General features: G+C 72.4%; 49 protein-coding genes and 1 pseudogene (1 of these 50 running past the window's edge). 14 read left to right on the top strand and 36 right to left on the bottom strand.

The genetic code is table 11. The features are described from left to right. From ABZ818_RS25065 to ABZ818_RS25035, 7 genes are all read right to left on the bottom strand, one after another. Positions 1–1,215: the 5' portion of a succinic semialdehyde dehydrogenase gene (locus tag ABZ818_RS25065; protein ID WP_361418707.1), read on the bottom strand. It extends 399 nt beyond the left edge of the window; only the first 1,215 of its 1,614 coding nucleotides appear in the window; the start codon lies at positions 1,213–1,215; its stop codon lies beyond the left edge, outside the window. Positions 1,216–1,339: 124 nt separating this feature from the next. Then, the gene (locus tag ABZ818_RS25060) at positions 1,340–3,052 is read right to left on the bottom strand and encodes a serine/threonine-protein kinase (protein WP_361418704.1); all 1,713 of its coding nucleotides are present in this window, start codon (positions 3,050–3,052) and stop codon (positions 1,340–1,342) included. 69 nt (positions 3,053–3,121) lie between these two features. Then, complete coding sequence (locus ABZ818_RS25055) at positions 3,122–4,780, bottom strand: protein kinase (protein WP_361418701.1); 1,659 nt, start codon at positions 4,778–4,780, stop codon at positions 3,122–3,124. Between the two features lie 74 nt (positions 4,781–4,854). Continuing rightward, positions 4,855–6,483: a protein kinase gene (locus ABZ818_RS25050; protein WP_361418792.1), complete on the bottom strand. Its 1,629-nt coding sequence runs from the start codon at positions 6,481–6,483 to the stop codon at positions 4,855–4,857. A gap of 160 nt (positions 6,484–6,643) precedes the next feature. Continuing rightward, positions 6,644–9,394 (bottom strand): protein kinase, encoded by a 2,751-nt coding sequence (locus ABZ818_RS25045; protein ID WP_361418698.1) that lies wholly within the window; start codon positions 9,392–9,394, stop codon positions 6,644–6,646. 177 nt (positions 9,395–9,571) lie between these two features. Further along, the gene (locus ABZ818_RS25040; protein WP_361418695.1) at positions 9,572–11,701 is read right to left on the bottom strand and encodes a serine/threonine-protein kinase; all 2,130 of its coding nucleotides are present in this window, start codon (positions 11,699–11,701) and stop codon (positions 9,572–9,574) included. Positions 11,702–12,058: 357 nt separating this feature from the next. Next, positions 12,059–13,765 (bottom strand): glycerol-3-phosphate dehydrogenase/oxidase, encoded by a 1,707-nt coding sequence (locus tag ABZ818_RS25035; protein ID WP_361418692.1) that lies wholly within the window; start codon positions 13,763–13,765, stop codon positions 12,059–12,061. 300 nt (positions 13,766–14,065) lie between these two features. Between ABZ818_RS25035 and ABZ818_RS25030 the strand changes: the two genes are divergently transcribed. After that, positions 14,066–15,274 carry a nucleotide sugar dehydrogenase gene (locus ABZ818_RS25030; RefSeq protein WP_361418689.1) on the top strand — a complete coding sequence of 403 codons (1,209 nt, stop codon included), beginning with the start codon at positions 14,066–14,068 and terminating at the stop codon, positions 15,272–15,274. 207 nt (positions 15,275–15,481) lie between these two features. On the opposite strand, the gene ABZ818_RS25025 is transcribed toward ABZ818_RS25030, so the two are convergent. From ABZ818_RS25025 to ABZ818_RS25010, 4 genes are all read right to left on the bottom strand, one after another. Continuing rightward, on the bottom strand, positions 15,482–16,606 hold the full coding sequence (locus ABZ818_RS25025; RefSeq protein WP_361418686.1) for a GuaB3 family IMP dehydrogenase-related protein: 1,125 nt from the start codon (positions 16,604–16,606) through the stop codon (positions 15,482–15,484). Positions 16,607–16,711: 105 nt separating this feature from the next. Continuing rightward, the gene (guaB, locus tag ABZ818_RS25020) at positions 16,712–18,214 is read right to left on the bottom strand and encodes an IMP dehydrogenase (protein WP_361418683.1); all 1,503 of its coding nucleotides are present in this window, start codon (positions 18,212–18,214) and stop codon (positions 16,712–16,714) included. Between the two features lie 155 nt (positions 18,215–18,369). Next, a complete protein-coding gene (locus ABZ818_RS25015; RefSeq protein ID WP_100569800.1) occupies positions 18,370–18,957 on the bottom strand; it encodes a sigma-70 family RNA polymerase sigma factor in 588 nt (195 codons plus the stop codon). 461 nt (positions 18,958–19,418) lie between these two features. Then, positions 19,419–20,030: a response regulator transcription factor gene (locus tag ABZ818_RS25010; protein ID WP_003948568.1), complete on the bottom strand. Its 612-nt coding sequence runs from the start codon at positions 20,028–20,030 to the stop codon at positions 19,419–19,421. A gap of 381 nt (positions 20,031–20,411) precedes the next feature. Between ABZ818_RS25010 and ABZ818_RS25005 the strand changes: the two genes are divergently transcribed. Beyond that, a complete protein-coding gene (locus tag ABZ818_RS25005; protein WP_358733963.1) occupies positions 20,412–20,741 on the top strand; it encodes a WhiB family transcriptional regulator in 330 nt (109 codons plus the stop codon). 95 nt (positions 20,742–20,836) lie between these two features. Here ABZ818_RS25005 and ABZ818_RS25000 read toward each other — a convergent pair whose 3' ends face one another. Further along, positions 20,837–21,745, bottom strand: a complete 909-nt coding sequence (locus ABZ818_RS25000; RefSeq protein WP_361418679.1) for a LysR family transcriptional regulator — start codon at positions 21,743–21,745, stop codon at positions 20,837–20,839. Between the two features lie 81 nt (positions 21,746–21,826). On the opposite strand from ABZ818_RS25000, the gene ABZ818_RS24995 reads away from it, so the two are divergent. The 3 genes from ABZ818_RS24995 to ABZ818_RS24985 all read left to right on the top strand — a co-directional run bounded on the left by ABZ818_RS24995 (position 21,827) and on the right by ABZ818_RS24985 (position 24,247). Next, positions 21,827–22,507, top strand: coding sequence for an MOSC domain-containing protein (locus tag ABZ818_RS24995; protein WP_361418675.1), 681 nt, complete (start codon positions 21,827–21,829; stop codon positions 22,505–22,507). A gap of 119 nt (positions 22,508–22,626) precedes the next feature. After that, positions 22,627–23,400: an SDR family oxidoreductase gene (locus tag ABZ818_RS24990; RefSeq protein ID WP_361418672.1), complete on the top strand. Its 774-nt coding sequence runs from the start codon at positions 22,627–22,629 to the stop codon at positions 23,398–23,400. Between the two features lie 139 nt (positions 23,401–23,539). After that, a complete protein-coding gene (locus tag ABZ818_RS24985) occupies positions 23,540–24,247 on the top strand; it encodes an ester cyclase (RefSeq protein WP_361418669.1) in 708 nt (235 codons plus the stop codon). A gap of 6 nt (positions 24,248–24,253) precedes the next feature. Here the strand turns inward: ABZ818_RS24985 and ABZ818_RS24980 are convergent, their stop codons facing one another. The 7 genes from ABZ818_RS24980 to ABZ818_RS24950 form a co-directional block, all read right to left on the bottom strand. Beyond that, positions 24,254–25,120, bottom strand: coding sequence for a biotin-dependent carboxyltransferase family protein (locus ABZ818_RS24980; protein WP_361418789.1), 867 nt, complete (start codon positions 25,118–25,120; stop codon positions 24,254–24,256). 416 nt (positions 25,121–25,536) lie between these two features. Continuing rightward, on the bottom strand, positions 25,537–26,211 hold the full coding sequence (locus tag ABZ818_RS24975; protein ID WP_361418666.1) for an allophanate hydrolase subunit 1: 675 nt from the start codon (positions 26,209–26,211) through the stop codon (positions 25,537–25,539). After that, the gene (locus ABZ818_RS24970; RefSeq protein WP_361418663.1) at positions 26,208–26,987 is read right to left on the bottom strand and encodes a 5-oxoprolinase subunit PxpA; all 780 of its coding nucleotides are present in this window, start codon (positions 26,985–26,987) and stop codon (positions 26,208–26,210) included. Before ABZ818_RS24970 ends, ABZ818_RS24975 begins: the two co-directional genes overlap by 4 nt. A 203-nt stretch (positions 26,988–27,190) precedes the next feature. Further along, positions 27,191–28,816 (bottom strand): chaperonin GroEL, encoded by a 1,626-nt coding sequence (gene groL / locus ABZ818_RS24965; RefSeq protein ID WP_361418660.1) that lies wholly within the window; start codon positions 28,814–28,816, stop codon positions 27,191–27,193. A gap of 130 nt (positions 28,817–28,946) precedes the next feature. Continuing rightward, the gene (groES, locus tag ABZ818_RS24960; RefSeq protein WP_100569792.1) at positions 28,947–29,255 is read right to left on the bottom strand and encodes a co-chaperone GroES; all 309 of its coding nucleotides are present in this window, start codon (positions 29,253–29,255) and stop codon (positions 28,947–28,949) included. A gap of 351 nt (positions 29,256–29,606) precedes the next feature. Further along, a complete protein-coding gene (locus ABZ818_RS24955) occupies positions 29,607–30,443 on the bottom strand; it encodes a polysaccharide deacetylase family protein (RefSeq protein ID WP_361418656.1) in 837 nt (278 codons plus the stop codon). Beyond that, on the bottom strand, positions 30,440–31,384 hold the full coding sequence (locus ABZ818_RS24950; RefSeq protein WP_361418653.1) for a polysaccharide deacetylase family protein: 945 nt from the start codon (positions 31,382–31,384) through the stop codon (positions 30,440–30,442). Before ABZ818_RS24950 ends, ABZ818_RS24955 begins: the two co-directional genes overlap by 4 nt. Between ABZ818_RS24950 and ABZ818_RS24945 the strand changes: the two genes are divergently transcribed. Further along, complete coding sequence (locus tag ABZ818_RS24945) at positions 31,367–32,683, top strand: class I SAM-dependent methyltransferase (RefSeq protein ID WP_361418650.1); 1,317 nt, start codon at positions 31,367–31,369, stop codon at positions 32,681–32,683. The two genes, ABZ818_RS24950 and ABZ818_RS24945, sit on opposite strands and share 18 nt — an antisense overlap. A gap of 23 nt (positions 32,684–32,706) precedes the next feature. On the opposite strand, the gene ABZ818_RS24940 is transcribed toward ABZ818_RS24945, so the two are convergent. The 4 genes from ABZ818_RS24940 to ABZ818_RS24925 all read right to left on the bottom strand — a co-directional run bounded on the left by ABZ818_RS24940 (position 32,707) and on the right by ABZ818_RS24925 (position 36,689). Further along, positions 32,707–33,963: a sigma-70 family RNA polymerase sigma factor gene (locus ABZ818_RS24940; RefSeq protein ID WP_361418648.1), complete on the bottom strand. Its 1,257-nt coding sequence runs from the start codon at positions 33,961–33,963 to the stop codon at positions 32,707–32,709. Between the two features lie 42 nt (positions 33,964–34,005). Then, entirely contained in the window at positions 34,006–34,362 is a 357-nt protein-coding gene (locus ABZ818_RS24935) for a YciI family protein (protein ID WP_361418645.1), read from the bottom strand. A gap of 118 nt (positions 34,363–34,480) precedes the next feature. Next, positions 34,481–35,566: an LCP family protein gene (locus ABZ818_RS24930; protein ID WP_361418642.1), complete on the bottom strand. Its 1,086-nt coding sequence runs from the start codon at positions 35,564–35,566 to the stop codon at positions 34,481–34,483. Positions 35,567–35,660: 94 nt separating this feature from the next. Next, positions 35,661–36,689 carry a LacI family DNA-binding transcriptional regulator gene (locus ABZ818_RS24925; protein WP_361418639.1) on the bottom strand — a complete coding sequence of 343 codons (1,029 nt, stop codon included), beginning with the start codon at positions 36,687–36,689 and terminating at the stop codon, positions 35,661–35,663. A 154-nt stretch (positions 36,690–36,843) separates the two neighbouring features. Here ABZ818_RS24925 and ABZ818_RS24920 point away from each other — a divergent pair, with 154 nt between their 5' ends. The 4 genes from ABZ818_RS24920 to ABZ818_RS24905 all read left to right on the top strand — a co-directional run bounded on the left by ABZ818_RS24920 (position 36,844) and on the right by ABZ818_RS24905 (position 42,372). After that, entirely contained in the window at positions 36,844–38,154 is a 1,311-nt protein-coding gene (locus tag ABZ818_RS24920; protein ID WP_361418636.1) for an extracellular solute-binding protein, read from the top strand. Beyond that, positions 38,151–39,047, top strand: a complete 897-nt coding sequence (locus ABZ818_RS24915) for a sugar ABC transporter permease (RefSeq protein WP_361418633.1) — start codon at positions 38,151–38,153, stop codon at positions 39,045–39,047. Before ABZ818_RS24920 ends, ABZ818_RS24915 begins: the two co-directional genes overlap by 4 nt. A gap of 55 nt (positions 39,048–39,102) precedes the next feature. After that, entirely contained in the window at positions 39,103–39,951 is an 849-nt protein-coding gene (locus tag ABZ818_RS24910; protein WP_361418786.1) for a carbohydrate ABC transporter permease, read from the top strand. 84 nt (positions 39,952–40,035) lie between these two features. Beyond that, positions 40,036–42,372, top strand: coding sequence for a glycoside hydrolase family 3 N-terminal domain-containing protein (locus tag ABZ818_RS24905; protein ID WP_361418630.1), 2,337 nt, complete (start codon positions 40,036–40,038; stop codon positions 42,370–42,372). A 447-nt stretch (positions 42,373–42,819) separates the two neighbouring features. Here ABZ818_RS24905 and ABZ818_RS24900 read toward each other — a convergent pair whose 3' ends face one another. The 4 genes from ABZ818_RS24900 to tsaB are packed head-to-tail and all read right to left on the bottom strand — an operon-like array spanning position 42,820 to position 45,362. Then, a complete protein-coding gene (locus ABZ818_RS24900) occupies positions 42,820–43,086 on the bottom strand; it encodes a hypothetical protein (protein WP_361418627.1) in 267 nt (88 codons plus the stop codon). Further along, complete coding sequence (gene tsaD / locus ABZ818_RS24895; protein ID WP_361418624.1) at positions 43,083–44,189, bottom strand: tRNA (adenosine(37)-N6)-threonylcarbamoyltransferase complex transferase subunit TsaD; 1,107 nt, start codon at positions 44,187–44,189, stop codon at positions 43,083–43,085. The genes ABZ818_RS24900 and tsaD overlap by 4 nt, the downstream gene beginning before the upstream one ends. After that, complete coding sequence (gene rimI, locus ABZ818_RS24890; RefSeq protein ID WP_361418621.1) at positions 44,182–44,712, bottom strand: ribosomal protein S18-alanine N-acetyltransferase; 531 nt, start codon at positions 44,710–44,712, stop codon at positions 44,182–44,184. Before rimI ends, tsaD begins: the two co-directional genes overlap by 8 nt. Further along, positions 44,709–45,362 (bottom strand): tRNA (adenosine(37)-N6)-threonylcarbamoyltransferase complex dimerization subunit type 1 TsaB, encoded by a 654-nt coding sequence (tsaB, locus tag ABZ818_RS24885; RefSeq protein ID WP_361418618.1) that lies wholly within the window; start codon positions 45,360–45,362, stop codon positions 44,709–44,711. The genes rimI and tsaB overlap by 4 nt, the downstream gene beginning before the upstream one ends. 113 nt (positions 45,363–45,475) lie before the next feature. Here tsaB and ABZ818_RS24880 point away from each other — a divergent pair, with 113 nt between their 5' ends. Beyond that, the gene (locus tag ABZ818_RS24880; protein WP_361418615.1) at positions 45,476–46,033 is read left to right on the top strand and encodes a hypothetical protein; all 558 of its coding nucleotides are present in this window, start codon (positions 45,476–45,478) and stop codon (positions 46,031–46,033) included. Positions 46,034–46,109: 76 nt separating this feature from the next. Here the strand turns inward: ABZ818_RS24880 and ABZ818_RS24875 are convergent, their stop codons facing one another. The 7 genes from ABZ818_RS24875 to ABZ818_RS24845 all read right to left on the bottom strand — a co-directional run bounded on the left by ABZ818_RS24875 (position 46,110) and on the right by ABZ818_RS24845 (position 51,871). After that, the gene (locus ABZ818_RS24875; protein ID WP_361418783.1) at positions 46,110–46,298 is read right to left on the bottom strand and encodes a hypothetical protein; all 189 of its coding nucleotides are present in this window, start codon (positions 46,296–46,298) and stop codon (positions 46,110–46,112) included. A gap of 140 nt (positions 46,299–46,438) precedes the next feature. Further along, the gene (gene tsaE, locus ABZ818_RS24870) at positions 46,439–46,957 is read right to left on the bottom strand and encodes a tRNA (adenosine(37)-N6)-threonylcarbamoyltransferase complex ATPase subunit type 1 TsaE (protein WP_361418612.1); all 519 of its coding nucleotides are present in this window, start codon (positions 46,955–46,957) and stop codon (positions 46,439–46,441) included. Beyond that, complete coding sequence (locus ABZ818_RS24865; RefSeq protein ID WP_361418609.1) at positions 46,926–48,179, bottom strand: alpha/beta hydrolase; 1,254 nt, start codon at positions 48,177–48,179, stop codon at positions 46,926–46,928. The genes tsaE and ABZ818_RS24865 overlap by 32 nt, the downstream gene beginning before the upstream one ends. A gap of 114 nt (positions 48,180–48,293) precedes the next feature. Then, the gene (gene alr / locus ABZ818_RS24860; protein WP_361418606.1) at positions 48,294–49,502 is read right to left on the bottom strand and encodes an alanine racemase; all 1,209 of its coding nucleotides are present in this window, start codon (positions 49,500–49,502) and stop codon (positions 48,294–48,296) included. Between the two features lie 125 nt (positions 49,503–49,627). Then, entirely contained in the window at positions 49,628–51,064 is a 1,437-nt protein-coding gene (locus tag ABZ818_RS24855) for an NAD(P)H-hydrate dehydratase (RefSeq protein WP_361418603.1), read from the bottom strand. 70 nt (positions 51,065–51,134) lie between these two features. Then, positions 51,135–51,506 (bottom strand): holo-ACP synthase, encoded by a 372-nt coding sequence (locus ABZ818_RS24850; RefSeq protein ID WP_361418600.1) that lies wholly within the window; start codon positions 51,504–51,506, stop codon positions 51,135–51,137. A gap of 125 nt (positions 51,507–51,631) precedes the next feature. After that, complete coding sequence (locus tag ABZ818_RS24845) at positions 51,632–51,871, bottom strand: hypothetical protein (protein WP_361418597.1); 240 nt, start codon at positions 51,869–51,871, stop codon at positions 51,632–51,634. On the opposite strand from ABZ818_RS24845, the pseudogene ABZ818_RS24840 reads away from it, so the two are divergent. After that, positions 51,843–51,991: pseudogene (locus ABZ818_RS24840) on the top strand (DUF397 domain-containing protein). The gene ABZ818_RS24845 and the pseudogene ABZ818_RS24840 overlap by 29 nt on opposite strands. Here ABZ818_RS24840 and glmS read toward each other — a convergent pair. Both glmS and ABZ818_RS24830 read right to left on the bottom strand, forming a co-directional pair. Beyond that, positions 51,952–53,799: a glutamine--fructose-6-phosphate transaminase (isomerizing) gene (gene glmS, locus ABZ818_RS24835; protein WP_361418594.1), complete on the bottom strand. Its 1,848-nt coding sequence runs from the start codon at positions 53,797–53,799 to the stop codon at positions 51,952–51,954. The pseudogene ABZ818_RS24840 and the gene glmS overlap by 40 nt on opposite strands. Positions 53,800–53,899: 100 nt before the next feature. Further along, on the bottom strand, positions 53,900–54,688 hold the full coding sequence (locus ABZ818_RS24830; protein WP_361418591.1) for a hypothetical protein: 789 nt from the start codon (positions 54,686–54,688) through the stop codon (positions 53,900–53,902). A gap of 215 nt (positions 54,689–54,903) precedes the next feature. On the opposite strand from ABZ818_RS24830, the gene coaA reads away from it, so the two are divergent. Together coaA and ABZ818_RS24820 are read left to right on the top strand one after the other, a co-directional pair. Further along, positions 54,904–55,872, top strand: a complete 969-nt coding sequence (coaA, locus tag ABZ818_RS24825; protein ID WP_361418588.1) for a type I pantothenate kinase — start codon at positions 54,904–54,906, stop codon at positions 55,870–55,872. A 16-nt stretch (positions 55,873–55,888) separates the two neighbouring features. Then, positions 55,889–56,842, top strand: coding sequence for a DUF389 domain-containing protein (locus tag ABZ818_RS24820; RefSeq protein WP_361418585.1), 954 nt, complete (start codon positions 55,889–55,891; stop codon positions 56,840–56,842). Positions 56,843–56,933: the final 91 nt, after the last annotated feature.

The raw sequence follows: 56,933 nt of genomic DNA, 5'->3' as shown, positions 1-56,933 counted from the left end.
CTCCGTGCACACGGCCATCGGGGCCTCGACGCCGTCGAGGATGGTGGGCTCGAAGAAGTACGGGCCGATGTCCGGGCGGGCGACGCCCCCGGCCACCACCTTGGCGCCCTTGGCGACGGCCTCCTCCACGTGGCGGGTGACGGTCGCCAGTTGCCGCTCACCGACCAGCGAGCCCATGTCGGCGCCGTACGCCAGGGACGTGCCGAGCCGCATCGCCCGAGTACGGGCGGCGAACCGCTCGACGAACGCGTCCGCGACCGCCTCGTGGACGTACAACCGCTCGATGGAGATGCACAGTTGGCCGGCGGAGGAGAAGCAGGCGCGGACCGCTCCGGCCGCCGCCTTCTCGATGTCGGCGTCCTGGAGCACCAGCATGGCGTTCTTGCCGCCGAGTTCGAGGGAGACGCCGACCAGGCGGGCGGCGGCGCTCTGGGCGACCTCGCGTCCGGTGCGGGTGGAGCCGGTGAAGGAGACGTAGTCGGCGTGCTTGACGACCTCGGGGCCGACGACCGGGCCCTCGCCGATGACGACCTGGAACACCTCGGCGGGCAGCCCGGCCTCGACGAGCAGGTCGCGGGCCCACAGCGCGGTCAGGCAGGTCTCGGTGTCGGGCTTCATCACCACCGCGTTGCCCGCGACGAAGGCGGGCAGCGCGTCGCCGACGGACAGCTCCAGGGGGTAGTTCCACGGGGCGATCTGGCCCACCACCCCGCGCGGGTGGCGCAGTTCGGTGACGCGCGTGAGGGTGGGGATGGCGCCCGTGTGCCGCTTGGGCTTGAGGTAGGCGACGGCGCGGCGGCCGTAGTGCCGGGCGGCGACGGTGACGGCCTGGACCTCCTCGTGCGCGTGCAGGCGGGCCTTGCCGGTCTCCAGCTGGATCAGGTCCAGGACCTCGGCCTGGCGGGCGAGCACCAGGTCGTGGAAGCGGAGCAGGACGGCCGCGCGCTGCCGTACCGGAACCCGCGCCCACACCGCCTGTGCGGCGCGGGCCCGTTCGTAGGCACCGGCCACGTCCTCGGGGGTGGACTCGGGCAGGTCGGCGAGCTTGTCGCCGGTGAACGGCGTGTGGTTGGCGGTCCGGCCGGATCCGGCGACGCCCTTGGTGAGCCGGGCGACCAGCTCGGGGGTCACCACGTCGGCGGCGGTACGGGCCCCCTCGGGGGCGGGGGCCTGGGGATTGGTGCCGGTCTTCGCCGGGGCCTGCGCGTCCGTCATGACGCGCAGGGTATGCCGGTCGGGCTGCTTTGTGTACCCGTCAGTAATAGGGATTCACGGGATTCACCGAGCGCTCACAGCGCGCCAGTGATCACTGGCATCGAATGCGCTGATCAGGACGTTGTCACAGGAGATCGAGGTCCAGGTTGGCGATCGCGGCGCGCGCCACCTCACGCCCGCGTTCGGTGAAGTCGCCCTTGCCCGGGTAGCCGATGGTGAGCTTGTACAGGTCGCCCTCGGCGGTCGTGTAGTAGAACATCCGCACCTCGCGCGGCATCGGGTGCGTGCTGTCGTTGGTGGTGTAGACGATCGTGTTCTCGGCGGCCTTCCTGTCCTGGTACGTCGAATCCTTCGGGTGGGTCGTCGGGTTCTCGGGCATGCCGAGTTCGTAGTTGCCGGACTGTTTGTAGGTGCCGTTGTCGTCGTACATCTGGGCGGCCGCGGAGTCCTTGATGGAGCGCTCCGGTTCCTCGGACTTCCTCAGCAGGCGCAACCCGACCGTGATGCTGCCGCTCCAGTCGCTGTAGGTCACCCAGTGCTTCTTGTCGTTCTTCCGGTCCGGTACCTGCCTCTGATAGTCCTTCGGCACGGCGATCGTCGCGGCGACGTCCTTCTCCTGATGGGTCGCCCAGCCCTCGGGCAGCGGGCCCGCGAACGGACGGGCGATCAGGATGTACGCCGTCACCGCGGCCGCGACGACCGCCGCGCCGAGCCCGAGCCACGCCCCGCGCCCGAGCCGGAGGCCGCGCGGCCCGCCGGGAGCGCCCCCGGCGTACCGCACCACCCGCGTGGCTGCCGGGGCGGGTGGCGCGGCGGCCGCCTCCAGCAGGGCACGGACCCGGAAGGCGGGCGGCCGGTGCGCCGGGTCCTTGTGCAGCAGACCGGTGACGGCCTCGGCGAGCGGGCCTCGCGCGGCGGCCGGCGGGGCGGGTGTGGCGTTGAGGACCGACTGGAGAGTGGCCGGGGTGTTGCTGCGGCGGAACGGGGAGACGCCCTCGGTGGCCGCGTACAGGACCACGCCGAGCGACCACAGGTCGGAGGCCGGGCCGGGGCGCTGCCCCAGCACCCGTTCCGGCGCGATGTACTCGGGTGAGCCGACGAAGCCGCCGGTGTCGGTCAGGCTGGTCTCGCCCTCGATCTGGGCGATGCCGAAGTCGGTGAGGACGATCCTCTCGTGCCGGCCGAGCAGGATGTTGTCCGGTTTGACGTCCCGGTGCAGGATGCCCGCGGCGTGCGCGGCCTCGAGCGCGCCGAGCACCTCCAGGCCCATCCGGGCCGCCTCGCGGGCGTCCAGGGTGCCTTCCTGGAGCGCGGCGCCGAGCGAGCGGCCCTGCACCAGCTCCATCACGATCCACGGCTGCTCGTCGACGACGGCCACGTCGTGGACGTTGACGACCGCGGGGTGGTCGAGCCGGGCGGCGGCGCGGGCCTCGCGGCGCATGCGCTCGAAGGTGTTGGCACGTTCCCGTTCGGGAAGGTGGTCGGGAACGCTGGGCTCCTTGACGGCGACCTCGCGGTCCATCGTCTCGTCCTTGGCCCGCCACACGGTCCCCATGCCGCCGTGCCCGAGCTTGGCGAGCAGCCGGTAGCGCCCGCCGATCAGCCGACCGGCGCCGGGATCCTGCGGCTGCTCGGGTGCGGTGCCGTGCGGCTGCCCGGGTGAGGTGCCGTGCGACTGTCCGGGTGAGGTGTCCTGCGGCTGCCCTTCCCCGCCGCCCGGTGCGGGCGCGGCGTACCCGTTGTGCGGATGGAGCACCCGTCCCTGTGTGTCCGGCGGTTGCAAGGCGAAAGTCGTCGGATCGTCGGCCCCGTGCTGGGCACCCCCGTGGTTGCTCATGGGTCCATCCATATCGCGACCGCCTCCGCCGACTCCAGCAGGCGGCGTATCCGGTCACCGACCCGTGACCTACCGTGCGTGGAAACTGCCGACCGCGACGTCGAACTGCTCCTTGGCCTCGCCCACCCTGCCGACCGGTGCCGACACCCATACGTCGTACATCCGCCCGTCCTGCTCCCAGCACAGGTCGTAGGTGTGCCGCGGGCCCTCCGCCGCGCTGAAGCCGTCCCAGGTGAACTCCCACAGGGCGGCCGGGTGTCCGCGGTGGGTGGTGGCGGTGACCCGGCCGTCGTGGTAGCCGGGGTTGGTGTCCGGTCCCGCGGCGTCCGCGCGGCGCATCACCGCGAGCGGGCCCCCGCTTCCCGGCTCGGTGACCTTGATGCCGAGGCGTAAGGCCTCCCCGGGCGACACGTAGAAGATCCGTTCGCCCTGCGGCTCGCGGGTGAAGCCGTCCGGTACGGCGACGGAGAAGCCGGCCGCGTCGTGGACCAGGTGGTAGCCCGAGGGCGCGGTGGTGCCGTCGACGGCGGGCGGGGCGGCACGGGTGACGGTGACCGTGGAGACCGGGACGGGGAGCGAACCGGGCGGCGAGCTGGGCGGTGCTGACGGCGTGGTCGACGGGGAGGGGGTGCCGGACGGGGTGCCCGCGGAGGTGTTCGGAGCCGAACTCGTCGGCGTACCACTGCCGTTGTCGCCGCCCTGCATCAGCAGCGCCACGGCGGACACGCCCGCCCCGGCCGTGGCGGCCACCAGCAGCGCGGCGATCAGCACGTTCCGGGTGGGGTACCGGGCGGAAGCCGGGGAGGTGGGGGCCGTCGGCGCCGGCCCGGGCGCGTGGGGCGCGACGGGCACGCCGCGCTGCGTCGGCGCGCAGGGGACCGGCGGCTCCGGTGTGCGGCCCGACTCCAGGAAGGCGCGTAGCATCCGCTCCGCCTCGGCCGCCGCCAGCCGCCGGTCCGGATCGCGCTCCAGCAGCCCGCGTACGACGGGCAGGATCGGCGCGGCCTGCTCAGGCGGCCGGATCTCGTCGAAGACGACCGCGTGCAGGATGCCGCCCAGCGAGTCGCGCCGGAACGGAGACTCGCCGCTCAGGGCGGTGCACAGCAGCGCGCCGAGCGACCACAGGTCGGACTCCGGCCCGGTCCTGGCCCCGGACATCCGCTCCGGCGCGGTGTACTCCGGCGAGCCGACGAAGGACCCGGTCTCGGTGAGCGTGGTCGCGCCGGCCATCCGCGCGATGCCGAAGTCGGTGAGCACGATCCGGTCGGTGCCCGGCTCCACCAGGACGTTGGCCGGCTTGATGTCCCGGTGCAGGACACCGGCGGCGTGCGCCGTGCGCAGCGCGCTCAGCAGGGCGACGCCGATGCGTGCGCCCTCGGCGGCGTCCACCGGGCCGCGCGCGGCGATCCGGTCGGCCAGCGAGCCGCCGTCGATCAACTCCATGACGATGTAAGGGCGTTCGCCCTCGACGACGACGTCGTGCACGACGACGATGTGCGGGTGCCGCAACTGGGCGACCGCGCGGGCCTCGCGCAGAGTGCGCTCCCGCTGGAGAGCGGCCTCCTCGGCGGACAGGGTCTCGTCGAACGCGAGTTCCTTGACCGCGACCCGCCGTTCGAGGAGTTGGTCGGTCGCCCGCCAGACGATGCCCATGCCCCCGCGTCCGAGCCTCGCCTCCAGGCGGTAACGGCCCGCGATGACACGGAAGTCGTCCCCCTCGATCCCCATACGCCCCATCATGCCGCATCGCCCGGCCGCCCTCCGGGACGTCGACCGGCCAACGACGCGGCCCCCGGCGGGGGTCAGCCGGCGGTCGGCTGCCAGCCCCGGAGCACGGCCTGGAACTGCTGCCGCGTCCGCGTCCAGTCCTCCTCCGGCGCGGACATGTAGATCGCGTACTCGACGCCGTCGCGGGAGAAGTACGTCTCCTCGATGGCGTGGCGCGGGCCGGGGAACGGCGTGTCCTTCGCCAGGGCCGTCCAGCTGTACTCCCACAGGGAGCCCGGGCAGTCGCGGTAGGTGTTCGGCTCCAGGCTCAGCCGCCGGTAGTCGACCAGCCTCTGGAGCCGCTGCTCCAGGTCGAGTTGGTGCTCGTGGCCGGTGGAGAAGTCCGGCGTGTCGTCCACGGCGACGCGGATGAAGTGCTTGCCGCCGTCGGGGGTGTAGTCGACCTGGTGGGTCGCCTCGTCGAACACCTGCCGCTGCCAGCTCCTGTCGGGCACGGCGATGCTGAAGCCGTAGGGGTCGCGGACGCGCACCCAGCCGTCCGGGAGACCGCCGGAACCGTCGGTGGTCGGGGAGGGCGTGGTGGTCTCCGGCGGCGGGGTCGACTGGGAGGTGCCGGAGTCCTGCCGCCGGTCCTGATCCCACTTCTGCAGCATCAGGGCGGTGCCGCCGCCGACGAGCGCGGCGAGCGCCACGACCAGGATCAGGGTGCGCAGGCGGCGCCTGGGTACCGGGGCCGGGTGGTGCTGCAGCGCGGGTCCGGCGGCCGTCGGCGGGGACACCGGGTACAGGGTGGTGGCCGGCGGCCACGACCCCTGGGCGGGGTGCGCGGCGGTCTCCGGGGGGAGGCCGGCCGCCTGCGTGGGCACGTACGCCTGCGCACTGCTCGGCCTGCGGCCCTCGGCCGCCTCGGCGAGCATCTGCTCGGCCTGCTCCGCCTGCGGCCGTTCGGCCGGGTCCTTGCGCAGCAGGGCGGTGATGACCGGGGCGAGCGGGCCGGCGTGCCGCGGCTCGCGCGGCTCCTCGTCGACGACCGCCTGCATGGTGCTCAGCGGCGAGGTGCGGCGGAACGGCGACAGGCCCTCCACCGCCGTGTAGAGCGTGGCACCCAGCGCCCACAGGTCGGAGGCCGGCCCCGGGTCGTGGCCGCGGATGCGCTCGGGGGCCAGGTAGTCGACCGAGCCGACGACCTCGCCGGTGCGGGTGATGGTGGTGTCGCCCTCTATCTGGGCTATGCCGAAGTCGGTGAGCAGGACGCGGCCGTCCTGGCCGAGGAGGACGTTGCCGGGCTTGACGTCGCGGTGCAGCACCCCGGCGGCGTGCGCGGCGCGCAGGGCGCGCAGCACCCATATGCCGATGCGAGCGGCCTCCGCCGGGTCCATGCGGTCCCGCTCCTTGAGCGCGTCCGCCAGCGAGCGGCCCTCGACCAGCTCCATCACGATCCACGGGCGGCCGTCGTGCTCCAGTACGTCGTGCACGGTCACGACGGCGGAGTGGTTGATCCGCGCCGCCGCGCGCGCCTCCGCCCGGGTGCGCGCCAGCAGGACCTCCCGGTCGCTCTCGGCGACGTAGAGCGCGGCGGTCAACTCCTTGATGGCGACGGCCCGGTGCAGCACCTCGTCGTGTGCGCGCCACACCCGGCCCATGCCGCCGCTGCCGATGGCGTCGGCGAGCCGGTAGCGGCCCGAGAGGAGCAGGCCCTGCATCTGATTCACGTTTCCCCGCAGTGGTCTTGACAGGCTCAGGGTATGGACCAGCACGCCTGCTGGGAACCGGCGGGGCCCCAGGAAGGCCTCACTGTGACGGTTGTCGCTCCCCGGAGTGTGCGGTTCGGGCGGTTCCGGCGGTTCGGACGGTTACGGCCGTTCAGCCGGTGTACCGGTACGTCGCCGAAGCCTGCTCGTACAGCGTGGTCACCCGGTCCCGCTGGGCCTCGGGCCCCCGTACCTGCACCACGTGGTACTTACCGTCGATCAGGGTGGCCAGGTTGCGCACGTACAGCTGCCGTCCGCTCGCGTCCGTCCAGGTGAACTGCCCCTCGGCCATGGTCCGTCCGCCGACCTGGGTGGTCCGCAGGCCCGAGGAGGTGGCCCAGCTGGAGTCCCGGTAGGCCTGCAACTCGCGCTCCTTCTCCCGCTGGTACGCCATCGGGTCGCTGCCGAACTCGGCCGCGGCGTCCCGTCCGGGCACCACGATCAGCTCGAACCCGCCCTGGGAGTAGATCACTTGGCCCATTCCATTGCCGGGGGTACGCGCCCAGTCCTTGGCTACGGCGACCTGGAAACCGGCCGGGTCCTTGCGCAGCGTGAAGCCGTCGGAGACGTCCGGCGCGGTCGTCTGCGCCTCGGCCGAACCGGCCGTCTTCGAAGGGCTGTCGTCCACCGCGGACGAGTTCTGGCCGGCTTGCGGGGCGCCGCTCCCGCCGTCGCCGCCCGAGTGCGTCGGGGCGGGGCTCGCCTCACCGGCCGTTCCGGTGCGGTCGCCGCCCGCCGCGCCGTCGCGGTCGGCCTTCGGCATGAACAGCATCGCGTAGGCGACGGCGGCCGCCATCAGAAGCAGGATGAGCAGGAGCAGCGTGCGGCCCAAGCGCCGCGGCGAACCGGTCTGCCGTTTGTGCCGTGCGTGTGTGGCGGGCAGCCCGGCGCGCCGCCTGCGCACCAGTTCGCCGCGGCGCCGTACGACGGGCAGCCTGCTGGGATCGGCGGGCGGGGCGGCGATGACGTGCGCGCCGGCCTCCGGCTCGGGCGCGGAGCGCACCAGCGAGCGCAGCCAGCCGCGCAGCTCCTCGAAGTCGAGGCGCTCGGTGGGGTCCTGACGCAGCAGCGACTCCACGACCGGACGCAGCGGCCCGCACTCCTCCGCGTACGCGGGCGGCTCGGCGCACACCATCTGCACCAGCTCGGCGGTCGACTCCTCCGGGTACGGCGCGTGGCCCTGCACGGCTCGGAAGAGCAGTGCCCCCAGCGCCCACAGGTCGGTCGCCGGGCCGATGGGCGCGGCCAGCTGCCAGTTCTCGTGCACGGGTCCGGCCTGCTCCGGTGCCCATCGCTCGGTCACCGGCCCCACCACGGCCATCCGCGCCTGCCGCGCCCGCTCGGCGGCCAGCGCGGTGGCGGACCCCCGCCGCACGGGACCGCCGACGGCGAGATCGCCCCAACGGACCGGTACGCGCCCGGCGTCATCCGCCGCGCCCGCACCAGGCTCGGCCCGGCCTTGTGCGGGCACCACGTACCCGGCGCCCGAAATGCCGTGACCGGCGGCCGGGCCGCCGTGGCCCGAGCCCGCGATGCCGTGGTCCGGTGCCGAGCCGGGGGTGGTTCCGGCGCCGAGGGCGGGCGGGGCTCCCAGTCCTGTGGTGCGGGCCGGATGCGGGCCGGGCTCGTCGTCGGTGGGGCGGTCGGGGGTCGCGGGTGGGAGCGCCGTGCTTGCTCCGGGGTATGGGGCGGTGCCGTTCCGGGTGGGGGCCTGGACGCCGTAGGGATCGGCGATCTGGCCCGGAGGGGTGGCGGTTCCGGCGGCCCGGGGCTCGCCCTCGACGGGTGTGCGGGCGCCGGGCAGTTCGGCGCGTGCGCTCTGCTGTGCCTCCTGCACCCGGGCGGCCGCCCGCGCGCCGGCGCGGTACGCGGCGATCGCCCCGGCCCGCGCCGCCCTGATGTCCCCGCCGGTCTGAGGCGTCCGCCGCGCGGGCGTGCCCGGCGCGCCGGGCCCGGCGTCGGGGCCCGGCAGCGGCCCGGCTGCCCTCGCCTCGATCGCGGCCCGCCGCGCGGCCTCGGGATCCGCCGGCGGAGTGCCGGCGGATCCCCCGAAACCACCCGAGCCGCCCCCGAAACCGCCGAAGCCGCCCGTGACCTCGGTGAATCCGCCGAAGCCCGCCCCGCCGGCCGCACCAGCCGAGGCACCGAGGGCCGTGGAACCGCCCGACGTGCCGGACACGCCGTCAGGATGGTCCTCGTCCCCGGTGTCCTGGACCGGGACCGGGTCGTACCCGCACAGGGCCTCCTCAGCCGCGCCGACCGCGAGGCCGGTCAGCATCACGCGGCCGTCGTCGCAGACGAGGACCGTGCGGGCGGTGATGTTGCGGTGCACCCAGCCATGGGCGTGCAGCACGCGCAGCGCCGTGAGGATGTCGGAGGCGACCTCGGCCGCCCGGTACGGCGTCAGCGGCTTCTCGGCGAGCAGTGCGGCCAGCGGCCGCGCGGCGACCAGTTCACTGACGACCCACAGCGAGCCGCCCTCCGCGAACACGTCGAAGACCTGGTCCAGCCGGGGATGGTCCGGGATCCGCGCCGCGGCCTGCGCGGCCTCGACCGCCCGCCGCACCGCCGGATCGGTGGGCCGCCGCGTCGCCTCACGCGCACCACGGGCATCGCCCGCCGTACGCCCGGTACAAGCCGGCTCCCGCCGGAAGGCTCCGTCGCGCGCGGTGAAACCGTCGGGCAGCCCGTCCGCGTCGAGCACCTCGGCCTCGACCACCTCCGGCAACGGCACCTGCCGGAGCAGGACTTCCTGCCCGCTGTAGGTGTCGAAGGCCCGGGTCTCGGTCAGTTCGTACTCGTCGGACGGAGGCAGCGGCAGGCGGTAGCGGTCGGCGAGAACCCGGCCCGCATAGTCGTCCACATTGCCTCCCCCGGCCGCACGGTCGGTCAATTTCGTTCGCCACGCGTCCCGTTCCCGATGCTTACGGTCCGCAACCACTCACGATACGTGCCGGAGGCAACCCGCAATGACGGGATGCGAGATCTCGCCGCGCCGAACCCGGAACCCCGGGGACGGACGGCGGGACCGATCCGCTCACTACTTCTTGGGCCGGAAGGTCCCCGTCAGCGTCTTCCAGGTGCTCTTGCGCAGGTCGCTGTCCCACGTCGCGGCCTTCGCGCTGTACATCAGCGCGTGCCCGAGGTGGTCGTTCACCACGAACCCGCGGTCTATGGTGCGGTACTTGGTCCCGCCGTCGACGTAGGTGAACTCCCAGTCGGCGGTGTTCCAGCCGCGGTACTCCACCGCCTCTATGCGCACCCTCTGGTACTGAGAGCGCACCATGCCCTTTTCCTGGTTGGTCCAGTCGGTCACCGGGTCGCCCTTGGGCGTGGTGGTCCAGGCGACGAGCAGCCGTTGCCCGTCGGGGCCGGTGAAGCGGACACCCGCGGAGTCGGTGCTCGCGTACTTCCAGCCCTCGGGCAGCCCGATGGAGAAGCCCTGAGCACCCTTGTACGTCGACGCCACAGCGGCGCCGTCGTCCCCGGACCCGTCCCCGCCGGAGCCGGAGCCTGAATCGGAACCAGAACCGGAATCGGAACCCGCACCGGAGCCCTTGCCCGACTTCCCGGTGTCGGTGTCCGTGGCCGGTGTGCCGCCGGAGCCGTCGGCCTCCGTCTCGGAGCCGGACCGGGCCCCGCCCGTGGCGGGCTCGCCGCTCGCGTCCTTCTTGGTGGAGGCACCCGCGGACGAGCCGGCGGTGGCTGCCGTGCGGCCGGCCGCGTTCTTGTCTTCGCCGCCCTTGTCGTCACCGCCGAGCGTGAAGGCGAGCACGGTGCCGATCACCGCGAGCACCACGACCACCGCGACGATCACCAGCGTCCGCCGCGGCACCACGTCGGTGAGCGACGCCCTGGGCGCCGGGCGCGACGGCAGGTCCAGGTCCGGCGGGGTCATCACGGGCCACCCCGAACCGGGCCTCCCCGCCTGCGCACCACCGGCACCACTGTCCGAAGCGGACGCGGCCTGTGTCCGGGCCTCCGCCGCCTTCGCGCCGGACCCGCCCGCGGAGCCGGAGCCCGCCGGACCCGTGCCGCCGGACGCCGAGTCGGCACCGGCCCCGGCTGCCGCCGAGGGGTCCGACCCCGCCGCCACAGCGGCCTTGCGCACCGAGCGCAGTGCCCCGCGCAGCCGCTCGCCCGCCTCCTCGCCCCGCCTGCTCCCGGAACCCGAACCGGAGCCGGAACCGGAACGTCCCGAACCGTCTTTGCGGGAACGCCCGTCCGGCTGCTCGGGCAGCGGGACGACCTTGGTCGCGTCCGCGGGCGGCTCCGGCTCGGTGTCCTTCGGCTCGGGCGCGTTGACGACGGCCTTGAGCATGGTCCGGGCGCCCGCGTCGTCGAGCCGCTCGACCGGGTCCTTGTTGAGCAGGCCGTGGATGACGTCCCTGAGCGGGCCGGCGTTCCTGGGCTCCTCCAGCGGTTCGGTCATCACCGCGGTCAGGGTGGCGATCGCCGAGCCCTTGTCGTACGGCGGTGTGCCCTCCACCGCCGCGTAGAGCAGGCCGCCGAGCGACCACAGGTCGGCCGCCGGTCCGGGCTTGTGCCCGCGGGCCCGCTCCGGGGAGATGTAGGAGGGGGCGCCGACGAGCATGCCGGTGGAGGTGATGGACGGGTCGCCCTCGACCTGCGCGATGCCGAAGTCGGTGAGGACGACCCGGCCGTCATCGGCGATGAGCACGTTGGACGGCTTCACGTCGCGGTGCAGGATGCCCTGGCCGTGCGCGGAGCGCAGCACGTCGAGGACCGCGAGCCCGACCTCGGCCGCCCGCCGCGGCTCCAGCAGCCCGTCCTCGCGGATGACTTCGGCGAGGGACTTGCCCTCGACGAGTTCCATGACGATCCACGGCCGGTCGTCCTCGTCGACCACGTCGAAGACGGTCACCGCGCTGGTGTCGCGGATGCGCGCGATCGCCTTGGCCTCGCGCAGCGTGCGCGTGATCAGCCGCCGCTTCTCGTCCTCGTCGATGTTCGACGGGAAGCGCAGCTCCTTGACGGCCACGGTCCGGCCCAGGGTCTCGTCCTCGGCCCGCCACACCGTGCCCATGCCGCCGCGGCCGAGCACCTTCCCCAGCCGGTAGCGCCCGGCGAGAAGACGCTCGCTCCTGTCCTGCAGAGAGTCCTGACGAGTGTCCTGACGGGGTGTGCCCGCCCGCTCCGCGTCCGACATGCGTCCCCTCATGCAACCCGCCCTGACAGAGCCTCCATTGTCTCTCACCCGACATGCACGCGATGCCCAGGGGCCCCCTGAAAGCACCTCCGGGGCGGAGCCGAACGGCCCGTGGTACGCGTGGGAATGACGGGCCGTGACAACAAGGAAGCCATGGGTGCCGACCCTTCGGACCATTCCGGCCATAATCTGCGCCGGACCCTCGCGGCACGTGTCGTGCGTCTCGCGCGGGGTCGTGCGTCTCGCGCGGGACGTCGTGCGTCTCGCGCGGGGTCGTGCGTCTCGCGCGGGACGTCGTGCGTCTCGCGCGGGACGTCGTGCGTCTCGCGCGGGACGGTGGGCCGGGCCCCGGCCGGTTCACAACGGCACGATGTCCGGTGCTCCCAGCCGGGCCGCGTCGGCAGTCAGGTCGTCGGGCTGGCGCTGCGACTCCCGCTCGGCCTCCACCCGCTTCTCGTAGTGCTCGACCTCGCGTTCGATCTGGTCCTTGTCCCAGCCCAGCACCGGCGCCATCAGCTCGGCGGCCTCCCGGGCGCTGCGCGTGCCCCGGTCGAAGGTCTCGATGGATATGCGCGTACGCCGGGTCAGCACGTCGTCCAGGTGCCGGGCGCCCTCGTGGGAGGCGGCGTAGACGATCTCGGCGCGCAGATAGTCGTCGGCGGCCTTGAGGGGAGCGCCCAGCGTCGGGTCCTCGGCGACGAGGGCGAGCACCTCCCGCGCCGCCGTCCCGAACCTCCTCAACAGGTGCTCCACGCGCACCACATGGAGGCCGGTCTCGGCGGCGATGCGCGCCCGCGCGTTCCACAGGGCCGGGTAGCCCTCGGCGCCGAGCAGCGGGATCTCCTCGGTGACGCAGTCGGCGACGCGCATGTCGAGGCCGCGCACCGCCTCGTCGACGGCGTCCTTGGCCATCACCCGGTAGGTCGTGTACTTGCCGCCCGCGACCACGACGAGGCCGGGCGCCGGATGGGCCACGGTGTGCTCGCGCGAGAGCTTGCTGGTGGCGTCGGACTCCCCGGCCAGCAGCGGCCGGAGACCGGCGTAGACGCCCTGCACGTCGTCGCGGCCGAGCGGCACCGCGAGCACCGAGTTGACGTGCTCCAGGAGGTAGTCGATGTCGGCGCTGGAGGCGGCCGGGTGCGCCTTGTCGAGGTCCCAGCCGGTGTCGGTGGTGCCGACGATCCAGTGCCGGCCCCAGGGGATCACGAAGAGCACGGACTTCTCGGTGCGCAGGATCAGCCCGGTGGAGGAGTTGATGCGGTCCTTGGGCACGACGAGGTGGATGCCCTTGGAGGCCCGGACGTGGAACTGACCGCGCTCCCCCACCATCGCCTGGGTGTCGTCGGTCCACACCCCGGTGGCGTTGACGATCTGCTTGGCGCGGATCTCGTACTCCCCGCCGCCCTCCACGTCCCGTACCCGCGCGCCGACGACCCGCTCGCCCTCGCGCAGGAATCCGGTGACCCGGGCGCGGTTGGCGGCCTTCGCGCCGTACGACACCGCCGTGCGCACCAGGGTGGCCACGAAGCGGGCGTCGTCCATCTGGGCGTCGTAGTACTGAAGGGCGCCGACCAGGGCGTCCTTCCGCAGGCAGGGAGCCACCCGCAGGGCGTGACGGCGGGTCAGGTGACGGTGCAGCGGCAGGCCCCGGCCATGGCCGCGGGCCATCGACATGGCGTCGTACAGGGCGACGCCGGACCCGGCGTACAGGCGCTCCCAGCCCTGGTGCTGGAGCGGGTAGAGGAACGGCACCGGGCGGACGAGGTGGGGGGCGAGGCGTTCGAGCAGCAGGCCGCGCTCCTTCAGCGCCTCCCGGACCAGCGCGAAGTCGAGCATCTCTAGATAGCGCAGTCCGCCGTGTATCAGCTTGCTGGACCGGCTCGACGTGCCCGACGCCCAGTCACGCGCCTCCACGATGCCGGTGGCCAAGCCGCGGGTGACGGCGTCCAGAGCGGTGCCGGCGCCGACCACGCCTCCGCCCACGACCAGGATGTCCAGCTCCCGCTCGGCCATTCCCGCCAGTGCCTCGGCGCGCTGCGCCGGCCCCAGTGTCGCTGTCCTCACCACTGCCTCCCGCTGTCGGTCGCGCCGGCCGCACCCGTCGGGCGAAGCCCGCATCCATCCCCCATGCCTCAAGCGTGTCCCCCCACCTCCTGCCCATGCCCAAATTCTGACCGGGTTGCCCGCGTTCAGCCACCAGTCGCCCTCAGCCTGTGGACAACTCCGCGGGCGTACCGCGAAACACGCTGGTCAATCCCACATAACGGTCATATTTACTCCTAGTCTGACATTGCACTCGCTCGTCCTGTCCACAGGACTTGCGTGCCTGCCACGCCTCGGTTATTGGGAAGGACCGCCCACGCCATGCCCGCAGATCTCGCCGTCATCGGACTCGGCCCGCTCGGCCTGCCCCTGGCCCAGGCCGCCGTCTCCGCCGGCATCCCCACCCTCGGGTACCGCACCGGGAACGAGTCCGGCTCCCTCAGCCCCGCCGAACTGCGCCGGATGCTCTCGGGGGGCTTCCGGCCGGCCACCAACCCGGCCGAACTGGGCCGGGTGCGCACCGCGGTGATCTGCGCACCGACCCCGCGGGGCGCGGACGGCGGGCTCGACCTGAGCCAGGTGGAGGCCGCCGCCCGCACGCTCGCCGGGCAGATGCGCCCGCACACCACCGTGATCCTGGAGTCGCCCGCGCACCCCGGGACGACGGAGGAGTTCCTCCTCCCGCTGCTGGAGAAGGGCTCGGGGCTGCTGGCGGGCCGCGACTTCCACCTCGCCTACTCGCCCAGCCGCGTCGACCCCGGCAACCGCGAGATCACCCCGGCCAACACGCCGAAGGTGATCGGCGGCCTCACCCCGGCCTGCACCGAGTCGGCCGCGGCCTTCTACGGGCGGCTGACCGACAAGGTGGTGCGCGCACGAGGGTTGAGGGAGGCGGAGACGGTCCAGCTCCTGGAGACCAACTACCGGCACGTCAACATCGCCCTGGTCAACGAGATGGCCGTGCTCTGCCACGACCTGGGTGTCGACCTGTGGGACGTCGTGCGCTGCGCGGAGACCAAGCCGTACGGCTTCCAGGCCTTCCGCCCCGGCCCCGGTATCGGCGGCCACGGATTCCCGCAGGACCTGGCCGGCCACGCGGGCTGCGGGCTGCGCATGGTGGAACTCGCCGAGCAGGTCAACGGCCGCATGCCGCGCTACGTCGTGCAGCGCGCCGCCGCCCTGCTGAACGAGCACGGCAAGTCGGCGCGGGGCGCCCGCGTCCTGCTGCTGGGCGTGACGTACAAGGCCGACCTCGCCGACCTCCAGGGCACGCCCGCCGAGGAGATCGCCGTCCGGCTGACGGGCCTCGGCGCCTCGGTCAGCTACCACGACCCGTACGTGCCCGCGTGGAGCGTCCGTGACCGGCCCGTGCCCCGCGCGGACTGCCTGTACGAGGCGGTGGCCGACGCCGACCTGACGATCCTGCTCCAGCAGCACCGCACGTACGACCTCCAGGGCCTGTCGGTGAAGGCCCAGCTGCTCCTGGACACACGGGGAGCCACGCCCACGGGGGCGGCGCACCGGTTGTGAAAGGGGCGCGCGCGAACGCAGGATCCACCTCCTCCGGAACTTCAACGGCCGAAGCCGGTCCTGTTCCAGCCGAAGCCGGATGCGGTCCCACAAAACAACCGTGCGCCCCGTCCCGCACTGCGCGGACGCCCGGCACGCGCGAAGGGGCCCGGGCGCCCGCGTGAGCGGGTGACCGGGCCCCTGGCGTGGGCAGTGGACGCGGTGGGGCTACCGCTTGTGCTGCGAGTCCCCCACCGTCACCTCGACCCGCTGGAACTCCTTCAGCTCGCTGTACCCGGTCGTGGCCATGGCCCGCCGCAGGGCGCCGAAGAAGTTCATGGAGCCGTCGGGGGTGTGCGAGGGACCCGTGAGGACCTCCTCGATCGTGCCCACCGTGCCCAGGTCGACCTTCTTGCCGCGCGGCAGCTCCTCGTTGACGGCCTCCATGCCCCAGTGGTGGCCCTTGCCGGGCGCGTCGGTGGCACGGGCCAGCGGGGAGCCCATCATCACGGAGTCGGCACCGCAGGCGATCGCCTTGGGCAGGTCGCCGGACCAGCCGACGCCGCCGTCCGCGATCACGTGCACGTACCGGCCGCCGGACTCGTCCATGTAGTCGCGGCGGGCGGCGGCCACGTCGGCGACCGCGGTGGCCATCGGAACCTGGATGCCGAGCACGTTGCGCGTGGTGTGCGCGGCGCCGCCGCCGAAGCCGACCAGGACGCCGGCCGCGCCGGTGCGCATCAGGTGCAGGGCCGCGGTGTAGGTGGCGCAGCCACCGACGATCACCGGGACGTCGAGCTCGTAGATGAACTGCTTGAGGTTCAGCGGCTCGTGCGAGGACGACACGTGCTCCGCCGAGACCGTCGTGCCGCGGATGACGAAGATGTCCACGCCCGCGTCGACGACGGCCTTGGAGAACTGGGCGGTGCGCTGCGGGGAGAGGGCGGCGGCGGTGACCACGCCCGAGTCGCGCACCTGCTTGATCCGCGCGCCGATCAGCTCCTCCTTGATCGGAGCGGCGTAGATCTCCTGGAGGCGGCGGGTCGCCGTCCCGGCGGGCAGCCCGGCGATCTCGTCGAGCAGCGGCTGCGGGTCCTCGTACCGCGTCCACAGGCCCTCGAGGTTGAGCACGCCCAGGCCGCCCAGCTCGCCGATGCGGATGGCCGTGGCCGGGGAGACGACCGAGTCCATGGGGGCGGCCAGGAAGGGCAGCTCGAAGCGGTAGGCGTCGATCTGCCAGGCGATCGAGACCTCCTTCGGGTCCCGCGTACGGCGGCTGGGGACGACGGCGATGTCGTCGAAGGCGTACGCCCGGCGGCCGCGCTTGCCGCGCCCGATCTCGATCTCAGTCACGTCTGTGGCCTTTCCCTGATGCGTTGCAGCGTCTTCCAGTATCGCCGACACCCATGGCAAGGGCGGCCCCGGAGGCTTCCGGGGCCGCCCTTCACGGCGTGCCGCCTATTTGCTGCTGTAGTTCGGCGCCTCGACCGTCATCTGGATGTCGTGCGGGTGGGACTCCTTCAGGCCGGCCGAGGTGATCCGGACGAAGCGGCCCTTGGACTCCATCTCCTCGATGGTGGCCGCGCCCACATAGCCCATGGTCTGCCGCAGACCGCCGACGAGCTGGTGCAGGACGTTGGCCAGCGGGCCGCGGTAGGGCACCTGGCCCTCGATGCCCTCGGGCACGAGCTTGTCGTCGGAGGCGACCTCGGCCTGGAAGTAGCGGTCCTTCGAGTAGGACTTTGCCTGACCGCGGGACTGCATGGCGCCGAGCGAGCCCATGCCCCGGTACGACTTGAACTGCTTGCCGTTGATGAAGAGCAGCTCGCCGGGCGACTCCTCGCAGCCCGCGAGCAGGCTGCCCAGCATGACCGTGTCGGCACCGGCGGCGAGCGCCTTGCCGATGTCGCCGGAGTACTGGAGGCCACCGTCGCCGATCAGCGGGATGCCCGCCGGGCGGGCGGCGAGGGACGCCTCGTAGATGGCGGTGACCTGCGGGACGCCGATGCCGGCGACCACGCGCGTGGTGCAGATCGAGCCGGGGCCCACACCCACCTTGATGCCGTCGACACCGGCGTCGATCAGGGCCTGCGCGCCGTCGCGCGTGGCGACGTTGCCGCCGATCACGTCGACGGACACGCTCGACTTGATCTTCGACATCCAGCTCAGCGCGTTGCTGTTGTGGCCGTGCGAGGTGTCGACGACCAGGAAGTCCACGCCCGCCGCGGCGAGCGCCTGGGCACGCTCCAGGGCCTCGGGGCTGGCGCCCACCGCGGCACCGACGAGCAGCCTGCCCTCGGAGTCCTTGGCCGCGTTCGGGTACTGCTCCGCCTTGACGAAGTCCTTGACGGTGATCAGGCCCTTGAGGATGCCCGAGTCGTCGACCAGCGGCAGCTTCTCGATCTTGTGCTTGCGCAGCAGCTGCATGGCGTCGACGCCGGAGATGCCGACCTTGCCGGTGACCAGCGGCATCGGCGTCATGACATCGCGCACCTGGCGGCTGCGGTCGGTCTCGAAGGCCATGTCACGGTTGGTGACGATGCCCAGCAGCTTGCCGGCCGGGTCGGTGACGGGCACGCCGCTGATGCGGAACTTCGCGCACAGCGCGTCCGCCTCGGCGAGCGTCGCCTCCGGGTGCACGGTGATGGGGTCGGTGACCATGCCGGACTCGGACCGCTTGACCAGGTCGACCTGGTTGACCTGGTCCTCGACCGAGAGGTTGCGGTGCAGCACGCCGACGCCGCCCAGCCGGGCCATCGAGATCGCCATGCGGGACTCGGTCACCTTGTCCATCGCCGCCGAGAGCAGTGGGATGTTGACCCGGACGTTGCGGGAGATACGGGACGATGTGTCGACCGCGTTGGGGAGCACCTCGGATGCGCCCGGCAGGAGGAGCACGTCGTCGTAGGTCAGCCCGAGTGTCGCGAATTTCTCGGGCACTCCGTCGACGTTGGCAGTCATGACACCTTCCCCAAATGACCTTGATCGGTGCGGATGTCCATGCTAACGGGAAGCGTGGCTCTCTCATTCCACGGTTCTGGGCGGCTCCGTTCTTCGTATGTTCATACGGAACCGCCTTGACGCGCGTTCATCCGGAGCCGGGGCGGGACCGCCGCCTACTGTTCGGCCAGGGCGCGCAGCCGACTGAGCGCCCGGTGCTGGGCCACCCGGACCGCGCCTGGTGACATTCCCAACATCTGTCCCGTTTCCTCCGCGGTCAACCCCACCGCGATGCGCAGCAGCAGCAGCTCGCGCTGGTTCTCCGGGAGGCTGGCCAGCAGCTTCTTGGCCCACTCGGCGTCGCTGCTGAGCAGGGCGCGCTCCTCGGGGCCGAGCGAGTCGTCCGGACGCTCGGGCATCTCGTCCGAGGGCACGGCCGTCGAGCCCGGGTGCCGCATCGCGGCGCGCTGGAGGTCGGCGACCTTGTGGGCGGCGATGGCGAAGACGAAGGCCTCGAAGGGGCGCCCGGTGTCCTTGTAGCGCGGCAGGGCCAGCAGGACCGCGACGCAGACCTCCTGGGCGAGGTCCTCGACGAAGTGCCGGGCATCGCCCGGGAGCCGGGACAGCCGGGTGCGGCAGTAGCGCAGCGCCAGCGGATGCACACGGGCGAGCAGATCGTGCGTGGCCTGCTCGTCGCCGTCGACGGCGCGGTGGACGAGCGCACCGATCGCCCCCTGGGCAAGTGCCGCCTGGTCGTCGCGCATCGGTCCATGGTGCCTTGACGTCGTCCGTTCCGTGGCACCGCCTTCGTGGTTGTGCACCGAAGCGTTATGAGCAGGTGCGCCGAAGCTCATCCCCTGCGCCCTCCCCTTCCGCTCGACCAACTCGTCCGCGAGGAACTCCACACCCTCAAGGATGCGTCATCCGCGGCGAAACGAGCAGCGGGCGCCCGGCGGGGCGCTTTGCCACCGGCGTCCGCGATGAGGTACGGCACGTCAACCGCGATCCGGGCCCACGCCCTCACCGGGCCGCGACGGCTGCCGGCCGCCTCCCGACCGCCCGGGACCGGGGAGCCCGGGGAGCGGAGCCCGTGCGGAGACGCACGAGCGGCACGGCCGCACGACCGGCAGACCGGACGCCCCCCCACGCTCGTTGCCGTGCGTGGGGATGGCGTCGCGTGCCGGTACGCCGAATCGGGGCGATCCGACCGGGATCCGCACGGGTCCTAGCGGACCAGGCCCCAGCGGAAACCGAGGGCCACCGCGTGCGCGCGGTCCGAGGCACCGAGCTTCTTGAACAGCCGACGGGCGTGGGTCTTGACCGTGTCCTCGGAGAGGAACAGCTCGCGGCCGATCTCCGCGTTGGAGCGGCCGTGGCTCATGCCCTCCAGGACCTGGATCTCCCGCGCCGTGAGCGTGGGCGCGGCGCCCATCTCGGCCGAGCGCAGCCGGCGCGGCGCGAGCCGCCAGGTGGGGTCGGCGAGGGCCTGCGTCACCGTGGCCCGCAGCTCCGCACGGGAGGCGTCCTTGTGCAGGTACCCGCGTGCCCCGGCGGCCACGGCGAGCGCCACGCCGTCGAGGTCCTCGGCGACGGTGAGCATGATGATGCGCGCGCCGGGATCCGCGGACAGCAGGCGCCGGACGGTCTCGACGCCGCCCAGTCCGGGCATGCGCACGTCCATGAGAATGAGGTCGGAGCGGTCGGCGCCCCAGCGGCGGAGGACTTCCTCGCCGTTGGCCGCCGTCGTCACGCGCTCGACGCCGGGCACGGTCGCGACCGCGCGGCGCAGCGCCTCTCGGGCAAGCGGGGAGTCGTCGCAGACGAGGACGGATGTCATGGCCGTCCTCCGCAGCTGATGCGCGTCACCTTGAGCCTCCAGGCTGGTACGGAATCGTCACCTGTGCGGTCGACCGTCTCGGACGCCCGCCCGAGCGCTTGTGTTCTCAACCGCCTCCGCACTCTCAACGACGGTCACTCGAAAGAGTTACGGGGCTGTACGCCGTCTTCGGCACTCTACGTGAGGGAACGGACACAGAGCAGACATGAACGTCAGACCCTCAACTTTTCATCACAAGCTATGCCCCATTTAGCTCCTTTTGTTCCCGTTTCTAGGTGTCTGGAGCTAGATTCGCAATGAGTCATATTTTCATCTCCTTAGATCGGAGATGTACGGTCGTTGGCACCGTATCCGCCACGAACGGCTACAAGGGGTCACGTAATGGCAGATTTCTCCCGCCTTCCCGGACCGAACGCGGACCTGTGGGACTGGCAGTTGCTGGCTGCCTGCCGCGGGGTCGACAGCTCGCTCTTCTTCCATCCCGAGGGCGAGCGCGGGGCGGCTCGGAGTGCTCGAGAGAACTCGGCCAAGGAGGTCTGCATGAGGTGCCCGGTCCGTGCGGAGTGCGCGGCACACGCCCTGGCGGTGCGCGAGCCGTACGGAGTGTGGGGAGGCCTGACCGAGGACGAGCGCGAAGAGCTCATGGGGCGGGCACGGAACCGGCTGGTGTCGGCGTCGTCGACCAGCGGGGACACCGCCTCGGACAACTGAAGGAACGTTTCTTCTTATCCGGTCGCATTGAGCCGCAGCAGGGCACGCGCCAACGCGTGCCCTCGCGATACCCGATCCCCTTGTGTCAGTTTGTGTCAGCGGGCCCCGGCCCGCACCAGCTCCTCCAGCGTCGCCGCCACCGCAGGTACCTGTGCCAGGTCGGGCAGGGTGAGGGCGACGATCTCCCGCCGCACCGCCGGTTCCAGCTCCACGGTGCGCGCGCCCCTGGGCCGTACCGACTCGACCGCGAGCTGGGGCAGGACCGCGACCCCCAGTCCTGCGCCCACCAGGCCGACCACCGCCGGGTAGTCGTCCGTCGCGAAGTCGATGCGAGGCGTGAAGCCGGCGCCCTCGCACACCTGGACCAGCTGGCCGCGGCAGCGCGGGCAGCCCGCGATCCACGGTTCGCCCGCGAGTTCGCCGATGGCGACGGATCCCGCGCGGGCCAGCCGGTGCCGCTCGGGCACCAGCCCCACGAGCCGGTCGGTCAGCAGCGGCCGTACGACCAGGTCCTCCCACTCCCCGGCGCCCTCCCCCGCGCCCGCGGCCCCCTCGTAGCGGAAGGCGAGCGCCACGTCGCAGTCGCCCTGGCGCAGCAGTTCGACGGACCTCGGCGGCTCGGCCTCCTCCAGGGACACGCGGGTGCCGGGGTGCGCGGCGCGCAGCGCGGCGAGCGCGGTGGGCACGAGCGTGGAACTCCCGCTGGGGAAGGAGACGAGCCGTACCCGCCCGGCCCGCAGACCGGCGATGGCGGCGATCTCCTCCTCGGCGGCGGTGAGCCCGGCGAGGATGCCGGTGGCGTGCCGGACAAGCGCCTCGCCGGCCTGGGTCAGGCGCATCTCGCGGCCGGCCCGGACCAGCAGCGGAGTGCCGACGGCTGCCTCGAGGGCCTTCATCTGCTGGCTGACGGCGGGCTGGGTGCAGCCCAGTTCACGCCCTGCCGCGGAGAAGGAGCCGGTGGTGGCCACGGCACGCAGCACACGGAGATGACGAGCCTCGATCACACCACCGAGCATAAGTGAAACTTGGGCGAGCGGCGGATTATCGCGTCGACACTTTGACCGCCGCTCGCCTACCGTGCCGACATGAAGCTTCTGTCAGTGAACCTGGGCCGCCCGGAGGCCGTGCCGTACACCGACCAGCCGGAGGGCGTGACCGGCATCGGCAAGCTGCCGGTGGACGGGCCGGTCGAGGTGGCGGCGCCCGGGCCCAAGGGGGTCGGTGCGAGCGGGCTGGCCGGGGACGCGGTGTGCGACACGCGGCACCACGGCGGCGACGACCAGGCGGTGTACGCGGTGGCGCGCGAGGACCTCGACGCATGGGAGCGCGAGCTGGGCCGGACGCTGGCCAACGGCGCCTTCGGCGAGAACCTCACCACGCTCGGCCTGGACATCACCGGCGCGCGGATCGGCGAGCGCTGGCGCATCGGCTCGCCGCTTGGTCCTTCGGTGCTCCTGGAGGTCACCAGCGGCCGGATTCCCTGCCGGACTTTCCAGGGCCATCTGGGTGAGAAGGGGTGGGTGAAGCGGTTCACGCGCGGGGCGGCGCCGGGCGCGTATCTGCGGGTGCTCGAAGCCGGTGAGATCCGGGCGGGCGACCCCGTCGAGATCGTGCACCGCCCGGACCACGACGTGACCGTGGGCCTGCAGTTCCGGGCCATGACGACCGAGCGCCCGCTGCTGCCCCGGTTGCTCGCGGCGGGTGCGGCGCTGCACCCGGAGACGCTGGCGGCGGCCCGGAAGTACGCGCGCGAATACGCGGGCTGACCCGCCGTCATCGCCCTGCCGGCACGTGGACGGACAGGGGGCGGACACGTGGACACCACCGATCGGGAGGGCCTGTGCAGAGATCGGGACAACGCGCCGGGGACCACTAACCTTTCGGCATGACAACGGCTCTGATTACGGGATCGACCGCGGGCATCGGCGCCGCCTTCGCGCGGCGGCTGGCGGCCGACGGGCACAACCTGGTGCTGGTGGCTCGCGACACCGCGCGCCTGACGGAGCAGGCCACCGAACTGCACGACCGGCACGGCATCGAGGCCGAGGTGCTGACGGCCGACCTGGCGACGGACGCGGGCATCGAGGCGGTCGCCGCCCGGCTGGGCGACCGCAAGGACCCCGTGGACCTGCTGGTCAACAACGCGGGCTTCGGCAACAAGGGCCGTTTCCTGGACGTGTCGATGCCCGACGAGCTCAGGATGATCAAGGTGCACGTCGAGGCGGTGCTGCGGCTGACGTCGGCGGCGACCGCGGCGATGCGCGAACGCGGCCGGGGCGGGGTCGTGAACGTGGCCTCGGTGGCCGCCTTCGTACCGCGCGGCACGTACGGCGCGTCGAAGGCGTGGGTCGTGCAGTTCACCCAGGGCGCGGCGCGCGACCTGGCCGGCAGCGGCGTACGGCTGATGGCGCTGTGCCCCGGCTTCGTGCGCACCGAGTTCCACCAGCGGGCCGGCATGGGCACGGACAACATCCCGAACTGGATGTGGCTGGACGCGGACAAGCTGGTCGCGGCGGCCCTGACGGATCTGGCCCACGGCAAGACCCTGTCCATCCCGGACCCTCGGTACAAGGCGCTGATGGGTCTGGTGAAGGTGACACCGCGTGGCCTGCTGGGTGGGATCACCTCGAAGACGGGCCGCAAGTACGGCCCGCAATGACGTCGCGGAGGTGACGTACCGAGGTGACGTACGGAGGTGACGACGGCGCTCCGGTGGGAAAATGGGCTGTTCGGACATATTTCCTTCCCGGACCTCCTTGACGGAGAGCCGGACCAGGCCGGGGGACCGGAGGCGCGTCATGACCTTCGTACAGCTCATCGACTGCAGGACGAGCCGGTTCGAGGAGATGAACCGGCTGCTGGACAGCTGGGTCGAGAAGACCGGGGGCAGGCGGACCGCGACGCACGCGGTCGTCGGCAAGGACCGGTCGGACGGAGCCCACGTCGTCGAGCTGGTGGAGTTCCCGTCGTACGAGGAGGCGATGCGGAGCTCGAACCTGCCGGAGACCGACGAGATCTTCCGGGGCCTGGTCGCCCTCTGCGACGAGACGCCCACCTTCACGGACCTGGACGTCGTCCGGGACGAGCAGCTCTGCGAGGTCGCCGTGCGCCGTTTCTACGGCACCCTCACGACCGCCGGTGAGCTGCCGCCGCTCAACGACCTGCTCGACGAGGACTGCCACAGCCACGATCCCGTCAATCCCCAGGTCACCATCGGTCTGGACGCCATCCGCCGCGACTTCCGCATGTGGCGCGACGCCTTCGACGCCTCCTTCACGGTCGAGGACCTGGTGGCGCAGGGCGACCGGGTCTGCGCCCGCTGGAGCTGGACCGCCACGCACCAGGGCGAGTTCCTCGGCATCGCGCCCACCGGCAGGCGGGTCACCATGACCGGCATGACCGTCTTCCGCTTCGGCGGCAACGGCAGGATCGCCGAGCTGTGGTGGCAGCACGACCAGTTGGGACTGCTGCAGCAGCTGGGGGCGCTGGACGAGTTGGAGCAGTAGCGATACTCACCTGGTGGCACGGAAGCGGACGGCGGCGCCCGGCGGGATCTGTCCGGCCAGGGGCAGGTCGGCGGCGTCGACGACCGCGATGACCGGGTAACCGCCGGTGACGGGGTGGTCGGTGAGGAACAGCACCGGCCTGCCGTTCGGCGGGACCTGGAGGGCGCCCGGCACCATGCCCTCGGCCGGTAGCTCCCCGTCACGGACATGCGTCAGGGCCGGGCCGTCGAGCCGGATGCCGATCCGGTTGCTGCGGCTGGTCGCCTCCCAGCGGGCGCCGAGCAGCGCCGCGTACGAGGCGTCGTCGAACCAGTCGTCGCGCGGCCCGCGCACCACGCGCAGCGTGAACTCGCGCGGCGGTGCCGTGCGCGGTGCCAGGTCCACGCCCGGGAAGGGAAGCACGGGGCGGCCGACCGGCAGCCGGTCGCCGGTGCGCAGGGGCCGGAGGCCGATGCCGGAGAGCAGGTCGGTGGAGCGGGAGCCGAGGAGCAGCGGCGTGTCGAGCCCGCCGCGCACGGCGAGGTACGTCCGCAGCCCCGTGCCGGGCACGCCCAGGTGCAGCGTCTGACCGTCGTGCAGCGGGAACGGCGCGTCGACCGGGACGGACCGGCCGTCCACGGTGGCCGGGCACGGCGCCCCCGTCAGGGCCGCGTACAGCACCGACGGCGCCCCGGACGGCGTACGGCAGTGCACGCGCACCCGCAGGCCGCCGAAGGTGGTCTCGATCCCGGCCACGTCCTGGGGATTTCCCACGAGCCGGTTGGCGAGGGCCAGCGAGTCCCGGTCGGCCGCACCGGAGCCCGGCACTCCGAGGTGGGCCCAGCCGGGCCGACCGAGGTCCTGGACCGTGGCGAGCGGACCGGGCGCCAGGATCTCGAGGCAGGAACCGGTCGCCGGGGCGGTTGTGGCCGGGTCGGGCGTGGCCGAAGCGCTCGCCGCCAGGGCGGTCGCGGCCGGGGCGCTCGCCGCCGGAACGGTCGGGGCCGCAGCGGTCGTGGCCGGAACACTCGCCGCCAGAGCGCTCACCATCGGGTCGGTCGCCGCTTGGTCGGTCGTGGTCGGGTCGGTCGTGGTCGGGTCGGTCGTGGTCGGGTCGGTCGTAGTCGGGTCGGTCGTAGTCGGACCACTCGCCGCCAGAGCGCTCGTGGCCGGGTCGGGCGTGGCCGGAACACTCACCATCGGGTCGGTCGTGGCCGGAGCGCTCGCCATCGGGTCGGTCGTGGTTGGAGCGCTCGCCGTCTGGGCGCTCGTGGCCAGGCCGTCGGCTGTCACCTTCGGTGCGGGCGTCGTCACCGTGGCTCCTCGGGGACGAAGCGGACGTGGCTGCCGGGGACCAGCAGTGCCGGTGGGTCGCGCCGCTCGTCCCACAGCATGGCGTCGGTGGTGCCGAGTAGTTGCCAGCCGCCGGGCGAGGAGCGCGGATAGACGCCCGTGAAACCGCCGGCGACGGCGACCGAGCCCGTCGGCACCGCGGTGCGCGGCTCGGACCGGCGCGGCAGGCGCAGCAGCGGATCGGTGCCCGTGAGGTAGCCGAAGCCCGGGGCGAAGCCCGTGAAAGCGACCGTGTAGAGGGGTGCGGTGTGCCGGGTGATCACCTCGCCGACACCCAGGCCCGTCGACTCGGCCACGTGGGACAGGTCCTCGCCGTCGTAGCGGACGGTGAGGGTGACGATCCGCTCACCGGCCGGCTCGGCGGACTCGGCCGGTGCCGAAGGGGTGCCGGGGGTGAACCGCCCGGCCGGGCCGAGAGCCGCCGCGTGCTCCGTCACGGCCGCAGCCACGGCAGGGTGGGCGGTGATCGCGGGGTCGTAGGTGACGAGCAGCGTGCGGGCGGCCGCGACCAGTTCCCGGACGCCGCGCGGGCGGTCCGCCTCCAGCGCGCCGCGCAGTGCCAGCACCTGCTCCAGGCCGTCGGCCTCGACCAGCAGGGCGTGGCTGCCGACCCGGCGGATCCCGACGCTCACGCCGGCACCGTCAGCGGCTTCGGCACGGCGAACGACGTCGGGGCGAGACCGGCCCGCTCCAGCTCCTCACGCAGCCGGCGCGCGATCGCGACCGCGTCGGCCGTGTCGCCGTGCACGCACAACGACCGTACGGACAGCGGAACGTCGCTGCCGTCCACGGCCTCCACCACGCCCTCGGTCACCATGCGCAGACAGCGCCGCACGATCACCTCCGGGTCGTGCAGCACCGCGCCGGGTTCGCGGCGCGGAACCAAGGTGCCCGCGGGGGTGTACGCCCGGTCGGCGAAGGCCTCGTGGACCGGGGTGAGCCCGGCCGCGCCGGCGGTGCGCAGCCAGACACTGCCCGGCAGGCCAAGCACCGGAAGCTCCGGGTCGTAGCGGCGCACGGCCTCCGCGACGGCGGCGGCCTGCGCCTCGTGGTGGACGATCGTGTTGTAGAGGGCGCCGTGCGGCTTCACGTACGCGACGCGGGTGCCGGCGAGCCGGGCGAAGCCGTCCAGCGCGGCGATCTGGTAGACGACGTCGTTGACCAGTTCGGCGGGGTCGACGTCAATGAAGCGGCGCCCGAAGCCCGCCAGGTCCCGGTAGCCCACCTGGGCGCCGATGGCGACGCCGCGCTCGGCGGCCCGCTCGCACGTCCGGCGCATCACGGTGGGGTCGCCGGCGTGGAAGCCGCAGGCCACGTTGGCGCTGGTGACGAGGGACAGCAGCGCGTCGTCGTCACCGAGCCGCCACTGCCCGAAGCCCTCGCCGAGGTCACTGTTGAGATCGATCATGAACGCTCCGCAGCTCGGTTCTGCCACTCGGGACGGATCATGCCGTGCGGGTCGCGGTACTCGGCGACGGCGTCCCTTCGCGCCGGGCCGTCGCACCCCCGCATCATGCCGCAGGCCACCGACAACGGGACCGACGACGACGGTGCCCGGCGCCCCCGTAGGGGTGCCGGGCACCGGTGGTTCGGTTCAGCTCAGCGGAGTGCTCAGTGGGCGTGGCCGTGGCCGTGGCCCGCGGCGGCCGGCTCTTCCTCTTCCTTCTTCTCGACGACCAGGGTCTCGGTCGTGAGCAGGAGGGAGGCGATGGAGGCGGCGTTCTCCAGGGCGGAGCGGGTGACCTTGACCGGGTCGATGACGCCGGCCTTGATCAGGTCGCCGTACTCGCCGGTGGCGGCGTTGTAGCCGCTGCCCTTCTCCAGCTCCGCCACCTTGGAGACGATGACGTAGCCCTCGAGACCGGCGTTCTCGGCGATCCAGCGCAGCGGCTCGACGGCGGCGCGGCGGACGACCGCGACACCCGTGGCCTCGTCGCCGGTCTTGTCGAGGTTGCCCTCCAGGACCTTCACGGCGTGGACGAGCGCGGAGCCACCACCGGAGACGATGCCCTCCTCGACCGCGGCGCGGGTCGCGGAGATGGCGTCCTCCAGACGGTGCTTCTTCTCCTTCAGCTCCACCTCGGTGGCGGCGCCGACCTTGATCACGCACACGCCGCCGGCCAGCTTCGCGAGGCGCTCCTGGAGCTTCTCGCGGTCCCAGTCGGAGTCGGTGTTCTCGATCTCGGCCTTGATCTGGGAGATGCGGCCCTCCACGTCCCCCTTCTTGCCGGCGCCGTCGACGATCGTGGTGTCGTCCTTGGTGACGGTGACGCGGCGGGCGGAGCCGAGGACGTCCAGACCGGCCTGGTCGAGCTTGAGGCCGACCTCCTCGGAGATGACCGTGGCGCCGGTGAGGACCGCCATGTCCTGGAGCATCGCCTTGCGGCGGTCGCCGAAGCCGGGGGCCTTGACGGCCACGGCGTTGAACGTGCCGCGGATCTTGTTGACGACCAGGGTCGACAGGGCCTCGCCGTCGACGTCCTCGGCGATGATCAGCAGCGGCTTCGAGGCGTTGCCCTGGATGATCTTCTCGAGGAGCGGGAGCAGGTCCGCGATGGCGGAGATCTTGCCCTGGTGGATCAGGATGTACGGGTCGTCGAGGACGGCCTCCATACGCTCCTGGTCCGTGACGAAGTACGGGGACAGGTAGCCCTTGTCGAAGGCCATGCCCTCGGTGAAGTCCAGCTCCAGACCGAAGGTGTTGGACTCCTCGACGGTGATGACACCGTCCTTGCCGACCTTGTCCATCGCCTCGGCGATGAGCTCGCCGACCTGCTGGTCCTGGGCGGACAGCGCGGCGACGGCGGCGATGTCGGACTTCTCGTCGATCGGGCGGGCCGAGGCGTGCAGGTCGTCGGAGACGGCCTTGACCGCGGCGTCGATGCCCTTCTTGAGCGCGGCCGGGGAGGCGCCCGCGGCGACGTTCTTCAGGCCCTCGCGCACGAGCGCCTGGGCGAGCACGGTGGCGGTGGTGGTGCCGTCACCCGCGATGTCGTTGGTCTTGGTCGCCACCTCCTTCACCAGCTGGGCGCCGAGGTTCTCGTACGGGTCCTCGATCTCGACCTCACGGGCGATGGTGACGCCGTCGTTGGTGATGGTGGGCGCGCCGAACTTCTTGTCGATGACGACGTTGCGGCCCTTGGGGCCGATCGTCACCTTGACCGTGTCGGCAAGCTTGTTGACGCCGCGCTCGAGGGCGCGACGGGCGTCCTCGTCGAACTTCAGGATCTTCGCCATGGCAGCGGGAGCCCTCTCGAAATCTGGTGGAAAGACACTGCGCCCCGGGCGCCCGGCTTCTTATCGGTCGCGGGGGGCCAGGGGCGCAGCTCAAACAGAATTGCTTCGTCTTCGTGAAGAAGCGGGTGAACTACTTCTCGATGATCGCGAGGACGTCGCGAGCCGAGAGGACGAGGTACTCCTCGTTGTTGTACTTCACCTCGGTGCCGCCGTACTTGCTGTAGAGCACGACGTCGCCGACCTTCACGTCAAGCGGAAGACGGTTGCCGTCCTCGAAGCGGCCCGGGCCCACGGCCAGGACGACGCCCTCCTGGGGCTTCTCCTTCGCGGTGTCCGGGATGACCAGGCCAGAGGCCGTGGTCTGCTCGGCGTCCAGCGGCTGGACCACGATGCGGTCCTCGAGCGGCTTGATGGCAACCTTGGTGCTGGCGGTCGTCACGATCCGACCTCCCCCTTCGGAGATCTCACGGGGTTAACTGTCTGAGGTGGCGACCAGGTGGATCCGTCGTCGCGGGTGCCGGACCTGCCCGTCGCTTTGTTGGCACTCTCCAGGGGGGAGTGCCAGACCTGAGACTATGACCGTCGTTAGCACTCGGTCAAGCGGAGTGCCAATTGCCTCGTGGCGCGTCGGGGGTGGGGTGCGTTTGGGGGAACGTGTGTTCAAGGTGCTGTGGGTCTGTGCGGACGGCCCTGAGGGCTTCGCCCCCGGACCCCCGTCTTCGGCCTGGACGGCCTCGTCCTCAAGCGCCGGACGGGCTGCTTGATGCCGGACTCGGCTGAGAACCCCTGCTCAGAGATAGTCCTGCAGCCGGCCCACCGTCAGGCCCTTCTTCTGGATTCTGCGGAGCAGGCGGGTCGTGCGGTCGCGTAGGGGTGGGCCGTCGAGGTCGTCGTCGTCCGAGGCGACGAGGAGGATGTCACCGGGGCGCAGTTCGTGGGGGCCGTGCCTGAAGCGCAGGCCGGTGTCGGTCGTGACGCCACGCCACAGGGCGACCGCCGAGACCCCGCAGTCGGCGGCGGCGCGCAGGGTCGTCGTGTCGTATCTGCCGTAGGGCGGGCGGAAGAGACGGGGGCTGACGCCGAAGCGGGAGCGGATCTTGTCCCGCTGGCCGCAGATCTCGGCGCGCTGGCCCGCGTAGGACAGGCCGCGCAGCGAGGGGTGGTCCAGGGTGTGGTTCTGGAGGTCCGCGCCGACCGACATCAGGTGCGCGAAGTGCCCGTACCCCGGTCCGACGACACTGTCCGTGAGGAACATGCTGACCGGCAGCCGCAGTTCACGGACCATGTCGACGAACCGCGGATCCTTCTCCGCGCCGTCGTCGTAGGTGAGGAAGACCACCGGGTCGGAGGTCGCGACGCGGTCCACGACCTCGGGCAGGCCGCCGGACGGGGTGGCGCCGGCGAGCCGCGGCGGACGGTCCGGCGGCTTCGGCGGGGCGGCGAGCGGCGCCCTGAGCCCCCAGCGCCGGTAGGCCTGGTCGGCCGTCGGGCTCTGCGACCGTACGCCCTGGGCCGCCTTGCGGCCGAGCCGCTCAAGGGGGTCGACGGACGTGGCACAGCTGGTCAGCAGCGAGGCGGCGAACAGGGCCGCGACCAGGTGCCGCGGCCGGACGGGCCGCGGTTTCACAGGTAGTCCTCCAGCCGGGCCACCGCGTACCCGTCGGCCGTGACCTTGTTCAGGAACCGGCGCATGTCGTCGGCCATCGTGCCGTTCCACTCGCTGCGGCCCCGGAAGTGGGTGAGCACGATGTCGCCGGGCCGCAGCCGCCGGTCGTCCTCGCGGAACTCCCAGTGGTCGACGTAGACCTCCTCGTTCCAGATGGGCGCGTACTCGATGCCGCAGGACCTGGCGGCGCGCAGGGTGTCCTGGTTGTAGTTGCCGTACGGCGGGCGGAACATCTTCGGGCGCTTGCCGAACCGCTCCTCCATGATGTCCTGCATGCCGCAGATCTCGCGCTTCTGCTCTTCGTAGGAGAGGGCCGGCAGGTAGCGGTGGTGCAGGGTGTGGTTGTTGAGGGTGACCCCGGTGCCCTGCATCTTCCAGAAGTAGCCGTAGTCGCCCTTGATGAGGTCGTCGGTGAGGAACGCCGTGTACGGGATCTTCAGGTCCCGCATCATCCGCAGGAACTCCGGGTCCTTCTCCGCTCCGTCGTCGATGGTGAGGAAGACGACCTTGTCCTTGGTGGGGACCGTGGTGAAGACCGGGGGCAGGTTCCAGTCCTTCTGGTGTTTCACCTCGAAACCGGCGCGGGCGGTGGCCTTCGGCTTCGTGGTGGGCGGCGGCGGGGGGATCAGCGGGACCCGCTCCAGACTCCAGCGCTTGGCGGTGGCCACCCGCTGCGCGTAGGAGGTGTGCAGGCGGTCGGCGAAGGAGCCGGGGGCGGCAGCGGGGGCGGGGGGCCCTTGAGGGCGCTGCTGGCCGGGGGCCGGGCGCACCTGCGCCTCCGGCTCTGCGCAGCCGGAGGCGAGGGCGGCGACAGCGAGCACCGCGAGCCCGCCGCGGATCCGGGTCTTGTGACTCGGGGCCCTTTCCGGGCCCTTTTTATCATTTTGTACTACTTGCCTCATGGCGCCGGATCCTCGCAGGCCACCGCCCGGAATCCGGGGCGACACCGCGGCCGCAGGCACACCGTCCACCGACTGGCCCACAATGACCCGGTGAACGACCACCTCCACGCCTTCGCCTCGCTGCTCACCCCCGAGGGCCGCGCCCTCCTCGACGAGGTGCGCGGTACCGAACCCGCCGACGAACTCGCGGTCGCCACCCGGCTGCGCCGTGAGCACCCCGCCGAACTGGTGTCGGCGGCGCTCGGCCAGGCCCGGCTGCGGCAGCGGGCGGCCGCGAAGTTCGGGGCCGAGGACGCGGGGCGGATGTTCTTCACGCCGAACGGGGTGGAGCAGTCGACGCGGGCGAGCGTGGCGGCGTACCGGGCGGGCCGGCTGCGGGAGTCGGGGGCGTCCTCGGTCGCGGACCTGTGCTGCGGGATCGGCGGCGACGCGATCGCCCTCGCCCGCGCCGGGATCCGGGTCCTCGCCGTGGACCGGGACCCGCTGACCGCCGCCGCGGCCCGTGCGAACGCCGAGGCGCTCGGGGTGGCGGACCTGATCGAGGTACGGGAGGCGGACGTCACGGAGGTCGACACTGCGTCGTACGACGCGGTGTTCGTGGACCCGGCCCGCAGAGCGGGCGGAGGAAGGGGCGGCGGCCGGGCCGCGGGCGGGCGCATCTTCGACCCCGAGGCGTACTCGCCGCCGCTGTCCTGGGCCGTCGGCGCCGCGCTCCGGGCGCCCCGCGCGGCCCTGAAGATCGCCCCCGGCATCCCGCACGAGCTGGTCCCGCCGCAGGCCGAGGCCGAGTGGATCTCCGACGGCGGGGACGTGAAGGAGGCGGTGCTGTGGTTCGGCACCGAGCCGGGCCTGGTCCGGGCCACCCTGCTGCCCGGCCCGCGCACCCTGCGCGGCCGCGGCCTGCCCGACCCCCCGGTCCGCGCCCCGGGCCGCTACCTGTACGAGCCCGACGGCGCCGTGATCCGCGCCCACCTGGTCGCCGAGGCCGCCCGGGAAATCGACGGCGGCCTGATCGACGCGACCATCGCGTACGTGACCGCCGACGAACTCCGCCCCACCCCGTACGCCACCGCCTACGAGATCACCGACCGGCTCCCCTTCAACGTCAAGAAGCTGAAGGCCCTGCTGCGGGAGCGCGAGGTGGGCGCGCTGACCGTGAAGAAGCGGGGCTCTGCGGTCGAGCCGGAGGAACTGCGCAGGAAGGTCCTTCCGAAGCCGCACGGCAAGAACGCGGCGACGGTGTTCCTCACCCGGGTCGCCGGGTCCCCCACCATGCTGCTCGGCCACCGGGCGGGCTGACGCCCTCGGAACGCGACGAACACTCAGCCGGGCTCCGCGGCCCGCCTCAGCAGCAGTTCCCGCTCCCGCTCGTTGCGGGCCAGGGCCGCCGCCCGTTCGAACTCGGCGCGCGCCTGCGCCGTACGTCCGAGGCGGGCCAGCAGGTCGGCGCGGACACTGGGCAGCAGGTGGTAGTCGCGCAGGGCGGGTTCGGCGGCGAGGGCGTCGACGATCCGCAGCGCCGGGGCCGGGCCCTCGGCCATCGACACGGCGACCGCGCGGTTCAACTCGACGACGGGCGACGGGGACCGGGCGGCCAGCAGACCGTAGAGGGCCGCGATCCTCGGCCAGTCGGTCTCCTCGTAGGTGTACGCGTGCGCGTGGCAGGCGGCGATGGCGGCCTGGAGGAGGTACGGGCCGGGGCCGTCGGCGGCAGAGGCCTCGGCGTGGGCCAGCGCGGTGACGCCGCGGGCGATGAGCATGCGGTTCCAGCGGCGGCGGTTCTGGTCCCTGAGCAGGACCGGTTCGCCGTGCGGGCCGGTGCGGGCGGCGGAGCGGGAGGCCTGGAACTCCAGGAGGGCCACCAGCGCGTGCGCCTCCGCCTCCTTCGGCATCAGGCCCGCCAGCAGCCGGGCCAGGCGCAGCGCGTCCTCGCACAGCCCCGGGCGCAGCCAGTCGTCGCCGGCCGTCGCGGCGTACCCCTCGTTGAAGATCAGGTAGATGACGTCCAGGACCGAGCCGAGCCGGGCCTCGCGGTCGGGGCCGTACGGCACCTCGAAGGCGACGTTCCGCTTGGCCAGGGTGCGTTTGGCGCGCACGATCCGCTGGGCGATCGTCGGCTCGGGCGCGAGGAACGCGCGGGCGATCTCGGCCGTGGTCAGACCGCCGAGCAGCCGCAGGGTGAGCGCGGTGCGGGCGTCGGCGGACAGCACGGGGTGGCAGGTGGTGAAGACCAGGCGCAGCAGGTCGTCGTCGATGTCGTCCGGGGCGGAGGGCTCCTCGGGCGGTGCCACCGTCCCAAGGTCCCGGCCGATCTCCTGAAGCTTGCGGGCGTACCGCTCGCGGCGGCGCACCAGGTCGACGGCGCGGTGCCGGGCCGTGGTCATCAGCCAGGCACCGGGGTTGTCCGGCACCCCGTCCCTGGGCCACTGCTCGAGCGCCGCGACCAGCGCGTCCTGCGTCAGCTCCTCGGCTATGCCGACGTCCCGCACGATCCGGGCGACGGCGGCGACGACACGCGGCGACTCGAGCCGGAAGACGGTCTCCAGGGCGCCGGAGGGTCCGGTGGGCTGCTGTTCCACAGTCCACCATCGAACACCCCCGGCGGCCCGGGGCCAAACCGCTCAGCCCTCGGCGATCTCGCGCACCTCACAGGTCACCGTCCAGAACTCCTCGTGGACCTTGAGGAACCGCTTGGACCACTCGATCGCCTCGGCCATGTCCTTGCACTGCATGATCGCGTAGCCGCCGATGACCTCCTTCGACTCCGTGAAGGGGCCGTCGGTGACGGAGATCCTCCCGCTTTCCCAGTGCACCCGGGTGCCCTGCGCGGACGGGGTCAGCCCGGCGGTGTCGAGCATCACGCCCGCCTTGGTGACCTCCTCGATCAGCTCACCCATGCGCTGCATCAGCTCGGGGCTGGGGCCCTCGGCGGGCATGGTGTTCTCGTCGATCTTCACGAGCGACAGATAACGCGGCATCGGTGACTCCTCGGTTCGGGGCGGGGTCCTTTCCTCGCCTCTCACCCGTGCGTCGAACGGGACACCGCGGAATCGACACGCTCCCCGGAATTCCTCGAAGATTTTCTGCGGCAGGCGCTCACCGCAGCGACGTCCACAGGTCGCCCGCGTCCGGTTCCTGCGCCACCACCCGGTTGGGGTTCCACGGGGCCGTCACCACCGGCATGGTCACCGTCTTCACGTTCTGCGCCGACAGGCCCTTCAGGCTCTCGCCGAGGGTCGTCAGTTCGCCCAGCGAATCGAGGCCGGTGTCGGTGGTCAGGCTGCCGGTCACCGCGTCGGCGACCCGGTAGAGCCCGGCGGGGTCGTCCAGCAGGCCGGAGTCGGAGATCTCCTCCAGCAGCGCCTTGACCAGGGTCTGCTGGAGGCCTATGCGGCCCAGGTCGCTGCCGTCGCCCACGCCGTACCGGGTGCGGGCCAGGGCCAGGGCCTCGGTACCGTCCAGATGGTGGGTGCCGGCCTTCAGGTGCAGATGGCTCTTGTCGTCGTCGATGTCCAGCTCGGTGGTGACGGTGACTCCGCCCATCGCGTCCACCAGCTTCGCGAAGCCGGAGAAGTCGATCTCGATGTAGTGGTCCATGCGGATGCCGGTGAGCGTCTCGACCGTCTTGACCGCGCAGACCGGTCCGCCCACCGAGTACGCGCTGTTGAACATGGTGTAGTTCGCCACCGCCGTGGAGCCGCCGGACTCCAGCGGGCAGGACGGGCGGGTCACCAGCGTGTCGCGCGGGATGCTCACCACGGTGGCCGAGGTCCGGCCGGCGTCGATGTGCACGATCATCGCGGTGTCGGAGCGGGCGCCCTCGCTGTCGCCCCCGCCGAGTTCCTCGTTCTGCTCGCCGCTGCGCGAGTCCGAGCCGAGGACCAGGATGTTGAGGGCCCCTCTGGGCAGGGCGGCTGTGTCGGCCGACGGTCCCGTGCGCGGCCCGGGCGGGCGGTCGTCCCCGAGCGCGCTGTTGATGTCGACGCTCTTGATGTTCTGGTTCAGGTGCCAGTACGCGAAGCCCGCCGCCGCGGCGCCCAGCACCAGGACGCCCGACAGGCCGAGGCCCACGGCCTTCAGGGCCCGTGACCGCCGGCCGGCCCCTCCGCCCGCCTCCCCGCTGTCGCTGTCGTCCTGTCCCCTGTCATGTCCCCTGTTGTGTCCCCTCACGGGGAGGAACATACGTCCGACTCATGAGGGGCCCGACAGGGGGAGGCGCCCACGACCGAATTCTTCGGAAAATCTCATCTTCCCCGAAACTTTCGGCACTTGAGCTTCACTTCGCGGGCGCCGCCGTACTGCTACGCACCACCAGACTCGTGGCCAGCTCCACCCGCGTCGCCACTGGCGAGTCCTCCTCGCGCCCGAGGTCCAGCACCAGTTTCGCCGCCGCCTCGGCCATCTCCGTCAGCGGCTGGCGCACGGTCGTCAGCGGCGGTCCGACCCAGCGCGCCACCGGCAGGTCGTCGAAGCCGACCACGCTCAGGTCCTCCGGGACGCGCAGGCCCAGTTCGCGCGCCGCCTCGTACACGCCGAGCGCCTGGAGGTCGTTGCCCGCGAAGACGGCGGTCGGCCGGTCCTCGCGGCGCAGCAGCTTCAGCCCCAGCCGGTAGCCGGCCTCGTGGTGGAAGTCGCCGGTCATGATCAGCGACGGGTCCACCGGCAGCCCGGCCGTCTCCAGCGCGGCCCGGTAGCCGTCGACCCGGGCGCGGCTGCACATCATCCGGGACGGCCCGCTGATCGCGCCGATACGGGTGTGCCCGAGTTCCACCATGTGCCGGGTGGCGGCCAGGCCGCCCTGCCAGTTGGTGGCGCCGATCGAGGGCACGTCGGCGCCCGGGTCGCCGGCCGGGTCCATCACCACGAACGGGATGGAACGGCTGGTCAGCAGCGCCCGCTGGGACTCGTCGAGCCCGGACAGCACCAGGACCACGCCGTGCGGCCGGCGGGCGGCGACCTGGTCGGCCCAGGTCCGCCCGGGAGTGAGCCGGCCCGCGCTCTCGGAGAGCACGACGCTCAGCCCCGCGTCCCGCGCCACGTTCTCCACGCCCCGGATGACCTCCATCGCCCAGGCGCTCTCCAGCTCGTGGAAGACCAGGTCGATCAGCGGCGAGCGGGTCGCCTCGGCCCGCCGGCGCCGGTAGCCGTGCGCCCGCAGCAACTCCTCGACCCGGGAGCGGGTGGTCGGGGCGACGTCGGCACGACCGTTGAGAACCTTCGAAACAGTCGGAGCCGACACACCGGCCTCGCGGGCGATCTCGGCGAGCGTGGCGGTCTGCGTTCCTGCGGTCTTCGTCGGCTTCATAGCCGCGATCGTATCTCTGCGAGACCTCTTGACGAACCCCCTCGACCGCCTTAGGTTCCCGGAACATTCGAAGTGCCATACGAAACATTCGGCCACTCGAACAGTTCGGCCAGACGAACATTCGGAACACGACATTCGTGAGAGGTGCCGTCACATGGAGTCCTACAGCAGGCGCTGGTTTCTCGGCGCCGGCGCCACCACCCTCATCTCGGCCGCCGGACTTACCGCCTGCGGCTCCGGCAGCGGCTCCGGCGGCTCGGGCGGCACGATCACGGCGATGGTGTACGGCGACGACGCGGTGAAGGTGCAGACCGCCGCCGTCACCCGGTTCAATGCCTCCGCCGCGGCCAAGAAGGCGAAGGGCAAGATCAAGCTGGAGAAGGTGCCCGGCTCGGACTACCCGGCCAAGCTGCGCACCGCGATGGGCTCGCCCCACGCCCCGGACGTGTTCTTCAACTGGGGTGGCGGCTCCATCAAGGCCTACAAGGACGCGGGCCAGCTGATCGACCTGACCGACACCATCGAGTCCGACCCGGTCCTCAAGGACGGCTTCCTGCCCTCCGTACTCGCGGCCGGCGCGCTCAGCGGACGCAACTTCGGTATCCCGATGCGCGGCATGCAGCCGGTGATGCTCTTCTACAACAAGGCCATCTTCGCCGAGCACAAGCTCCAGCCGCCCACCACCTGGGACCAGCTGCTGGACATCAACGCCAAGCTGAAGAAGGCGAAGATCACCCCGTTCGCGCTCGGCGGCGCCGACATCTGGCCGGAGCTGATGTGGCTGGAGTACCTGGTCGACCGCATCGGCGGCCCCGGGGTCTTCGACAAGATCAAGAACGGCGACTCCTCCGGCTGGGGCGACCCGGCCGTCCTCAAGGCCGCCGAGACGGTCAAGCAACTCATCGACGACGGCGCCTTCGGCAAGGGCTTCAGCTCGGTGGCGTACACCAACAAGGGCGCGCCGGCGGTCTTCGCCAAGGGCAAGGCGGCCATGCACCTGATGGGCTCGTGGGAGTACTCCACGCAGCTCGGCGAGTTCCCGGACTTCGCCAAGAAGAGCCTGGGCTGGTGCGCGTTCCCGAAGTACGACGGCGGCGCCGGCGACATCCGCAACGTGGTCGGCAACCCGACCAACTACTGGTCGGTGAACGCCCGTACGTCCAACAAGGACGCGGCGATCGCCTTCCTGAAGGACTGCGCCTCCGAGCAGTACGCCAAGGACCTGATCGCCAACGGCGACATCCCGACCACGTCCAACGCGGCCAACCTGCTGGACGCCTCCCCCAACCCCGAGTTCGCCAAGTTCCAGTACCAGATGGTGCAGCAGGCCCCGGCGTTCACCCTGAGCTGGGACCAGGCGGTCGACCCGAACGTCGCCACGCCGATGCTCACCGAGATCAACAAGCTGTTCGTGGGCAAGTCGAGCCCGAGCCAGTTCGTCACCGCGCTCCAGGGGCTGAAGTGAGTTCGACGGTCCCCACCGGAACGAAGGGCAGGCCCGGGAAGGGCGTGCGGGCCGGTCGCCCGCACGCCGCCTGGGCCCTGCCCGGCGTTCTGTTCTTCGCCTTCTTCGCCATCGCCCCGATGCTCCTGGCCTTCTACCTGTCCTTCACCAAGTGGAACGGCCTGGGCGACCCCGAACCGGCGGGCCTGGCCAACTGGCAGAAACTGTTCAACGATCCGCGCCTGACCCAGTCCATCACGGTGACCGTGCTGCTCACCGTGGTCAGCTGGACCTTCCAGACGGTGGTCTCGCTGCTGCTGGGCGTCTGGGCGGCGGGCCGCCAGCGCAACCGGGCGGTGCTGTCCGCGATCTTCTTCACGCCGTTCCTGCTGTCCTCGACGGCGATCGCGCTGCTCTTCTACTCCCTGCTCGACCCGAACTTCGGCATCATCCGCGGGGACACGTTCGGCTCGACGTCCGGCGCCTTCCTGGCGATCGTCTTCGTCGGCGGCTGGCAGTTCATCCCCTTCCACACCCTGATCTACCAGGGCGGGGCGCGGCAGATCCCCGAGGTCCTCTACCAGGCCGCGGCCATCGACGGCGCCGGCCGCTACCGTCAGTTCTTCTCGATCACCCTGCCCCAGCTGCGCAACACGGCGACCACGTCCAGCGTGCTGATGATCGTCGGCTCGCTCACGTACTTCGAGACCGTCCTGATCCTGACCCAGGGCGGCCCCGGCACGGACACCGCGATCCTGCCGTACCTGATGTACGAGGCGGGCTTCAAGAGCTACGACTTCGGCTACGCGAGCGCCATCGCGTCCTTCCTCGTCGTGGCCGCCACCGCGCTGTCGCTGCTGCTGGTCCGGCTGACCGGCTTCGGCGCCATGCGCAGCACCAGGGAAGGAATGTGACGAAGTGTCACACGACACGCTGCCACGCCGTCCGCTGCGCACCCCCGGGACGCCGGTGACCGCGGCCCCCACGCACCGCCGCCGCCACTGGACCAGGCGCCCGAACCCGCTGGCCGGCATCGGCTCGGTCGCCTGGCTGATCGTCGTGATCATCCCGATCTACGCGATGATCTCGACCTCGCTGACCCGGCAGGACGAGGCGCTGGGCAACGCCCTCGACCCGCCCGAGCACCCGACCCTGGAGAACTACAACACCGTCCTGCACAGCGGCTTCGGCCACCTCCTCGCCAACACGATGACCGTCGCGGCGGCGGTGGTGGCCATCGTCCTCGTCCTGTGCGTCCCGCTCGCCTACGTCGCCGTCCGCACCCGCAGCTTCTGGTCGGGCGCGGCCTTCCGCATGTTCCTGCTCGGGGTCGCGATCCCGGCCCAGGCGGTCGTCGTCCCGCTCTACCTGATGATCGCCAAGCTGAACCTCTACGACAGCCTGCTCGCGGTCATCCTGCCGACGGCGGCGTTCGCGATGCCGGTCTCGACGCTCATCCTCACCGGCACTCTGCGGGACATCTCCGAGGAGCTGTACGAGGCGATGGCGCTGGACGGCGCCTCCCCCACGCGGATGCTGTTCCAACTGGTCATCCCGATGGCCAAGGGCGGCATCAGCACGGTCGTCGTCTACTCCGCCCTCCAGGCCTGGAACGGCTTCCTCTTCCCGCTGATCTTCACCCAGTCCGACGGCCCGCGCGTGCTGACCCTCGGCCTGTTCAACTACGTCAGCGAGTTCGGCGTGAACATCCCCGCGCTGCTCGCCTCCGTCGTCCTCTCCGGCATCCCGATCTTCGCCGTCTACCTGGTGGCCCGGCGGGCCCTCGTGGGCGGCCTGATGGGCGTGGGCGGCAAGTGACCGAGTGACCGGGGCCGACCCGCGGCAGCCGAATCCCCCCTCATTGACAGACCCGCCAGACCCGCCAGACCCGACAGGAGTTTCATGACCACCGCCCCCTGGCGCGACCCCGCCCTGCCCGCCGCCGCCCGTGTCGACGACCTGCTCTCCCGGATGACCCTCGAGGAGAAGGTCGCCCAGCTGTACGGCGTGTGGGTGGGTGCCGCGACGGACGGCGACGGCGTCGCTCCGCACCAGCAGCAGATGAACGCGGACTACGACTGGGACGAGCTGATCACCCTCGGACTCGGTCAGCTCACCCGCTCCTTCGGCACCGCCCCCGTGGACCCCGCGCTGGGCGCGCAGGCACTGGCCCGCGCCCAGCGCCGGATCGCCGAGGCCGGCCGCTTCGGCATCCCCGCGGTCGCGCACGAGGAGTGCCTGGCGGGCTTCACCGCCTGGGGCGCGACCGCCTACCCGGTCCCGCTGGCGTGGGGCGCCACGTTCGACCCGGCGCTGGTGGAGGAGATGGCCGGCCGCATCGGGCGGGACATGCGCGCGGTGGGCGTGCACCAGGGGCTCGCGCCCGTCCTGGACGTGGTCCGCGATCCCCGCTGGGGCCGGGTCGAGGAGACCGCCGGCGAGGACCCGTACCTGGTCGGCACGATCGGCAGCGCGTACGTGCGGGGCCTGGAGTCGGCGGGGATCGTGTCCACGCTGAAGCACTTCGCCGGGTACGCCTCCTCGGCGGGCGCCCGCAATCTTGCCCCGGTGCGGGCCGGTACCCGGGAGTTCGCCGACGTCACGCTCCCGCCCTTCGAGATGGCGCTGCGCGAGGGCGGCGCGCGCTCGGTGATGGCCGCGTACACGGAGACGGACGGCGTCCCGGCCTCCGCGGACCCGCGGCTGCTCACCGAACTCCTGCGCGAGCAGTGGGGTTTCACCGGCACGGTGGTCGCCGACTACTTCGCCGTCGACTTCCTGCGGACCCTGCACCGAGTCGCCGGCACCCCCGCCGAGTCGGCGCACCTGGCCCTGGCCGCCGGGATCGACGTCGAGCTGCCGACGCTGAAGTGCTACGGCAAGGAACTGGTGGCAGCGGTCCAGGACGGCACGGTTCCGGAGTCGCTGGTGGACCGCGCGGCCCGTCGCGTCCTGCTCCAGAAGTGCGAACTGGGCCTGCTGGACGAGGACTGGGCCGCGGACGCCCCGGCCGAGTCCATCGACCTGGACTCGGCGGAGAACCGGGCCGTGGCCCGCCGGGTGGCCGAGGAGTCGGTGGTGCTGCTGGCCAACCCGGACGGGGTGCTGCCCCTCTCCCCCGACACCCGGATCGCGGTCGTCGGCCCCCGGGCCGCGGACGCCCTGGCGATGCTGGGCTGCTACTCCTTCCCCTCCCACGTGGGCACCCAGCACCCCGAGGTGCCCATGGGCATCGAGATCCCCACCCTGCTGGACGCCCTGCGTGACGAACTGCCGGACGCGAAGGTGACGTTCACGGAGGGCTGCGACGTCTCCGAGCCGGACGCCTCCGGCTTCGAGGAGGCGGTCGCCCGGGCTCGGGAGGCGGACGTGTGCGTGGCCGTCCTCGGTGACCGCTCGGGCCTGTTCGGCCGGGGCACGTCGGGCGAGGGCTGCGACGTGGCGGACCTCGCGCTGCCCGGCGTGCAGGGCGCGCTGCTGGACGCGCTGGTGGAGACGGGCGTCCCCGTCGTCCTCGTCCTGCTCACCGGCCGCCCCTACGCGCTCGGCCGCTGGGACGGCCGGCTGGGCGCGGCCGTGCAGGCGTTCTTCCCGGGCGAGGAGGGCGGCCCGGCGGTCGCGGGCGTCCTGTCGGGCCGCGTGAACCCCTCGGGCCGGCTGCCGGTGAGCGTGCCGCGCGGGCCTGGAGGCCAGCCGTGGACGTACCTCCAGCCGCCACTGGGCCTGGCGGGCGAGGTGAGCAGCCTGGACCCGACGCCGCTGTACCCGTTCGGGCACGGGGTGTCCTACACGACGTTCGAGTGGTCGGACTTCCAGGGCGCCGAAGGCGCGGAGACCGGCGCGGCAACCGGCACGGAGATCGGCACGGACGGCTCGTGCGACGTCTCGCTGACCGTGCGCAACACCGGTGACCGGGCCGGCGCGGAGGTGGTGCAGCTGTACCTGCACGACCCGGTGGCGTCGGTGACTCGCCCGGACGTCCGCCTGATCGGCTACCGGCGGCTGGAGCTGGAGCCCGGCGAGTCCCGCCGGGTGACCTTCCGCTTCCACGCGGACCTGTCGGCGTTCACCGACCGCACGGGCCGGCGGGTGGTGGAGCCGGGCGACCTGGAACTGCGGCTGGCCACGTCGGCGTCGGACATCCGCCACACGGCGCACCTGACCCTGACGGGTCCGGTGCGGGAGGTTGGCGCGGAGCGCCGCCTGCACTGCGAAACGGAAACCGCACCGACGGCTTGACCCACCCCCTGGGGCCTGCCGCCCCCAGACCCCCGCTTCGGCCTGAACGGCCTCGTCCTCAAACGCCGGACGGGCTGAAAGAACCAGCCCCACCCGGCAGTTGAGAGGCACCGGGGTCCGGGGCGCGGCCCTCTCCCTCCCACCGAGACGGGTGGGAGGGTGGGAAAACGGGGGTGCAGGGGGCAGAGCCCCCGCCGGGGTCTGGGGCTGAGCCCCAGGGACGGGACCTCTCAACTCACCGAGGCGGGTGGGCGAAGCCGCAAAAAAAGAACCCCGCCCCCGGATGAACCGGGAACGGGGTTCTGTCGAGCGCCGGGCAGGCCTTGCACCTGCATTTCCCCGCAGGAAGCGGGACGTCTTTCCTTGGACCACCAACGCACTGCTCGCGGACCTCTGCTGGCCGCTTGCGTGTCATGATCATAGCCCACCGGGAGGGCCGCGGGCCAATCAGCAGTCCTGGCCCCCGCCGACCGACTCGAACCGCCACCGATGCACGGCCCGCGTGACCAACTCACCCTCAGGCTCGGGAAGTTCCGGCAGCTCGGTGGTGAACTCCGCGTCCCACCAGGTGATGACCAGCACCCGGTCCTGCGGGGCGCGGAAGGTCTCCCGGCGCAGGGGCCGCCCGGCGAGTTCCTGCCGCCGCGCCCAGGCGAGCAGTTCCTCCCCCCGGCCCGGAACCGCACGGGCCTCCCACATCAGCGCCACCGTCACGGGTACAGGTTCTCCTTGCTCACCTCGTGCACATGGTCGTGGGTGTGCCCGGTGCCCGGCACATGCGGATCCGTCACCGGCAGGGACGAGTCCGCCGACAGGTCCCAACTGGAGGCCGCGCGACCGCGCGAGACCATCTCGGCGCCGAGCGCCGCCACCATCGCACCGTTGTCGGTGCACAGCTTGGGCCGGGGCACGCGCAGCCGGATCCCGGCCGCCTCGCACCGCTCCTGCGCCAGGACCCGCAGCCGCGAGTTCGCGGCCACGCCGCCGCCGATCATCAGGTGGTCGACGCCCGCGTCCTTGCAGGCCCGTACGGCCTTGCGGGTCAGCACGTCCACCACCGCCTCCTGGAAGGACGCGGCCACGTCACGCACCGGCACGTCCTCCCCGGCCGCCCGCTTGGCCTCGATCCAGCGGGCCACGGCCGTCTTGAGGCCGGAGAAGGAGAAGTCGTAGGCGGGGTCGCGCGGACCCGTCAGCCCGCGCGGGAAGGCGATCGCCGCCGGGTCGCCCTCCTTCGCGTACCGGTCGATGACCGGCCCGCCCGGGAAGCCCAGGTCCAGTACGCGCGCGATCTTGTCGAAGGCCTCGCCCGCCGCGTCGTCGATCGTCGCGCCCATGGGCCGTACGTCCGCGGTGATGTCCGTGGACAGCAGGAGCGAGGAGTGCCCGCCGGACACCAGCAGCGCCATCGTGGGCTCCGGCAGCGCGCCGTGCTCCAGCTGGTCCACGCAGATGTGCGAGGCGAGGTGGTTGACGCCGTACAGCGGCTTGCCCAGGGCGTAGGCGTACGCCTTGGCCGCCGAGACGCCGACGAGCAGGGCGCCGGCCAGGCCGGGTCCCGCGGTGACCGCGATGCCGTCCAGGTCCCTGGCGGTGACCCTCGCCTCCTTGAGCGCGCGCTCGATGGTCGGCACCATCGCCTCCAGGTGGGCCCGGGAGGCCACCTCCGGGACGACCCCGCCGAACCGCGCGTGCTCGTCGACGCTGGAGGCGACCGCGTCGGCGAGCAGGGTGGTGCCGCGGACGATGCCGACGCCGGTCTCGTCGCAGGAGGTCTCGATGCCGAGGACGAGCGGCTCGTCCCTCAAGTCAGTCATGGATCTCGGTTCCTTGTACACCGTTGACGGAGGTTGCCGGGTCGGACAGGCGCATCACCACGGCGTCCACGTTCCCCGGCTGGTAGTAGCCGCGCCGGAAGCCGATGGGCTCGAAGCCGAAGCGCTCGTAGAGCTTCTGCGCGCGGACGTTGTCCACACGGCACTCGAGCATCACCTCGGCGCAGTCGAAGGCGCTCGCGGCCCGCAGCAGCTCGGTCAGCAGCCGGGCGCCGAGCCCGGTGCCCCAGTGGTCGCGGGCGACGGCGATGGTCTGCACGTCGCCCTGCCCGCCGGAGGCGACCAGCCCGGCGTACCCGACGATCCGGCCGCCGTCCTCGGCCACCACGTAGCGCCGGGTCGCCTCCGGGCCCCTGGAGTGCGCCAGCTCGGACCAGAACATGCCCCGGGACCAGGCGTCCTCCGGGAACAGGTCCTTCTCCAGTTCCAGCACCGGGTCGATGTCCCACCAGCGCATCTCGCGCAGTACGCACCGGGCGGACCCGGCCGTCGTCTGTCCCGTCACTTCGGGGTGACCACCTTGTAGTTCTTGGGCACCTGGGCGTCCGGCCGGCGCAGGTACAGCGGCCGGGGCGCGGGCAGCTCGTCACCGGCGGCCAGCCTCTCGGCGGCCAGCGAGGCGAGGGCCGCGGCCGACACGTGCTCGGGCTCGTGCGCCTGCGGGAAGGTCTCGGGGTACAGCAGCGCGCCCGCGCCGACCGCGGGCAGGCCCCTGACCTGGTCGGCGATATCGGCCGGCCGGCCCACGGCCGGTTCGGTGACCCGGGTGCGCGAGTCGGCGTACCGGGCCCAGTAGACCTCCTTGCGGCGGGCGTCGGTCGCCACGACGAAGGGGCCGGGGAGGTCGGCCGCGTAGGCGAGGCCGTCGAGCGTGCACACCCCGTACACGGGCACGCCGAGGGCGAGCCCGAGGGTGTCGGCGGTCATCAGGCCGACGCGCAGGCCGGTGTACGGGCCGGGCCCGACGCCGGCGACGACGCCCGTGACGGCGTCCAGCTTGAGCCCGGCCTCGGCGAGCACCCGGTCGACGGCCGGCAGCAGGAGCTCTCCGTGCCGGCGCGCGTCCACCTGGCTGGAGGAGGCGATGACGGCCGTTCCGTCGTGCAGGGCGACGGCGACGGCGGGGGTGGCGGTATCCAGAGCGAGCAAGAGCACGCAAACAGCCTACGGCTCCCGCGCCTCCGGCACGGCCGCCCCGGTCGGGCGGATTCCGGCTGCTACGGTCGCCGCCAGGCAGCGCGTGACGACCGAGGCGGAGGTGGACGACCGTGGCACGGAGCAGTTCGGGGTTCGTGGCCGGGCTCACCGCCGCGGCCGTCCTCGCGGTCGGCTTCCTCGCCCACCAGGCGCAGGCGACCGTTCCGCGGAGCCTGAGCGGCCGGCCCGGCCCGACGGCGACGCCCGCGGCGAGCGTCTCCAAGGCGCCCCGGGACAAACGGCGCCCGACCGCCCTGCCCGGCGGCTCCGGAACCGGCGAGCGGGTCGTGTACTCGCTGGACGACGACCGGGTGTGGCTGGTCGGCCCGAACGGGTCGGTCCAGAACACCTTCCGGGTCGGCCCCGGCAACATCGACCCGGCGCCGGGGACCTACGCCGTCGCATCCCGTTCGAAGGCGATCACCGGGACCGACGGTGTCCCCGTCGAGCACGTCGTGCGGTTCACCAGCACGGACGGGGTGGTCATCGGTTTCAGCGCGGCGTTGGACGGCTCCTGGCCGACGCCCGACCCGGCGATCAGGACCGGCGGCATCCGTGCGTCCCGGGCGGACGGCCAGGCGATGTGGATGTTCGCGACGATCGGCCAGAAGGTCGTCGTCATCCGCTAGTGCTGCGACCGGGGCGTTCCCTCGCGAGGTCATGCCCTTCACCGGGGCGCGTCGACCGAAAAGTCATCCGATAGGGCTACGCCGCTTCACGGCTTTCCTCCACCGTGCGGGGGTCCGCCGGCTCCGGGGCGCGCGGCGGCCGGGAGACCGCGTCGGCGGCGGCGCACGAGGCCAGCAGATCGCGCATGGACACACCGCCCACCGCGTACGGCCGCGGCTTCGGTTTCGACTGGTGCCGCCGCTGCTGCTGCTCGTTGCTCTCCATGGCCGACATGGACGCCTCCTGGGGGGCCGGGGGCGGACGTGGTTAGGCACGCCTAACCACGGGCTGAACACCATGTGACCATGCCCGGAGCACCCGGCGCAAGGACTTGCCGACGTCCTGTCGGAAAGTCCGGGCGGCCCTCAGGCGGTCAGAACGCCCAGGTCGACGGTGGCCCAGCGGTCCCCGATCCCGGACACCGTCACGTGCCGCACCTCGTCCGTGGTGTCTCCGACGGCCCGGTGGATCACGACCTGGAGCCGCTCGTCGGTCAGCTCCTCGACCTTGCCCTCGCCCCACTCCACGACGACCACGGAGTCCGGCAGCGACACGTCGAGGTCGAGGTCCTCCATCTCGTCGAGCCCGCCGGACAGGCGGTACGCGTCGACGTGGACGAGCGGCGGGCCGTCGGCCAGGGACGGGTGCACCCGGGCGATCACGAAGGTCGGGGAGGTGACGGCGCCACGCACGTCGAGCCCCTCGCCGAGACCGCGGGTCAGCGTGGTCTTGCCCGCGCCGAGCTCCCCGCTGAGCATCACGAGGTCGCCCGCGCGCAGCAGCTTGGCCAGACGGCGGCCCAGCTCGCGCATCTGCTCGGGGGCGTTGACGGTGATCTCGACGGACCCGGGGTCAGGGGTGTGCCGTGCTGCTGGTGCTTCCATAACCGTCAACGGTAGTGCCTGCCGGGACCGCGCCCGCGCGGGCGAGCAGGTCGGCGAGGCGGTCCGTGACGACCTCCGGATGCTCCAGGATCACCAGGTGCCCTGCGTCCGGGACCAGCACCAGCTCCGCCTCGGGGAGCAGGTCGGCGATGGCCTCGCTGTGCTCGCTGGGCGTGACGAGGTCCTGCACTCCGGCGAGGACCAGCACCGGCATATCCGCGAAGAGGGCGAGCGCCTCGGTCTTGTCGTGGTCGGTGAAGGCCGGGTAGAACTCGGCGACCACGTCGATCGGCGTGCTCTCGATCATCCGCTCGGCGAACCGGGCGACCGCCGGGTCGATGTCCCGGCCGGCGAACGAGTACCGCTTGATGATGCCGGCGAACAGGTCCGCGGTGGCCCGCCGTCCCTTCTCCACCAGCTCTGCCCGCTGCCCGAGCGCCTTGAGCACGCCGGGGAGCACCCGGCGCACCGCGTTGACGCCGGCCACCGGCAGTCCGAAGTTGACCTCGCCGAGCCGTCCGGAGGAGGTGCCGACGAAGGCGGTGGCGACGACCCGCTCGCGGATCAGCTCGGGGTACTGGTCGGCCAGCGCCATCATCGTCATGCCGCCCATGGAGTGCCCGACCAGCACAAGGGGTCCCTCGGGCGCGGCGGCGTCTATGACGGCCTTCAGATCGCGGCCGAGTTGGTCGATGGTCAGTTCCACGCCGTCGCGGGTCTGGGCCAGGCCCCGCTCGGACCGGCCGTGGCTGCGCTGGTCCCAGTGCACGGTGCGGACGACACCGCGCAGGGCGGCGCGCTGGAAGTGCCAGGAGTCCTGGCTGAGGCAGTAGCCGTGGCTGAAGACGACGGTGACGGGGGCGGGGGCCTTGCGGCCGAAGAGCCGCCGGCGGCGCGGGCCGAGGTTCGCGGTGGCGTCGGGGTCGATGTCGTCGACCTCGTAGTAGAGCTCGGTGCCGTCGTCGGCCAGGGCCTTGCCCGGGGTGCCGCGCAGGGCTCCGTAGGGGCCCACCGAGTCCAGGGCGAGCCGGGCCTTGCGGCGTATGCCCCGGCCGACGGTCATCCGCTCGATGGCGACCCCGGCGGCGGCGCCCGCCGCCACCACGCCTATCGCGGCACCGGCGATGCCGGTCGCCCGCCGCCAGCCGCCGGCCGCTTCCGCGGCAGAGGCGACGGCCGCCGTGGCGGCCTTCGCGACGGCCCCCGCACTGCTCTCGCTCACGTACCGCTCCTCTTTTTGCCGTACTGCTGTTCGCTCGGTGGCCGGCACCGGTCCCAGTGGGCGGCGGGTGCCGCCGCCCCGGGATGCCGTGCCCTGGCCGGGTGTCCACGCGGGTCACCCGTCCTGTGCTGCCCTCTCCCCGCCCCCTGCCCGGTCCGGCTTCTCGTTCACATAGACGCGGGGGACGCGCGTTCCGATGCGCGTGACGATCTCGTACGCGATGGTGCCGGCGGCTTGCGCCCAGTCCTCGGCGGTGGGCTCGCCGCGGTCGCCGGGGCCGAAGAGCACGGCCTCGGAGCCGATCTCGGGCTCGTCCCCGCCCAGGTCGACCACGAACTGGTCCATGGCGACCCGTCCCGCGACGGTACGCCACTTGCCGCCGACCAGGACCGGCCCGGTGCCGGACGCGTGGCGCGGGATGCCGTCCGCGTAGCCGACGGGCACCAGGCCGAGGGTGGTCTCGCCGGGGGTGACGTAGTGGTGCCCGTAGCTGATGCCGTGGCCGCCCGGCACGTGCTTCACGAGGGCCAGCGAGGCGGACAGGGTCATGGCGGGGCGCAGCCCGAAGTCGGCGGGGGTGCCGAGCTCGGCGCTGGGCGAGACTCCGTAGACGGCGATCCCGGCGCGGACGAGGTCGAAGTGGGTCTCGGGGAGGGTGAGCGCGGCGGGCGAGTTGGCGATGTGCCGCACCTCCGGGTGCAGACCGCGCTGTTCCGCGTGGGCGGTCATCTCGCGGAAGAGGCCGAGCTGCGCGGCGATGGAGGGGTGGCCCGGCTCGTCGGCGCAGGCGAAGTGGGACCAGAGCCCGGTGACGCGGACCAGCCCCTCGGCCTCGGCGCGCAGGGCCTCGGCGACGAGTTCGGGCCAGTCGGCGGGCTGGCAGCCGTTGCGGCCGAGTCCGGTGTCGGCCTTCAGCTGCACGCGCGCGGGACGGCCGGCCTGCCGGGCGGCCTCGCGGACCTCAGCCAGGGCCCACAGGTCGCTCACGGACATGTCGAGGTCGGCCTCGATCGCCTCCCGCCAGGGCCCGCCCGGCGTCCACAGCCAGCACATGATGCGCGCCTGCGCGGGCGACAGCCCGGCCGCGCGCAGGGCGAAGGCCTCCTCCGGCGTGGCGGTGCCCAGCCAGGTCGCCCCGGCTTCGACGGCCGCGCGGGCGCACGGGACCGCGCCGTGGCCGTAGGCGTCGGACTTGACCACGGCCATGACGGCGGCGCCGGTCACGCGCCCGCGCAGGGCCCGCACGTTGGCCCGTACGGCGGCCAGATCGATCTCGGCACGGGCACGCTGCGGCGCCGTCCGTGGGTGTGCTGTGTCGTTCATCGCGCCCCCAGTGTCTCAGAGGCACCGGACGGCCATTCGAGAAGCGGGTCGGTGACGGACGCGGCATGTACCGTCGCCGGCGCTCCGGTCCGCCGCCGCGGCCCGTCCGCCGCCCCGTTCGCCGCTCAGTCCCGCACGTCCCGCCAGGCCCGCGGGATGGTCTCCGCGATGTCGTGGGCGCCGATCGGCGCGCCGTGCGCGGCGAGCCGGCCGGCCAGTCCGTGCAGATAGGCCGCCGCGCTGCCCGCGTCACGGGCGGAGAGACCGGCGGCCAGCAGTGAACCGGCGAGGCCTGACAGGACGTCACCGCTGCCGGCGGTGGCGAGCCAGGACGTGCCGGTCGGGTTGACCCGTACGGGGCCCCCGTCCGGGTCGGCGACGAGGGTGGTGGAGCCCTTGAGGAGGATCGTCGCCCGGTAGAGGGCGGCGAGTTCGCGTACGGAGGCCAGCCGCGCGCCCTCGACCTGCTCGCGGGCCACGCCGAGCAGGGCGGCGGCCTCCCCGGCGTGCGGGGTCATCAGGGTCGGGGCGGTACGGGCGCGTACGGCGTCGCGGTCGGCGAGGCGCAGCCCGTCCGCGTCGATCAGTACGGGCACATCGGTCTCCAGTACCTCGGCGATGGTGGCCGCGTCGTCCCCGGCGCCCGGTCCCGTCACCCACGCCTGGACGCGGCCGGCCTTGTGCGGCCCCTGGTCGGACACGAGCGTCTCCGGGAAGCGGGCGATGACGGCGCGTCCGGCCGGGCCGACGTACCGCACCGCGCCCGCTCCGCCGCGCAGCGCGCCGGACACGGCGAGCACGGCGGCGCCCGGGTAGCGGGCCGAGCCCGCGGCGATGCCGACGACACCCCGCCGGTACTTGTCGCTCTCGGCGGCGGGCAGCGGCAGCAGCGCGGCCAGGTCGGCGTGCTGGAGCGCCTCCAGTTCGGGTTCGGCGGGCAGCTCGGGGCCCAGGCCGATGTCGACGAGGCGAACCGTGCCGGCGTGCTCGCGGGCCGGGTCGACGAGCAGCCCCGGCTTGTGCGTGCCGAAGGTGACGGTCAGGTCGGCGCGCACGGCAGGGCCCAGCACCTGGCCGGAGTCCGCCTCCACCCCGCTCGGCAGGTCCACGGCGACGACGGCCGCCCCGGAGCGTGCCGCGCGCTCGGCCAGCGGCGCGGCGTCGGCGCGCAGGCCGCCCTTGCCGCCGATGCCGACGATGCCGTCGACGACGAGGTCGGCCCGGTCGATCGCCTCCTCGGCGCCGTCGGCCCGGGCCACGCTCCCGCCCGCCCGGCGCAGCGCGGCGAGGCCGCCGGGGTGGGTGCGGTCGGGCGCGAGCAGCACGGCGGTCACCCCGGCGCCGCGCCGGGCCAGCCGGGCCCCGGCGTACAGCGCGTCGCCCCCGTTGTCGCCGCTGCCGACCAGCAGCACCACCCGGCGTCCGTACACCCGCCCGAGCAAGTCCGCGCTCGCGGCGGCGAGTCCGGCGGCGGCCCGCTGCATGAGGGCGCCGTCGGGGAGCCTCGCCATGAGCGCGCGCTCGGCTGTCCTGACCGTCTCAACGCTGTACGCGGTACGCATGCGGTCGAGTCTGCCCCGGATGCGTCCGGTCCCGCACGCGGACCGGTGACGGGGGCGGTGGCGCGAGGCGTCAGCCCTCCGCGATCACCACCGCCGAGGCCACTCCCGCGTCGTGGCTCAGGGACACGTGCCAGGACCGGACGCCCAGTTCCGCGGCCTTGGCGGCGACCGTGCCGGTCACCCGCAGCCGCGGCCGGCCCGAATCCTCGACGTACACCTCCGCGTCGGTCCACAGCAGTCCGGCGGGCGCGCCGAGCGCCTTGGCGAGCGCCTCCTTGGCGGCGAAGCGGGCGGCCAGCGAGGCCATGCCCCGGCGTGCCCCGCCGGGCAGCAGCAACTCGCTCTCCACGAACAGCCGCGTCGCCAGTCCGGGCGTCCGCTCCAGCGACGCCGCGAACCGGTCGATCTCGGCCACGTCGATACCGACCCCGATGATGCTCATGCGGAGCACCCTACGGCCCCGCGAAATCACCTGTCCGTCTGTCACAGGGGGCTGCTGGTGCTGTGACCGGAAAGGTTTGCCGGAAAGCTCGCGGCGTCTCGTGCGGTGCGTCGCAAGGCGGAGCATTACCCGCGTACGGACACCGACGCCGGCTTCATCCGGGGCATGTGGCTGTCGGAATTCCTGCCCACCTGGCTGACGAGCCACGTCCGCAGGTGGGCCCGGCAGCGGAACTGACGGCGCCGCCAAGGAATGGTGAGGCTCATCGTGACCACCCCGGTCAACTGACGGACGTCGTCCTGCTGCGGCGGTGGCGAGGGCAACAACTGCGTCGAGATCGCCAACTCCCCCACCCGCACAGCCATCCGAGACTCCAAGGCCCCGGCCGGTGGCACCGTCCGCTCCCGGCCGAGGCCTTCGCCAGCTTCCTTGAAGCGCTGAAGCGTCACTCCACCGTGACGGACTTCGCCAGGTTCCGCGGCTGATCCACCTCGTTGCCCCGCGCCGTCGCGAGTTCACAGGCGAAGACCTGCAACGGCACCGTGGCGACCAGCGGCTGGAGGAGCGTCGGGGTGGCCGGGATGCTGATCAGGTGGTCGGCGTACGGGGCGACCGCCTCGTCGCCCTCCTCCGCGATCACGATCGTGCGGGCACCCCTCGCACGGATCTCCTGGATATTGGAGACGATCTTGTCGTGGAGGAGGGACCGGCCCCGCGGGGACGGCACCACCACGACCACCGGCAGGTCCTCGTCGATCAGCGCGATCGGCCCGTGCTTCAGCTCGCCCGCCGCGAAGCCCTCGGCGTGCATGTACGCCAACTCCTTGAGCTTCAGGGCGCCTTCGAGGGCGACCGGATAGCCCACGTGCCGGCCGAGGAACAGCACCGTGTTCTTGTCCGCGAGCGAGCGCGCCAGCGCCCGAACCGGCTCCATCGTCTCCAGGACCCGCTCGACCGCGCCGCCGATCTGCGACAGGTCGCGGATCACCACCTGGATCTCGTCGCCCCACTTGGTGCCGCGGACCTGGCCCAGGTACAGCGCCACCAGATAACAGGCCACCAGCTGGGTCAGGAAGGCCTTCGTCGAGGCGACCGCGACCTCCGGACCCGCGTGGGTGTAGAGGACCGCGTCCGACTCGCGCGGGATGGTGGAGCCGTTGGTGTTGCAGATGGCCAGCACCTTGGAGCCCTGCTCGCGGGCGTGCCGCAGCGCCATCAGCGTGTCCATGGTCTCGCCGGACTGGGAGATGGCGATGACGAGGGTCTGCGCGTCCAGGATCGGGTCCCGGTAGCGGAACTCGCTGGCGAGTTCCACCTCGCAGGGGATCCGCGTCCAGTGCTCGATGGCATACTTGGCGATCATGCCCGCGTGGAAGGCCGTACCGCAGGCGACGATGACGACCTTGTCCATCTCGCGCAGCTCAAAGGCGGAGATGCGGACCTCGTCCAGCGTCAGCGAGCCGCCCGCGTCGATACGGCCCAGCAGCGTGTCGGCGACCGCCTTGGGCTGCTCGGCGATCTCCTTGAGCATGAAGTAGTCGTAGCCGCCCTTCTCCGCGGCCGCCGCGTCCCAGTCGACGTCGTAGGAGCGGACGTCGGCGGGCCGACCGTCGAACCCGGTGACCGTCACCCCGTCCCGGCGCAGTTCCACGACCTGGTCCTGGCCCAGCTCGATCGCGGAGCGGGTGTGGGCGATGAACGCGGCGACGTCGGAGGCGAGGAAGGCCTCGCCCTCGCCGACACCCACGACCAGCGGGGAGTTGCGGCGGGCGCCCACGACCACGTCCGGCTCGTCGGCGTGCACGGCGACCAGCGTGAACGCGCCCTCCAGGCGCCGGCACACCAGCCGCATGGCCTCCGCGAGATCGGCGCTCGCCGAGAACTCCTCGGCGAGCAGATGCGCCACGACCTCGGTGTCGGTCTCGGAGTACAGTTCGTGCCCGCGCTCGGTCAACTCGGCCCGCAGCGCGGCGAAGTTCTCGATGATGCCGTTGTGGACGACGGCGACCCGCCCCGAGTTGTCGAGGTGCGGGTGGGCGTTGCCGTCGGTGGGCCCGCCGTGGGTGGCCCACCGGGTGTGCCCGATGCCCGTGGAGCCGGTCGGCAGCGGCCGGTCCGCGAGTTCCTTCTCCAGGTTGACCAGCTTCCCGGCCCGCTTCGCCGCCGCCAGCCCGCCGTCCGCGAGCACGGCGACACCGGCCGAGTCGTAACCCCGGTACTCCAGCCGCTTCAGACCGGCCATCACGACTTCGAGTGCCGACTGCGACCCCACGTATCCCACGATTCCGCACATGGGCGGCAGCCTACGGGCACGCACCCACCGAAAGTGGCTCCTTCGTGCCCGAAATCGGAAATTCCCACCGGGGCAGGAAGGGCCCCGGTGGGTCTCCGGATCACTTCAGCTTGGCGAGCTGCGCGTCGACGAGCTCCGCGGGGAAGTCGAAGTCCTTGCCCGAGGCGGCCGAGGCGAGGTTGACGGCGGGGAAGTAGGCCAGGGTGGCGCCCTTGCGGACGACGACGCCCTTCACCGGTGCCTTGACGCCCTCGGCGTTCACGGTCTGCGTCACGGCGAACGCCTCGTCGGCGCCCGCGGGCGCCTGGGTCACGGCCACCTTGTCGACCCCGGTCTTGGTGCCGGCCGCGGTGTAGGAGTACCCGCCGGCGCACTTCCCGGCGGCCGCCTGAAGGTCCTTCAGCGCCTGCTCGGCGCCGCCGTCGTCGTAGGAGGCGAGGGTCACGACGACCTTCGACCGGTCGAGTCCGGCCAGCAGGGCGACCTGGGGGTCGGCGCCGGCCTGGGGCTTCTTCGCGTCGCCCAGCCACGACCGCTTCACGGTGGCCGCGGGCGTGCCCACGTAGCTGCCGGCCTGGAGGAGGGCGAGCGGCGTGCAGGCGGTGTCGCCGGTCTTCACCTTGTCCTGCGCGACGTCGTCCGTCGCCGGCGGCTTGGTGGTGACCTTGCCGGTCTTGACGTCCGCCTGGGTGAGCGCGGCCTTCTCCAACTCGGCGGCGCCCAGCGCCTTGGCCGGTGCGGCGGAGGCGGTCTTGTCGGCCTGCGCGGTCCTGCCGTCACCGGCCTTCTCGCCTCCGCCGTCGGAAGAGCCGCCGCAGGCGGTGGCGAGCAGGACCAGAGCGGCGGTGGACGCGGCGAACGCGGTACGACGGACCACGGGGGAACTCACGGAAGGGCACTCTTTCTCTTCGGACCGGCGGACGGTCTCCGCGGCGAGTCAACGGGCACCCTACGCACCGGGACCTGAAGATGATCATGAATTGACCACCCGGGACCCAACCGTGACGCCGACGTGATCTCCCGCACCCGCCTACGTGACACACCCCACCCTGCGCACTGTTCGAACTCCGTTAACAATGGAATGTGATCTCTCCGGTCTCTTCGATGCCCCGGAGCGCCCACCGGTCCCGACCGGAGGCGACTCCCTACGTCGACCTCACCCGCGCCGAGTGGAGCGCGTTGCGTGACAAGACGCCGTTGCCGCTCTCCGCCGCGGAGGTCGAACAACTGCGCGGTCTCGGCGACGTGATCGACCTCGACGAGGTGCGCGACATCTACCTGCCGCTGTCCCGGCTGCTCAATCTCTACGTCGGCGCCACGGACGGGCTGCGCGGCGCGCTGAACACGTTCCTCGGCGAGCAGGGGTCCCAGTCGGGCACGCCCTTCGTGATCGGGGTGGCCGGCTCGGTCGCCGTGGGCAAGTCGACCGTCGCCCGGCTGCTCCAGGCGCTATTGTCCCGCTGGCCCGAGCATCCACGGGTCGAGCTGGTCACCACCGACGGGTTCCTGCTGCCGACACGGGAGTTGGAGGCGCGGGGACTGATGTCGCGCAAAGGGTTCCCGGAGTCGTACGACCGGCGGGCCCTGACCCGGTTCGTCGCCGACATCAAGGCGGGCAAGGACGAGGTGACCGCACCCGTCTACTCCCACCTCATCTACGACATCGTCCCCGGCGAGAAGCTCACCGTACGGCGTCCCGACATCCTGATCGTCGAGGGCCTGAACGTCCTCCAGCCCGCCCTGCCCGGCACGGACGGCCGCACCAGGGTCGGGCTCGCCGACTACTTCGACTTCAGCGTGTACGTCGACGCGCGCGCCGAGGACATCGAGCGGTGGTATCTGAACCGGTTCGGCAAGCTGCGCACGACGGCCTTCCAGGACCCGTCCTCGTACTTCCGCAAGTACACCCAGGTGTCCGAGGCGGAGGCCCTCGACTACGCCCGCACGATGTGGCGGACGATCAACAAGCCGAACCTGGTGGAGAACATCGCCCCCACCCGGGGCCGTGCCACGCTCGTGCTGCGCAAGGGACCCGACCACAAGGTGCAGCGGCTGAGCCTGCGCAAACTGTGACGTCTACGCTGCCGCCATGCTGCATCTGCGCCTGATCACCCCGCCCGAACAGACCGACGACGTGGTGCGTCTGATCGAGACGACGGTCGGTACCGCGCACCTCGTCGTGCTGCCCTCCGCCGCCCGCAGCCCGGCCGGTGACGTGGTCCTGTGCGACGTCGCACGCGAAGCCGGCGACGAACTTCTCGACGGGCTGCGGAAGTTGGGGATCGAACGGAGCGGCTCCGTCTCCGTCGAGAGCCCCGACCTGACGCTCTCCGCGCAGGCCGAGCGGGCCGAGAAGGCGGCACCGGGCGAGGGCACGGACGCGGTGCTGTGGCAGGAGCTGACGGAGGCCACGCACGAGGAGTCGACGCTGTCGGTCACGTACCTCGCGTTCATCACGCTGGCCACCATGATCGCCGCCTGTGGCGTGGTGCTCGACAACGCCGTCCTGATCGTCGGCGCGATGGCCGTGGGACCGGAGTTCGGACCGCTGGCGGGCATCGGCACGGCCCTGGTCCAGCGTGCCCCGCGGCTGGCACTGCGCTCGCTGATCGCCCTGCTGGCCGGGTTCGCGCTGGCGATGGCGGTCACGGCGGGCTTCACTCTGTTCATGGACGCCGTCGGACTGTTCAGCAAGGCGAAACTGGAGGGCGCCCGGCCCAACACTGCCTTCGTCTACGCCCCCGACGCGTTCTCCTTCGTCGTGGCCGTCCTCGCCGGAGCCGCCGGCACGCTCTCGCTGACCTCCGCCAAGTCCGGCGCCCTGATCGGGGTGGCCATCTCCGTGACCACCGTCCCGGCCGCCGCCAACGCGGCCGTCGCGCTCGCCTACGGCGACACCGCCCAGACCCTGGGCTCGACGGTCCAGCTCCTGCTGAACATGCTCGGCATCGTCCTGGCCGGCACGCTCACCCTGCTCGCCCAGAAGTGGTTCTGGGCGAGGCAGCGCGAGCGCATGCCCAAGGCCGGCCAGGGCCTGCTCTAGTAGCGTGTCGCTGCTTAGCTCTGGGTTGTTTGGTCGGGAGGCTGGTGTGTGGCAGATTCCCCTTCCGTTCTGCCGGACAGGGCTGGTGCGA

The sequence above is a fragment of the Streptomyces sp. NPDC047453 genome (assembly GCF_040643155.1).
Lineage (GTDB): Bacteria > Actinomycetota > Actinomycetes > Streptomycetales > Streptomycetaceae > Streptomyces.
Note: the sequence above shows the minus strand (reverse complement) of the source record. Positions and strands in the feature narration are given on the sequence as shown.

Excerpts from the sequence above, each read along its gene's own strand:
- ABZ818_RS25060 (WP_361418704.1), bottom strand. The coding sequence starts at position 3,052 with ATGAGCAACCACGGGGGTGCCCAGCACGGGGCCGACGATCCGACGACT.
- ABZ818_RS25055 (WP_361418701.1), bottom strand. The coding sequence starts at position 4,780 with ATGGGGATCGAGGGGGACGACTTCCGTGTCATCGCGGGCCGTTACCGC.
- ABZ818_RS25050 (WP_361418792.1), bottom strand. The coding sequence starts at position 6,483 with ATGCAGGGCCTGCTCCTCTCGGGCCGCTACCGGCTCGCCGACGCCATC.
- ABZ818_RS25040 (WP_361418695.1), bottom strand. The coding sequence starts at position 11,701 with ATGTCGGACGCGGAGCGGGCGGGCACACCCCGTCAGGACACTCGTCAG.
- ABZ818_RS25030 (WP_361418689.1), top strand. The coding sequence starts at position 14,066 with ATGCCCGCAGATCTCGCCGTCATCGGACTCGGCCCGCTCGGCCTGCCC.
- guaB (WP_361418683.1), bottom strand. The coding sequence starts at position 18,214 with ATGACTGCCAACGTCGACGGAGTGCCCGAGAAATTCGCGACACTCGGG.
- ABZ818_RS25015 (WP_100569800.1), bottom strand. The coding sequence starts at position 18,957 with ATGCGCGACGACCAGGCGGCACTTGCCCAGGGGGCGATCGGTGCGCTC.
- ABZ818_RS25010 (WP_003948568.1), bottom strand. The coding sequence starts at position 20,030 with ATGACATCCGTCCTCGTCTGCGACGACTCCCCGCTTGCCCGAGAGGCG.
- ABZ818_RS25005 (WP_358733963.1), top strand. The coding sequence starts at position 20,412 with ATGGCAGATTTCTCCCGCCTTCCCGGACCGAACGCGGACCTGTGGGAC.
- ABZ818_RS24995 (WP_361418675.1), top strand. The coding sequence starts at position 21,827 with ATGAAGCTTCTGTCAGTGAACCTGGGCCGCCCGGAGGCCGTGCCGTAC.
- ABZ818_RS24990 (WP_361418672.1), top strand. The coding sequence starts at position 22,627 with ATGACAACGGCTCTGATTACGGGATCGACCGCGGGCATCGGCGCCGCC.
- ABZ818_RS24985 (WP_361418669.1), top strand. The coding sequence starts at position 23,540 with ATGACCTTCGTACAGCTCATCGACTGCAGGACGAGCCGGTTCGAGGAG.
- ABZ818_RS24970 (WP_361418663.1), bottom strand. The coding sequence starts at position 26,987 with ATGATCGATCTCAACAGTGACCTCGGCGAGGGCTTCGGGCAGTGGCGG.
- groL (WP_361418660.1), bottom strand. The coding sequence starts at position 28,816 with ATGGCGAAGATCCTGAAGTTCGACGAGGACGCCCGTCGCGCCCTCGAG.
- ABZ818_RS24950 (WP_361418653.1), bottom strand. The coding sequence starts at position 31,384 with ATGAGGCAAGTAGTACAAAATGATAAAAAGGGCCCGGAAAGGGCCCCG.
- ABZ818_RS24935 (WP_361418645.1), bottom strand. The coding sequence starts at position 34,362 with ATGCCGCGTTATCTGTCGCTCGTGAAGATCGACGAGAACACCATGCCC.
- ABZ818_RS24930 (WP_361418642.1), bottom strand. The coding sequence starts at position 35,566 with ATGTTCCTCCCCGTGAGGGGACACAACAGGGGACATGACAGGGGACAG.
- ABZ818_RS24925 (WP_361418639.1), bottom strand. The coding sequence starts at position 36,689 with ATGAAGCCGACGAAGACCGCAGGAACGCAGACCGCCACGCTCGCCGAG.
- ABZ818_RS24920 (WP_361418636.1), top strand. The coding sequence starts at position 36,844 with ATGGAGTCCTACAGCAGGCGCTGGTTTCTCGGCGCCGGCGCCACCACC.
- ABZ818_RS24905 (WP_361418630.1), top strand. The coding sequence starts at position 40,036 with ATGACCACCGCCCCCTGGCGCGACCCCGCCCTGCCCGCCGCCGCCCGT.
- tsaD (WP_361418624.1), bottom strand. The coding sequence starts at position 44,189 with ATGACTGACTTGAGGGACGAGCCGCTCGTCCTCGGCATCGAGACCTCC.
- ABZ818_RS24875 (WP_361418783.1), bottom strand. The coding sequence starts at position 46,298 with ATGGAGAGCAACGAGCAGCAGCAGCGGCGGCACCAGTCGAAACCGAAG.
- tsaE (WP_361418612.1), bottom strand. The coding sequence starts at position 46,957 with ATGGAAGCACCAGCAGCACGGCACACCCCTGACCCCGGGTCCGTCGAG.
- alr (WP_361418606.1), bottom strand. The coding sequence starts at position 49,502 with ATGAACGACACAGCACACCCACGGACGGCGCCGCAGCGTGCCCGTGCC.
- ABZ818_RS24855 (WP_361418603.1), bottom strand. The coding sequence starts at position 51,064 with ATGCGTACCGCGTACAGCGTTGAGACGGTCAGGACAGCCGAGCGCGCG.
- ABZ818_RS24850 (WP_361418600.1), bottom strand. The coding sequence starts at position 51,506 with ATGAGCATCATCGGGGTCGGTATCGACGTGGCCGAGATCGACCGGTTC.
- ABZ818_RS24845 (WP_361418597.1), bottom strand. The coding sequence starts at position 51,871 with ATGGCTGTGCGGGTGGGGGAGTTGGCGATCTCGACGCAGTTGTTGCCC.
- glmS (WP_361418594.1), bottom strand. The coding sequence starts at position 53,799 with ATGTGCGGAATCGTGGGATACGTGGGGTCGCAGTCGGCACTCGAAGTC.
- coaA (WP_361418588.1), top strand. The coding sequence starts at position 54,904 with ATGCCCCGGAGCGCCCACCGGTCCCGACCGGAGGCGACTCCCTACGTC.
- ABZ818_RS24820 (WP_361418585.1), top strand. The coding sequence starts at position 55,889 with ATGCTGCATCTGCGCCTGATCACCCCGCCCGAACAGACCGACGACGTG.